Raw genomic sequence first — 45,407 nt, forward strand, 5'->3', positions numbered from 1 at the left:
ATGCGCCAGCACCCTCTAGGGCGGCGCGGCGTCAAGATCAACCGCGCCTAACCGCGCGGCGTCAAGATGAGCAGCGCCCCAGCCGCGCGCCGTCCGGCCCGTCCAGCGCCTGCACCGCCGCGCCCGCAATCCGCGCCCGTTCGCGCACAAAGGCCTCGATGATCGGATGCGGCATCCGGGCGTATTCGCGCGGGGTCATGCCCATGAACTGGCGAAACTCACGCACGAATTGCGCCTGATCGTGATAATGCCCGTCCAGCGCCCCGATCCATTTCAGCGAGGGGTCAAGCATGAACTGGGCAAGGCTGCGCATGAAACGCTGGCGGCGCAGCAGATATTTGGGGCCAAAGCCGAAGGATTGTTGGCACAGGCGCTCGACCGTGCGGGCGCTCGCCCCGGCGCGGCGCGCCATTTCGGCCACACTGGACACCGCCGGGTCGATCATGGCCGCATGGATCGCCTGAACCCTTTGATCATCGCCCGCGCCGTCGGATGGCCATTCGGCAAAGAAGCGGCCGATCCGCGCCAATTCGCCCTCGACATCCGGCTCCGGCCCGAAAATCGCCTCGGCCAGCGGCATGAAGGGCGCAAAGCCATCATGGTCGGCCCCGTCCAGCACCGCATCGGCCAGTTCCGCCGCAGGCAGGCCGACAAATCGCGCCCAGCCCAGCGGCAACAGGCCCACGCCCCAGATCCTGCATGGCCCGACCTCGAAACGCACCGCATGGCCGCTCGGGCCTGTCACCGCGAAATGGCAATCGGCAATGCCCATGCCCCGCGTATTGTGCGCGGCCAGCGGCCCGCCCGAGGAAAAGCGCAGATTGGCCCATTCGGGATGCAGATAATCAACCACGCGCTCGCCGGGCGCGAGATCGATCTCGGCCAGATAGAAACTCGTAAAGTAGCGGGCCAATTCCGCCGGCGGGGCAAAGAACCTGGCCCGGACCGATGATCCGCGCGTCAATGGCATCCCTTGTCTCTTGGCCTCATCTTTTGGCCTTATCTTTATTGCGAACCTTGGCGCCATGCATGACGCATCGATGATGTGAAGGCAAGTTCACCTCTGGACGCAGGGCAACAAAAAAGGCGCGGGAGAAATCCCCCCGCGCCCTTTCTGTCCAATCGGCCTGCGCGCTTACGCGGCGGGCAGAGCAGCCTTGGCCTGAGCCAGAACAGCCGAGAACACGGCCGCTTCGTTCAGCGCCAGATCGGCCAGCGACTTGCGGTCCAGTTGGATGCCAGCCAGCTTGATGCCGTTGATGAACTGCGAATAGGTCAGGCCTTCGGCGCGAACCGCAGCGTTGATACGCTGGATCCACAGAGCGCGGAAGGTACGCTTCTTGACCTTGCGGTCGCGGTAAGCGTACTGGCCGGCCTTTTCAACGGCCTGACGAGCAACGCGGATCGTATTCTTGCGACGACCGCGGTAACCCTTGGCCTGTTCCAGAATATTCTTGTGCTTGGCGCGGGTGGTAACACCCCTTTTGACACGTGCCATAACTCAGTAACTCCTCAGTTCAGCCCGTAGGGCGCCCACTTCTTGATCACCTTCGCGTCCGCGTCGGAGATCACCTCGGTGCCACGGTTCTGACGGATGTACTTCGAATTATGGCTGATCAAACGGTGACGCTTGCCAGCGACGCCATGCTTGACCTTACCGGTGGCGGTGATCTTGAAGCGCTTCTTCACACCGCTCTTGGTCTTCATCTTGGGCATTTTCATCTCCTTGATCTAGCGGTCCGTCCCGCTTGCCGTGGCAGCCCTTGATGGCCAGGCAGGCGAGCGAATCTGCCTTGCGACAAATCCTCCGAACCGGTTGAAGGGGCGGCCCTTAGGGGCATCGCCGGGCAAATGCAAGCGCCTTGGCCGATCTGCTGCGGGCGGCGGAGATATTTGCGGGCGGCGCGAGTTAGGCGCCATAGGCTCGCCGCCCCCGGCGCGCCGCCAGCCAGACGCGAAAATCGCCACAGGCGATCCGACATGCCCCGCGCGGCAAAGGTCCGCGCCAGATATAGGCACAGGCGGTGACCTTGCCCAACTTCACCGTCCCGCGCCGGTATTCGCGCCCTTCATAGGCATCTATCCGGGCCAGCGCCCGCGCATCGAAACGCGGCCCGGCGCGATGGACCATGCCCCGCACCACCCCCGCACCCGGCAGCAGCGCCGGATACCACCCCGCCGGATCGGGCACCGCATAGAGCCGCCCGCGCGCACTGGCCGCGCGGCCCTTGTCCAGCAAGGCATGGGCCGCCCGTTCATGCCGGTTGCCCATGCCCGCCATCAATGTTCCATAGAAGAAGAAGTGCAGGCTCAATGCTCGTGGTGGTGATCATGGGTACAGGCCAGCGCCTCGACCGCATCATCCTGCCGCGCCGGATCGCCCAGCGCCAGCACATGGCCGGTCGACCCGGCATGCAGCGGATCGCCGTTCCAGTCGCACATCAGGCCGCCCGCGCCCTCGACCACCGGCACCAGCGCCGCCCAGTCATGCAGCTTGAGCCCCGCCTCGCACACGATGTCGAGATGGCCGCTGGCCAGCATCGCGTAATTATAGCAGTCGCCGCCCATCACCATCCGGCGATAATCGGTCTTGGCGGCCAGACCCATGAAATGCTCGCCCTCATGGTCGCTGAAATAATGCGGGCCGGTGGTGGCGATGGTGGCGTCGGACAATTCGCGGCAACGGCGGGTGCTGACCGGCTGGCCATTGAACGTCGTCTTGCGGCCCGATGCGCCCACCCAGCGCTCGCCCGCAATCGGCTGGTCGATCACGCCCAGCACCGGCCAGCCCTCGATCACCAGCGCGATCAGCGTGCCGAAGATCGCGCGGCCCGCAAGGAACCCCGCCGTACCGTCAATCGGGTCCAGCACCCAACTGCGCCCCGATGTTCCGGCCGTCACGCCATATTCCTCGCCGATGATCGTGTCATCGGGACGCTCGGCGCGCAGGATCGCGCGCATGGCCTCTTCGGCGGCCTGATCGGCCAGAGTGACGGGACTGGCGTCTTCCTTGCGCTCGGAGGCCACGCCGGACCGGAAATAGGGGCGGATCGCCGCGCCCGCCGCATCGGCAAGACGTTGGGCCAGTGCAATGTCAGCATCGAGGTTCAGTTTCATGGCGCCGCTTGTGCCTTTGCCCATGGGTTGCGGTCAAGCCGCAGGTGGCAGCAGCACAGCAATATAACGTGACAATCGGTTGACAAAGCCGCACGCAGGGGAAATTGAACTACACAGGTTCTGGAAATTATTTTTACAACAAAAACGAATACTGGGTCCAAAATCTATGCTCAAGCCAACCAAACCGGCCCTTGATGCAGCGGTGACACCGCTGGTCGGCCGGTCAAGCAAGGGCCAACCGCTGTCCTATAATCGGGCGCCCGCGCCCGATCTGGCGCCGTGGCTGGGGCGGATCTATGTCACGCCGGTCAATCTGCCGCCTGATTACTGCCTGTCTTCTGGCATCTTCAACGACAGTTCGATGGTGCGTATTCAACTGGGCGGCAAATGGACCGCCCATACCGCCGACGGTGTCCACCATCTTGGCCGCGCCGCGCTGATTTTTGGCCCGCAAAGCAAGATCATGCCCATCACCGTCGAGGGCAGCTTTCTGTCCATCGGCTATGCGCTGAAGGCGGGGGCGGGCTATGCGCTCTTTGGCCGCAGCGCGCATGAGATGGTCAACCGGCTGGTCCCGCTCGAACATTACGGACTCAACAGCGAAGAAACGCTGGCCGCCTTCAGCCATACCGAGGACCCTGTGGCGATCGCCGATCTGCTGGAGCGCCGCTTCCGGCTGCTGGTGGAAAAGCTGGGCCGTCCGTATCCCAATCCGATCAGCACCGCCTTTGAGGCGCTGACCTTTGCCAATCCCAATGCCAGCATCAGCGATTTCGCCGCCGAAATGGCGATCAGTACGCGACAGTTGGAGCGGATTGTGCGGCGCGATTTCGGTATGCCGCCCAAGCAGGTGATGCGCCGCGCCCGCGCGCTGGACATGGCCAGCCATCTGCACGGCGTGGCGGACGAGGCCGAGGCCGAGGAACTGATCCTGCGCTATTTCGATCAGGCGCAGATGACGCGCGAATTTACCGAATTGTTCGGCGTGACCCCGCGCCGCTTTGTGCGCACGCCCAATCCGCTGCTGACGCTGGCGCTGGAATCGCGGCAGGCCAAAAGGCTGGAGGCGCTGGAACGCGTGCCGCCGGGGGGCAACCGCCCCTGGCAATAAAGGCCCCCTGCCGGCGGCAGAGGGCCTTGCAAGTCTTAGTCGAACAGGCTCGACACCGAGCTTTCATCCGCAATACGGCGGATCGCCTCGCCGATCAGCGGAGCGATGGTCAGCAGACGGATCTTGTCCGACTTCTGCGTTTCCTCGGTGGGCAGGATCGAGTCGGTGATGACCAGTTCCTTGAGCGCCGAATTGTTAACGCGCGAGACCGCCGCGCCCGACAGCACGCCATGGGTGATATAGGCCGTGACCGAAGCGGCGCCCGCATCCATCAGCGCCTGCGCCGCGTTGCACAGGGTGCCGCCCGAATCGATGATGTCGTCGATCAGGATGCAGGTGCGGCCCTTGACGTCGCCGATGATGTTCATCACCTCCGACACGCCCGGCTTGTCGCGGCGCTTGTCCACGATGGCCAGCGGGGCATTGTTCAGACGCTTGGCCAGCGCGCGGGCGCGCACCACGCCGCCAACGTCGGGCGAAACCACCATCAGCCCATCATCGCCATTGCGCGCCAGAATATCGGCGGCCATCACGGGGGCGGCAAACAGGTTGTCGGTGGGAATGTCGAAGAAGCCCTGGATCTGACCCGCATGGAGGTCAACCGCCAGCACGCGGTCGGCGCCCGCCGTGGTGATCAGATTGGCCACCAGCTTGGCCGAGATCGGCGTGCGCGGGCCGGGCTTGCGGTCCTGACGGGCATAGCCGAAATAGGGGACGACCGCCGTGATCCGCTTGGCCGAAGCGCGGCGCAGCGCGTCGATGCAGATCAGCAGTTCCATCAGATTGTCGTTCGCGGGATAGGCGGTCGACTGAACGACGAAGACATCCTCGCCGCGCACGTTTTCGTGGATTTCGACGAAGACTTCTTCATCGGCAAAACGGCGCACACTGGCATCCGTCAATTGCAGTTCCAGATAGCCCGCAATCGCGCGCGCCAGCGGCAGGTTACCGTTACCGGCAAGGATCTTCATTCGCGTATCTCCACTGCACGCGGCACGAAAGACTCAGCCGCCGCGTTGCTTCCCTCGCGCGTGCCTCTAGCCAAGAACGGCAGGATTGCAAGGTTTGCCGCACATACAAAAGGGGGCAGCGGCGCAAACCCCTGCCCCCTTTGTGTTATTCGCAGTACCGATTACGCCCGGCGGTCGCCCTTGACCCAGCGCACGGTGCCGGTGCTGGCGCGCATCACCACGCTTTCGGTGGTCAGACGGCCGCCGCGCGTGCGCTTCACGCCTTTCAGCAGCGAGCCGTCGGTCACGCCGCTGGCGGCAAAGATGCAGTCGCCCTTGGCCAGCTCGGTCAGGTCATAGATCTTGTTGAGATCGGTGATGCCCCATTTGTAGGCGCGGGCCTTTTCATCGTCATTGCGGAACACCAGACGGCCCTTGAACTGGCCACCGACACAGCGCAGCGCCGCTGCGGCCAGCACGCCTTCCGGCGCGCCGCCCTGGCCCATATACATGTCGATGTTGGTTTCTTCGGTGTTGGTGGTGGCGATCACGCCCGCCACGTCGCCGTCGCCGATCAGATAGACGCCGCAGCCAAGCGCGCGCAGTTCGTCGATAAGGTCGGTGTGGCGCGGACGGTCCAGCACGCAGACCACGATGTCCTCGGGCGCCACGCCCTTGGCGGCGGCCACGGCCTTGACGTTCTCGGTCGGGCTCTTGGCCAGATCGATGATGCCATCAGGATAGCCCGGCCCCACCGCCAGCTTGTCCATATAGGTGTCAGGCGCATTGAGCAGCCCGCCCTCTTCGGCGATCGCCAGCACGGCCAGCGAGTTCGGTCCGGCCTTGGCGCAGATCGTCGTGCCTTCCAGCGGGTCGAGCGCGATGTCGATCTTGGGGCCCTTGCCCAGCGCCGCGCCGACCTTTTCGCCGATATAGAGCATCGGCGCCTCGTCGCGCTCACCCTCGCCGATCACCACGGTGCCGTCGATATAGAGTTCGTTGAGCTTCTCGCGCATGGCTTCGACCGCGGCGGCATCGGCGGCCTTCTCGTCGCCGCGCCCGATCAGCTTGGCCGAGGCGATGGCGGCCGCTTCGGTCACGCGCACCATTTCAAGCACCAGAACGCGGTCGAGAATCTTGCTGGCAGGAGTAGCGCTCATAATCTGTCCGATTCCTTCAGGAATGTATGGCCCCTATGCCGGACCTGTTGGTCGGCAGTGTGAATGCACGTTGTGAATACCTATGCAGACACGTCCGCTTACCTATGCATAGGCCGGTTGTCGAGCGGACAAATGCCGCAAACGCGAAGTCAAAGGTCCAAAACGGGCAACATACGAACCCAGTTATTGAGCCGACAAAGAAAAACGCCGAGGGCATGGCCCCCGGCGTCGAAATTGTCTGAGTTACTGCGCATTTGCTCCCGGATTTCGGCGGAGCAAATGCGTCGCCTTACGCGCCCAGAATCTGCATGACCAACGGCTGGCCTACCAGGCTGGGCGAACCTTCGAGCAGCGCCAGCGCCTTTGCCACGGCCGCCTCGGGCACTTCATGCGTGACGATGGCGACGATGACCGCCCCGTCCTTGCTGGCCTGACCTTTCTGGATCAGGCTCTCGATGGAAACGCCCGCATCGCGCATCGCGGCGGTGATTTCGGCCAGCACGCCCGGACGATCCGCCACGAGGAAGCGGATATAGGCGCGGCCAAGGCGATGACCGGCAGGCGCCGGGGCCATGTCTTCCAAACCATCAACGGGGATCGAAAAGGCCATGTCGGCCTCAAACCCGGTGTCCATGCCGCGCGCGATGTCGATCAGGTCTGCCACCACCGCCGAAGCGGTCGGACCGTCACCCGCGCCCGCGCCCTGAAACAGCAGGCGGCCCGAGAAATTACCCTCGACCACGACCGCATTGGTCGGGCCATCGACATGGGCGAGCAGATTGTCGAAAGGCACCAGATGGGGCGCAACGCGCTGGAACAGGCCCGGCGTACCCTCGGGTCCGGCGTCGGCCTCGGCGGTGCCGATCAGGCGGATGCAATAGCCCAGCGAATCGGCCTGGGCGATATCGGCGGCCAGGATGCGGCTGATGCCCTGCGTGTCTACGCTGCCAAAGTCGATCTTGGCGCCGAACGCAATGGCCGACAGGATGGACAGCTTGTGCGCCGCGTCGATGCCTTCGATGTCAAAGGTCGGGTCGGCCTCGGCATAGCCCTTGGCCTGCGCCTCGGAAAGCACCTCGGCGAAATCGCGGCCGGTATCTTCCATCGTCGAGAGGATGTAATTGCAGGTGCCGTTGAGGATGCCGTAGAGGCGCTCGACCCGGTTGGCCGCCGCACCTTCGCGCAGGCCCTTGATGACCGGGATGCCGCCCGCCACGGCTGCTTCAAAACGCATGGCCACACCCTGCGCTTCGGCTTCCTTGGCCAGCGCCATGCCGTGATGGGCGATCATCGCCTTGTTGGCCGTCACCAGCGCCTTGCCATGGCGAATCGCATTGCGCGCCAGCACCAGCGCCGGGCCGTCCGACCCGCCGACCAGTTCGACCACCACGTCCACGTCATCGCGCGCGGCCATCGCGGTCATGTCGTCTTCCCACGCATAGGGAGAAAGATCGACGCCGCGATCCTTGCCGCGATCGCGTGCGGAAACGGCGGAAACCTTGATCGGGCGGCCTGCGCGCCGCGCGATCAGATCGGCATTGGCCTCCACCAGCCGAATGACGCCCGCGCCCACCGTGCCAAGGCCCGCAAGCGCAATGCGCAGCGGCGGCTTGCCGGATTGGGGCGAAAGGGTGGCGCTGTCGACAGTATCGGTCATCGTGGAATCCTTGGATTTGACGATGCGCCACCTAGGGGGCAATTGGATTGCCAGCAAGCCTATTTGGCCGGTTTGGCAATATCCCCGCCCCACGCCACCCGCGTGCGCGTGCAAGGCCCCAGATCGCGGCGCACCAGCAGGTAATCGGCGACAGCCTGATCCTTGGCCTCCTGCGTTTCGCCCAGATTGGCCGAAGCGGGCAGCGTTTCGGGCAGCGAGCAGGCCAGACGATACCATTCCAGCGTGCCTTGCGCGGGCGGGGCATTGGCCGCATCGACCACTTCGGAGAAGGACGCGCTCCAGCGCGAGGGCTGGCCCGGCTTGTGCTGGACAATGATGGCCGCGGGCGTGCCCTTGGCCGTGGTCAGGAAGATCTGCGTCTCGCCTTCGCCTGCCAGATCGCCCTGCTGATAGAGCGCCATATTGATTCCCGTAATATGGGGCGGCGAATCAGGGGCGGCCAGATCGGCCAGAATCTTGCGGACCTGCGCCTCGAGCGGCTGGCTCCAGGGCAGTTGGGCATCGGGCGAAACCAGCTGGATATCGCCCGGCGTGGTGCCGGGACGGGCAAAGATCAGCACCATCTGTTTGCGCGGATTGGGAATTTTGTGGCGCGAATCGAGCCGGACATCGGCCAGATAGCGCACCGAGGCCGAAACCGAGCCGGTTCCGCTCAACAAATCAATTCCCTGCGCCTCGACATAGGCGCGCTGGACGGTCAAAAAGGGCGACGTCTCACGCGGCAGAGGCATGGGAATCACCTTTTTCAGCTCGGCGAAGACGACCAAAGGCGACGATTCGGCCAGACCAACAAGGTCAGCATACGATTGTACGACATTTTGCGTAAGGGGCTCCTGAGCCCCCGCCGACACCGGAACAAACAGCGGCAATAGAGCCGCAAAGCAAGCCGATTTCCATGCTCGGATGCCTTGAAACATCGCGGAAAACTCCGAAAAATTCGCCATTGGCGCATGACCCCTGCAAAAGGCCCCCAAGGGTGCCTGTTAGATAGGCTTTAACACAAATGAATTTTGCCTGAACCCCACCCCCCTGCGCATAAGGCGTTGCGCCGAGTCGGCAAGGTGGCTAGGATTGGCAAAAAAGCGGACCCCCAACAAAGGGGGCCGATGCGTTCGCCGAAAGCCGACACATAAGGCATTTGGCGAATATCCGGTAAATCCGGCAGGGTGGATATGAGCTTTTCCCCATGGACTTCGCCTTCGGGTTCGGTTCATGGTCGGCCCGGGGCTTGCCCGGGTTTTTGTATGGAGTGATGCGTCTGAATGGCCTACGCTGATCAACAATTGAGCGGTAATCGCCTTACCGCCATTATCATCGTTGCCTTGATTCACATCGTCGTTGGTTATGCCTTGGTCTCTGGTCTTGCCTACTCGGCCGTCCAGAAGGTCATGAAAAAAGTGACGACTGTCGATATCAAGCAAGAGGAGAAACCGCCGCCACCGCCTCCGCCGCCGCCGAAGGACGCTCCGCCGCCGCCGATCGTCGCTCCGCCGCCGCCGGTGAACGTGGCGCCCGTCAGCGCGCCCGTGATCGAGACGGTTTCGGTTGCCCCGCCGCCGGCGCCGCCTGCCCCTGTGCTGGCACCGCCTGCGCCTTCGGCGCCGCCGCCGCCGCGTTTCACGCCTGTTGGCGCTGCCCCCAAGGGCAACCCCGCCAACTGGGTGACGCCTGAGGACTATCCTTCGCGCCCCCTGCGTGAAGGTGTGCAGGGCACGACGGGTTTCAAGCTGACCGTGGCCCCTGACGGGCGCGTGTCGGGCTGTGAAATCACGGCCAGCTCGGGCAATGCCGAACTGGATGCTGCCACCTGCAAATACGCCACCAGCCGCGCGCGCTTTGCGCCCGCCAAGGATGGCGAAGGCCAGCCCACCACCGGCGTTTATGCCAATCGCGTGAAGTGGGTCATCCCGAAGGACTGAGCCACACTCCCCAGGGGATCTGCGGCATGAAGGCCCGGTCCCTACTGTAAATGACCCTATTCTCTACTCGAGAGCCCTTTGAGAGGACCATCGCATGCTTATTGACATTCTGACCGCCGCTGCTGGCGCGGCTCCGCAGAACAAGTTCGGCTTCAAGGAAGCCCTGGAACAGGGCGGTCTGATCGCTCAGTCGACCGTGACCATCATGGCGATTTTCTCGTTCGGTTCGTTCTTCGTGCTGTTCACCCGCTGGTCGGACCAGTCGAAGATCCTCAAGCAGTACAAGGCTCTGGGCACGTTCTGGAAGGCCGCTTCGCTCAAGGAAGGCGCCGCCAAGCTGGAAAAGACCAGCCCGTTCCGTGACATCGTCGAAGCCGGTATCCTGGCCGAAGAAAACCACGGCAAGATGGCCGACAGCCTCGAAGCCCACGACTGGGTCCACTCGTCGCTGGCCCGCACCGAAGCCTCGATCGGCGCCTTCCTGGCCCGCGGCCTGCCCTTCCTCGCCACCGTCGGTTCGACCGCTCCTTTCGTGGGTCTGTTCGGTACCGTGGTCGGCATCTACCGCGCTCTGATCGCCATCGGTCTGGCCGGTTCGGCCTCGATCGACAAGGTTGCCGGCCCCGTGGGTGAAGCTCTGATCATGACCGCCATCGGTCTGCTCGTCGCTGTGCCTGCCGTGCTTGCCTACAACTTCCTGCAGTCGCGCAACAAGCGCATCAACGAGCTGCTGACGGGCTTCTCGGCTGACGTGCTGGCCTACATCAACTCGAAGGGCGCCATCAAGCCGGCCGTGGCTGCTGCCCCGGTGAAGGCTGCTCCGGCTCCCGCCGCCAAGAAGTAAGACATGAGGTTGCATCCGGGCGGCCAGTCCGAGCGGATGCTACGGGAAATCATGCGCGGCATGCGGCATGATTTCCCGGCCCTCCCCTCCCCCCAATCCCTCCTCTCGAAAGAGGGCATTGCAAGAGTAGGATCATAACATGGCAATGTCTGTTGGCGGCGCGGGCGGCGAAGAAAAGCCGATGTCCGACATCAACACCACCCCTCTGGTGGACGTGATGCTGGTGCTGCTGATCATCTTCCTGATCGCGGTTCCGGTCGCGATCCAGACGATCCAGAAGCTGAAGATCCCTGTGATGGTTTCGCAGGAATCCAAGGATAAGGTCGAAAACCTGCTGATCACGGTCAGCACCACCGACGCTGCCGGTCGCAGCGCCGGCGACCCCGGCTTCGAAGGCGCGTCGCGTGGTGGCGAATGCCGCATCTACTTCAACAACATCACCCCCGTTGACTCGACTGAACTGTACGACCAGGCGTTCAAGCGCCTTGACGACATCATCAAGCGCGAGGGCGGTGCAGAGGTTCTGCGCGATAACCCCGAAAAGGTGCCGCAGGTTCACGTTCGTGCCGACGTCGAAGCGCCCTGGCGCTGCGTCGCGGGTGCGATCTTCAACGTGCAGCGCGCGGGCTATCCCACGGTTGGCTTCATCTCGAACCCGGTCGATCCGAACGGCTGATAAGCCCTTTAACTCAGGAGTAACATCCCATGGCAATGTCAGCCGGTAAAGACGATGGCGAGCCAATGTCGGAGATGAACACGACTCCGCTGATCGACGTTATGCTCGTTCTGCTGATCATGTTCATCATCACCATTCCGGTGGCCACCCACGCGGTGAACATCGACCTGCCTTCGCCGCCGCCGCCGAATATGCCCAAGCCGCCGGTCGACCCGATCAAGAACAAGGTTGTGCTTACCCCGGATAACCAGATCCTGTGGAACGGCACGCCGATCGACCGCAGCGTGCTGGCCGCGAACCTCAAGGCTTCGCGCAGCATGACCCCCGAGCCCGAACTTCAGTTCGAGCCGGATGCGCAGTCGGGCTATGAACTGGCAGCGAATGTGCTGAACATCATCAAGGCCTCGGAAGTGACGAAGTTCGGCTTCGTCGGCAACGAGCGCTATGCCACTTTCAACAAGGCTGCCGGGGCCAAGTAAGGCCAGGGTATGCTGCGTTAAACGGCAAGAGAGAGGGGCGGAGCGATCCGCCCCTTTTTTTGCGCCCTATTCCGGCGCGGGATCGCCCATGGCGATGGCGGCCAGCGCCTCGGCTTCCAGCAGCAGCTCATCATCGGCGGCGCCTGCAGGCAGGCTCTCGCGCCCGATCATGGTCAGCGTCGGCACGGCCAGCGGGCTGACGCGCGACAGGCGCTGATGGCGGATCGCCGATTGCGCCCGGTCCAGCACCTCGGCCACGCGGGCCACGTCGGTCATCTTCTGCCGCGCATCGGCCCATGCGGCTTTGAGCAGCAGATGATCCGGCTCATAGCGGCGCAGCACGTCATAGATGAGATCGCTTGAAAAAGTGACCTGCCGGTTGGTCTTGCGCTTGCCCGGCATCTGCCGCTCGATCAGGCCCGAGATGACCGAAGCCTCGCGGAAGGCGCGGCGCAGCAGATAGGAATTTTCCACCCACTCGACAAATTCCTCGACCAGAATGTCGGGCGAGAGCAGCGCGGCGGGGTCCTCAACGGGCCGCAGCCCCCAGACCGCCAGCGCATAATCATTGGCCACAAAGCCCAGCGGCGAGAGGCCCAGCGCCTCCATCCGCCGCGTCATCAACATGCCCAGTGACTGATTCGCGGGCCAGCCCTCAAACGTGTAGAACACGCTGTAGAAGCGGTCCTGATGGGGAAAGCTCTCGACCAGCAGTTCGCCCGGGCGCGGCAGCACCGATACCCGCGCCTGCACCGCCAGCCATTCATGCACATCCTCGGGAAAATCATTCCAACGCGCCGGATCGTTCAGGATCGCCCGCACCCGGTCGGCCAGATGCGAGGAGATAGGAATGCGCGCGCCATTATACGAGGGAATCGCCGCCGAACGCCGCGAGGCCCGCACCAGCAAGGCCCCCTCGCGCAGCGACTCGACCTCAAGGTCCAGCCCGGCAAAGCGGAACGTATCCCCCGGCCCCAGCGAGGCGGCAAAATCCTCCTCCACCCGCCCCAGCGCGCGGCCATTGCGAAAGGCCACCTCGACCATATCGGCGTCGACAATGATCCCGGCATTCAACCGATAGGAGCGCGCCAGATCGGGATGGCTCAGCCGCCAAAGCCCATCGCGGCCATGGGTGATCCGGCGAAACCGGTCATAGGCCCGCAGCGCATAGCCGCCGTTCGAGACGAAGCCCAGAACCCGCCCCCACTCCTCCTCGCCCATATCGGCATAAGGCGCGGCGCGGCGCACCTCGGCCAGCAGAGCGTCGCCATCGAACGGCCCCGCGCAGGCCAGCGCCAGCACATGCTGGGCCAGCACATCGCGGCCGCCCGGGCGCAGGTCCTCACCATCGCGCGTGCCCGCCCGCACCGCCTCGACGGCGGCCACGGCTTCGAGATACTCAAACCGGTTGCCCGGCACCAGCACCGCCTTGGACGGGCAATCGAGCCGGTGATTGGCCCGCCCGATCCGCTGCAACAGGCGCGAGGAGCCCTTGGGCGCCCCCATCTGCACCACCAGATCGATGTCGCCCCAGTCCACCCCCAGATCGAGGCTGGCGGTGCAGACCAGCGCGCGCAGCCGCCCACCCGCCATCGCCGCCTCGACCTTGTGCCGCGCCTCGGCGGACAAGCTGCCATGGTGGATGCCGATGGGCAGGTTTTCCTCGTTGCGATCCCACAGCAGGCCAAACGTATATTCGGCCAGAAAGCGCGTGTTGGTAAAGATCAGCGTGGTGCGATGGGCGCGGATCAGATCGAGGATCTGGGGCACGGCCCAACTGGCCGCATGGCCGCTCCACGGAATGCGCTGGCCCGCAGGCAGCAGGATCGAGACATCCGCGGGCGCGCCCTCCTCGCCGGCAACCAGCGCCGCATCCTCGCCCACAGGCGCCAGCCAGCGCGCAAAGCCCGCCGGATCGGCCAGCGTGGCGGAAAGGCCGATCCGCCGCATTTCCGGCGCCAGGCTCTGCAACCGGGCCAAAGACAGCGCCAGCAGATCGCCCCGCTTGCCCGCCGCCATCGCGTGGATTTCGTCCACCACCACATAGCGCAGCCCCGCAAACATCGTCGCGCTTTCGGGATAGGACAGCAGCAAAGACAAAGATTCGGGCGTGGTCAGCAGCACATGGGGCGGATCGTGACGCTGGCGCGCCTTGCGGTCCGAGGATGTGTCGCCGGTGCGCGCCTCGACCCGCAGGCCCAGCCCCATTTCGGCCACCGGCCCCAACAGGCCGCGCTGAATATCATGCGCGAGCGCTTTCAGCGGCGAGACATAGAGCGTGTGCAAGCCCCCCTCGCCTTTTTTGGCAGCCAAAACGCCTTCCGCCGCATCGCACAGCGTGGGCATAAACCCGGCCAGCGTCTTGCCCGCCCCGGTGTCGGCGGCCAGCAGCACATGATGCCCATCGGCCACCTGCGCCAGCACTTCGGCCTGATGGCGGCGGATATGCCACCCGCGCCCGGCAAACCATTCGGCAATGCGCGGGTGGACCTGCCTCACACCCCGCTTGCCCCACTCCGGCTCACCCCGCTTTGCGCCAGTTCTGCGTCCAATTGCGCCACCAGCGCGGCAAGCCCGGCCTCGCTTGTGCTCTCGGCGCGGGCCACCAGCATCTCCTGCGTATTGGACGCGCGCAGCAACCACCAGCCATCATCGCAGGACACGCGCAAGCCATCCATCCGGTTGACCCGCGCGCCCTGCGCCGCCAGCCTGGCGGCCACTTCCTCAACCACCGCGCGTTTACGATTGGCCGCCACAGGAAAGCGCAATTCGGGCGTGTTGAAGCAGACGGGCAGTTCATCGAACCAGTCCGCAATAGATCCATTTCGGCGCGAAACCGCGGCGATCAGCCGCACCGCCGCATAAAGCGCATCGTCGAAACCGTAGAATCGGTGCTTGTAAAAGATATGGCCCGAGGTCTCCCCGGCCAGCATCGCGTTGTTAACCTTCATTTCGGCCTTGATCAGACTATGCCCCGCAGGCCCCATCGCGGGCCCCCCGCCCAGCGCCGCGATCCGGTCGTATACCGCCTGTGACGCTTTGACATCGCCCAGAATTACCGCGCCGGGACAATCGAGCAAAAGGTCCTGCGCCAGCAGCGCCAGCAGTTGATCGCCCAGGATCGAGCGCCCCCGCCCGTCGATTACCACGATCCGGTCGGCATCCCCGTCAAAAGCCACTCCGAAATCGAGATGTCTGGAGGCGACCAGCGCCCGCAAGTCTGCGAGATTTGCCTCAACAGTCGGATCTGGATGGTGGTGAGGAAAATGTCCGTCAACCTGCGTGAAGAGAAGATGATGCTCTCCGGGCAAGAGCGCGGTCAGGGCCTCGATGGCGGGGCCGGCGGCGCCGTTTCCGGCGTCCCAGCCGATGCGAAGGTCGCCCGCCTTGTCCCAAAGCCCCGGCAGCAGACCATCGACCAGCCGCGCGACATAGGCGGGCAGAATATCCTGCCCTTCCACCGCGCCGCGATGGACGAGATCACCGCCGATCCCTTCACTGGCAACACCTTCTCCGGCACCAAGTTCACCGGCAACACCGCTCCGCTTCGCAGCCGCCACATCCGCAGCGAGGAGCCCGATCCGCTGGATTTCGGCCCCGAACAGGGCGCCCCCAAAAAATACTATCTTGAAGCCATTATCATCGCGGGGATTGTGGCTGCCAGTTACGTGAATGCCGCCATCTACCTCCTGCATTGAGGCTTCGGCGTAATAGAGCATCGGGGTCGGACCAACCCCGATCCGCACCGCATCCAGCCCGCCATCGCGCAGGCCATCGACCAGCGCGGCCTCCAGCGCGGGGGCGCTGAGCCGCCCGTCGCGCCCCACAGCGATCCTGCGCCCGCCCCGCTCCTGCAGGGCCTGCGCCACCGCGCGGCCGATCGCATACGCGTCATCGTCGAACAGATTGCGGCCATAGGTGCCGCGAATGTCATATTCCCGGAAGATCGCCGGATCGGTCATGTGCCGGTTTCGGTTCCCAGCCGCGCCAGCAGCAGATCACGCGCATCATTAGCCTCATGCACCAGCGCGGCATCGCCGCCGCGATCGGGGTGAACCCGCGCGATCAGTTTCTTATGCGCCTCAATGATCGCCCCGCGCCCGGCCCCGGCCTCCACGCCCAGCAGGCGGCGCGCGCGCTCTACCGGGGTCGGTCCGGTCATCCGCTGCCAATGCACCCATGGCCACTGGCCCGTCCATTGGCGGCACGCCCATGACGCCAGCACCAGCAGCAGGAGCAGCTTGACCATGTCAGCCCGCCGACATCGCCTGCGCATCGCGCTGCACACGGGGCGCGGGCAGGTTCATGCCCGCCACCAGCGTGCGCAATTCCTGCCGCGCGACCAGATGGCTGGTGCCCAGATCGCCCAGATGGCCCTTGTCCAGCAGGGTCAGCCCGCTGGGGAACAATTCGCGGTAGATCACGCGTTCGGACAGGCCCTGGGCAATGCGAAAGCCCACCCGGCGCGAGAGTTCGGCCAACGCGCTGTCGATACGGCGCATGTTGCGCGCCTCGATATGCTGGGTGCGGTTGCGCACCACCACCCAGTCCATTTCGCGCCGGTGTTCGTTGATCGTGGCCAGCGCCCGCTTCTTGCGCGCCTCCCAGATCATTTCGGCATAGAAGGACAGGCGACGGACCTTGAAGGTCTCGGCATCCACTTGCCCAATGAGGTCGAAATCGACGAAACTGTCGTTCAAAGGCGTGACCAGCGTGTCGGCGCTCATCGCCACATGGCGGGCGAATTCATCGTCGCGGCCCGGCGTGTCAAAGATCAGGTAATCGACATTCTGCGACACCTGTTCGGTCAGCGCGTCGAGTTCGGCCGTGGTCGTCCCGCGAAACACCTCAAAGCCGACCGTGGGCAGGTCGATGCCCCGGCGGCGCAGCGTTTCGCCGCGGTTTTCCATATAGCGGTGCATCGTGCGCTGGCGGGAATCCAGGTCGATCGTGCCCACCCGCGCGCCCAGATAGGCCAGCGCGACGGCGATATGCACGGCGGTGGTGGATTTGCCCGTGCCCCCCTTCTCATTGGCGAAAACGATGCGGTGGGGACCAGACATGGCGGTTCTCTCATCACAGGGTTGGCGGGCTTAAAAGCGTTGCTGCCCGCGTCGGCCCGGCTTATCAGCCACCGCGCGAACAGTGTCAAAACCTTACCGAAGGGGCCGTGCCGGTGCAAACCATCAATCACCTCAATCTGCTGCGCGAAGCGGTGGCCGACTTGCGCAAGAGCGGCCGCGTGGCGCTGGTCCCGACGATGGGAGCCTTGCATTTCGGGCACTTAACGCTGATGCGCGAGGCGCGGCGCCATGCCGATCACGTGGTCGCATCGATTTTCGTTAATCCCCGACAATTTGCAGCGGGCGAGGATCTGGACGCCTATCCGCGCCAGTTGGCCGCCGATCAGGCCGCGCTGGAGAGCGAGGGCGTGGCGCTGCTCTGGGCGCCCACGGTCGATGAAATGTATCCCGCCGGTTTTGCCACCAATGTCGGCGTCTCGGGGGTCAGCGATGGCTATTGCGGCGCGGCCCGGCCCGGCCATTTCGACGGCGTGGCCACGGTGGTGCTCAAACTGTTCAATCAGGTGGCGCCCGATGTCGCGCTGTTTGGCGAAAAGGACTGGCAGCAACTGGCGGTGATCCGGCGGATGGCGCGCGATCTGGATCTGACCGCGCCGCATGTCGATGCCATCATCGGCGTGCCCACGGTGCGCGAAGAGGACGGCCTCGCCCGTTCCTCGCGCAATGCCTATCTGACGCCGCAGGAACGCATTGAGGCGGCCTCTCTGTCGCGCGCGATGCGGGCGGCGGCGGCGGAAATCGCGGGCGGCGCGCCGATCGGCGAGGCGCTGGCCCGGATGGAGCAGGCGGTGCTGGCGGGCGGCTTTGCCTCGGTGGATTATGCGCAGGTCTGCGATGCCGACACGCTGGTGCCCTTGGTCACACGCGGCACCGGCCCGGCGCGCCTGCTGGCCGCCGCCCGAATCGGCAAGGCCCGGCTGATCGACAATATCGATGTTCCGCTGGGATAATTTGTCGGACCAGAGTGGCGAAATTTACCGAAACATGAACGGGATTTTGCCATATTGGCCATCTTGGTTTTTGTGTCATTTAATTAACGCCGATATGGCTAGTTGACATCTTTTACAGTTGCGCGAATCACCTGATTCACCTACTTAGAACCTGCCTTTCAGGCATCCTCTCCCAAACTTCCAAGCCCGGCTTCGGCCGGGTTTTCTTTTGCCCGCTTTTCGCGTCCGGTAACCTGCGGTTAACGAACCATTTGGGAACATCCTGATTGGAATGGAAACCGCATGTTCGGAACTGCCGATTGATCGCGGTCAATTTCTCACCATCACAATACATTAGGATAGGCGCCCGCCGCCGGACCGTCTGCGGCTCTGGCCAGATTGGGAGCAATGCGACGTGATGGAACCAGCCGACAGCGCCCCGCGCCCTGCCGCCTGCGCTTCCCACCCGTCTTTAGCGCCCGGCTCGCCGCCCGTTCCCGACCTGATCGAGGCGCTGCGTCTGCTTGGCCATCCCCTGCGGTTCAATCTGTTGACGCAACTGGCGCGCGGCCCCGTGGCCGTGGGCGAACTGGCCGCGCGCACAGGGCAAAGCCTGTCGATCATCAGCCAGCAACTCGCGCTGCTGCGCAAGGCGGGGCTGGTGCAGGGGCGGCGCGAGGTCAAGCAGGTGTTCTATTCGCTGGCCCGCCCCCGCATGGCCGAGGTGGCCCAGGCGCTGGCGGAAATGGCGCTGGCAGGCGCCGCGCGAGGCGGATCGGCGGGGGCCTGACGCCGCCCCCCCTTGCAAAACCCGCCGGAAAGCGCCAATTCCGGCCCAATGAAGCCCACGGACCTTGCAGAACTGAAAGCCAATGCCGCGATGATGGCCGCGCGCCTCAAGGTGATGAGTCACCCTGAGCGCCTGCTGATGCTGTGCCGGATGGACGAGGGCGAGGTCAGCGTGAACGAGCTGGTGGCGATGACCGGCCTGTCTCAATCGGGCGTTTCGCAACATCTGGCATTGCTGCGCGCCGAGGATATCGTGAACGTGCGGGTCGAGGCCCAGACGCGCTGGTACAGCCTGAAGGACCGGATCGTCTCGGGCACGATCCACGCTCTTTGCGAATTGTTCGAGGCGGAACAGAACCGGACGAAAAAGCCTTAATTCAGCAACATTTGCCCCCGCTGCCCTTGCCGTAGCGGGCCTCTTGGCGGTTGCGGAAAAACTCCTGCCGGGTCATCGGCGCGCGGTCGGGATGGTGGGCGCGGATATGCGCCAGATAGGCGTCATAATCGGGCATCCCCACCAGCGCGCCCATCAAACGGCGCAAAAACCCGCTCACGCCATTACCTCGCGCACGCTGGGCGCATCGCTGCGCAGAGCCACAACACAGGTTCGCACCGCCGCCACCAAAACGGCCAGCACCACCACCATAAAGAACCCGCAAAGCACCGCATCGACCCGGTCGTTGAAGATGATTCGCTCCATCTGCGCCATGCTCTTGGCCGGGGCCAAAACCTTGCCCTGCGCCGCCGCCGAAGAAAATTTCGCCGCATGCGACAAAAATCCGACCTTGGGATCATCGGAAAACAGCTTGAGCCACCCGGCCGACAAGGTGCAGATCAGCAGCCACACGGTCGGCAGCGCCGAGACCCATGCATAACGCTGCCGTTTCATGCGGAACAATACGGCTGTGGCCAGCATCAGCGCGGTGGCCGCCAGCATCTGGTTAGAAATGCCGAACACCGGCCAGAGCGTGTTCACCCCGCCCAGCGGATCGGTCACGCCCTGATGCAGGAAGAAGCCCCATGCGGCCACGCAGATCGCGGTGCCGATCAGCCCCTGCGCTATGCCGCCGATCCGCGCAAACCCCGGCACCGCGCGGGCCAGCAGGTCCTGCACCATGAACCGCCCGGCGCGCGTACCCGCATCCACCGCGGTCAGGATGAACAGAGCCTCGAACAGAATGGCGAAGTGATACCAGAAGGCCTTCATCGCCGCGCCGCCCACGACATGGCTGAAAATCTGCGCCATGGCCACGGCCAGCGTGGGCGCGCCGCCGGTGCGCGAAAGGATCGTGTGCTCGCCGATGTCCTTGGTCAATTGCACGATGGCCTCGGGCGTGATGGCAAAGCCCATGGCCGAGACCGCCGCCGATGCGCTTTCCGGCGTGGTGCCGATCAGGGCGGCGGGGCTGTTCATGGTGAAATAGATGCCCGGCTCGATGATGGATGCGCCCACCAGCGCCATGATCGCCACGAACGCCTCGGCCAGCATCGCGCCATAGCCGATGAAGGGCGCGTCGGCCTCGGATGCGATCAGCTTGGGCGTGGTGCCGCTGGCGATCAGCGCGTGAAAGCCCGATACCGCCCCGCAGGCGATGGTGATGAAGAGAAACGGAAACAGCCCGCCCGACCACACCGGCCCGCCGCCATTCACGAATTGCGTCAGCGCGGGCATTTTCAACGCCGGGGCCATAATCAGAATGCCGATGGCCAGCGCGATGATCGTGCCTATTTTCAAAAAGGTCGAAAGATAATCGCGCGGGGCCAGCAACAACCACACCGGCAAGAGCGAAGCCACCGCGCCATAGACGATCAGGATCCAGCAGATCTGGATCGGCGTATAGGTGAACAACGGCCCCCAGAACGCCGATTGCGCGACATCCTGCCCAAACACCAGCGCGGCCAGCAAGCCCACCAGCCCCAGCAGCGAAACCTCACCCACGCGCCCCGGACGGATCCAGCGCGAATAGACGCCCATCGCCAGAGCCAAAGGCACCGTGGCCGCCACGGTGAACATGCCCCACGGGCTTTCGGCCAAGGCCTTGACCACGATCAGCGCCAGAACGGCCAGAATGATGACCATGATCATGAAGGTGCCCAGCAGCGCGATGCCGCCCGCCACCTCGCCCATTTCCATGCGGATGATTTCGCCAAGCGATTTGCCGTCGCGCCGCATCGAGATGCACAGCACCAGGAAATCCTGCACCGCACCCGCCAGCACCACGCCAAAAATGATCCACAGCGATCCGGGCAGATAGCCCATCTGCGCCGCCAGCACCGGCCCGACCAGCGGCCCCGCGCCTGCAATCGCGGCGAAATGGTGGCCGAACAGGACATTGCGGTCGGTCGCCACATAATCCAGCCCATCGGGCCGCCGCATCGCAGGCGTGGGCCGCGCGCCGTCCAGCCCCATCACCCGCGCGCCGATAAAGCGCGCATAGAAGCGATAGGAAGCGAGAAAACAGCCCAGCGAGGCCACCACCAGCCAGAGCGTATTGATCGGCTCACCATGATCGAGCGCCACCCGCGCCAGAGCGCCCAGCCCCAGCAAACCCGCCGCCATCCATGGTAAAGGCCCAAACATCGCATTCTCCCGGCTCTATCGGCCCGGAGGGGTAACGGCTAAATCCCCGCTTTGCCAGCGTTCAAACCGTGCCAAAATTCAAACCGTGCCAAAATCTAAACCGTGATTGAAACAATCTCAATCGCTTCGGCCCGGCCGGAGAAATCGACCAGCTCGCCCGCCTCGGCCTCCATCATCGCACGCGGCAGAGGGGCGGAGAAAGCGAGCAGGCCAGAGGTCGGATCGGCCTCGTCATGGCCCACGATGGTGATGGTGCGGGTCTGGCCGTTCAGGCGGAATTGCACGGTGGCGCCAAAGGCAACGCAGGAACCATCGGGCACGGGCATTTCCTGGGCGGTGGCGGCGCGGGTGCGCCAATAGCGCAAATGGCGGCGGGCGGATTTGACCGCTTCCTCATCCGGCGCGGCGGCGACGGCAGCCTCCCATTCGCCGCATTTCTCCTCGATCTGCGCCTTGCCGCGCGCGGTCACCAGATTGGGGCCGGGCGGAATGGGCAGCTCGAATTTCGGCTCCAGATGTTCCTCATCGCCATCGCGGCGAAAGGCGACGCTCATTGCATGCTCTCCACTCTCATCGCCCGCCTATGACAGCGCGCCGGTATCACGGCAAGGGAGCCGGAACGCCGGTCAGCACACCCGCGCGCACCCGCGCCACGCCGGAAAAGGCCGGATGGCTCACCTGCAAGGTGTTGAGGTCGAACCGGCTGTCGGCCCCGATCCCGGTGATCCTGATCCCGGCATAATCCAGCTTCTCGCCCAGCACCGCCCTTTGCGCCCGCCCCGCCGGCTGCACCAGCCAGCCGTAGGTGCCCTTTGGCGCCATCAGCCGCGCATGGCCCGCCCCGTCCACCACCAGCGAGGCGCGCTCATCCATGCCCAGCCCGACGACATCCTTCGCTCCCCTTGCGCGCACATTGGCGAGGAAAGCGATCAGCCGCCCCATGCGCGCCCGGATCATGAAATGGCTGTCGGTGAAAATTCGCCGCATCCGGGGCAGATGGAGGAAGCGGTCCACCACCGTCACCCCCGGCCCCATCGGATTATCGAGAGCCTCGGGGCTGGTAATGCCGTCATCGCCAAAGGCGCCGTATCCCCACCATCCCATGATCGCCAGCCCGGCGCTTGTCCCGCCGATCGGGCGATCCCGCGCCAGCCGGTCAATCAGGCGAGACAGCGGCGTGGCCTGCCAGAAGCGGACATAGCGCGATTGGTCGCCGCCCGCGATGAACACCCCGTCGGCCCGCTCCAGCGCGGCAAGGATGCGCGGATCATAGGCGGCCTTCCTCTCGGAAAAGACGAAAGTTTCGACCGAGGCCACCCCGCCGATCTCCTTCAAGAAAGCCTCGCCAAGCTCGCCCTTTTGCGAGGCGCGCAGCACGACGATATGCCCATGCCCGGCCCGCGCCACGAACCAGCGGAACGCCTCGACATCCCAATCGCCCCCGCCCGAAAGCAACAGGCCCGGCGCCCGCCGCCCCGGCGTGGACAGGCTGCGGTCGCCCGCCATGTAATGGGCATAGCCCGGCCCGCCATCCTGCGCATGGGCATTCAGCGGCGCGGCCAGCAAAGTCAGCGCCAACAGACAGGCTTTGGCAAATTTCACGCGCGGCTCCCCCATGGCGATCGGAGGGCGCAGACTGACAGGCCGAACATGGGGCGGCAAACCGCCAAATTGCGCAGAGGAACGCCCCCCGCCCCGCCCATCAAGCCAAATCCTGCATCAATCCACCGCCCCTTTGGTTTGGACCTGCCTGAGCCGAAACCCTAGGCAGGGCGGCAGAAACGGCGCCCCGGCCCAACGCCTGGCGGCGCGCAATATCAGGAGATAGCAATGTTCGATCCCGTCTCGATGGCGCAGCGGCTGGGCGAGGGCCTGCTGTCCTTTCCGGTCACTCACTTCGACGCCGATGGCGCGTTTGATGAAGGCCCCTTCCGCGCCCATTGCGCATGGATGCTCGAACATGAGCTGTCGGGCCTGTTTGCGGCCGGCGGCACGGGCGAGTTCTTCTCCCTCACCCCCGACGAGGTCGCCCATGTCGTGCGCGCCGCCGTGGGCGAGCGTAAGGCCGATGTCCCGGTGATCTCGGGCTGCGGCTATGGCACGGCGATTGCGGTGGACATTGCGCGCAAGGCCGAGGCCGCAGGGGCCGATGGCATCCTGCTGCTGCCGCCTTATCTGATGGGGGGCAAGCAGGAAGGGTTGGCAGCCCATATCGAGGCGGTGTGCCGCGCAACGGGGCTGGGCGTCATCGTCTATAATCGCGGCAATGCGATTGTGGATGATGAAACGCTGGCGGGTCTGTGCGAACGCAACGCCAATCTGGTGGGCTATAAGGATGGCGTGGGCGATATCGAGCTGATGGCGCGCATCTATGCGCGCATGGGCGACCGGCTGACCTATATCGGCGGGCTGCCCACGGCGGAAACCTTTGCCACGCCCTATCTGACCATGGGCGTGACCACCTATTCCTCGGCCATTTTCAACTTCATGCCGCAATGGGCGCTGGAATTTTACAACGCGGTGCGCAGCGGTAACCACGCCCATGTGCAGCAGCAATTGCGCGATTTCGTGCTGCCCTATATCAACCTGCGCAATCAGGGGCGCGGCTATGCGGTGTCGATCGTCAAGGCCGGTTGCCGGGTGATCGGGCGCGATGCAGGCCCCGTGCGCAGCCCGCTGACCGATCTGTCGGCGGTCGAGGATGCGCAATTGGCCGCGCTCATTGAAAAAGTCGCGCCTTATTCTCTCCCGCTTCCTGCCTGAAAGCGCTAGGCTGGGCTCCATGTTCGAACTCAGCCAGCTCCGCTGCTTCGTCGCGGCGGCCGAAGAACTCCACTTCGGCCGCGCGGCCCAGCGGCTCAACATGACGCAATCCCCGCTCAGCCGCCAGATCCAGTTGCTCGAACGCATTCTGGACGTGACGCTGCTGGAACGCACCAGCCGCACAGTGTCCTTGACGCCTGCGGGGCGGGTGTTTTTGATCGAGGCGCGGCGGATTGTCCGGCTGGCGGAAAGCGCGTCTCTGTCGGCGCGGCGCGTGGCCAAGGGCGATGCGGGCAAGGTGGCCATCGGCTTTACCGCCGTTTCGGGCTATACGTTGGTGCCGCAGATCGTGGCGCAGGCGCGCGCCAGCCTGCCCAATATCGAGCTGGACCTGCGCGAGATGGTCAGCACCGAGCAGACCGATGCGCTGCTGACGGGCCTGATCGACATCGGTTTTGTCCGCCCCCCGGTGGTGCGCTCCGAATTTGAAACGCTCACCATCCTGCACGAGCCTTTGCTGGTCGCGCTGCCCTCGGGCGATCCGCGTCAGGGGCTGTCGACGCTGACCCCCGCCGATCTCGATGGCCAGCCGCTCATCATGTATGCAAGGCAAGGCGCGGGCTATTTCCACGACATGCTGGTGCGCCTGTTTGACGAGGCGCAGGTGGCCCCCAATTTCGTCCAGCATGTGACGCAGATCCATTCGATGCTGGGCCTTGTGCGCGCTGGCCTTGCCGCCGCCGTGGTGCCGCAATCGGCGCTGGGCCTGCATCCTGACGATGTGCAGTTCCGCCAGATGGTCACCCAGCCCGAATTTCCGGTCGAGCTGATCATGGCCTGGCGGCGGGACAATGCCAATCCCGCCCTCGACCCGATGCGCCGCCTATGCGCCGAGGCGATCGGCTAGCCCCAAGGGAAGGCCAGCGAAGGCCGGTTGGCATAGCGCCGCATGGCCAGCACCAGCCGCGCCCCCGCCCCCGGCGCCAGATCCAGCACGAAATGCCGCGCGCCGACGGGATGCCGGTGCCCGTCGATCTCCACACTCTCGATCCGGTGTTCGCCATAGGCCCCGCCCTGCACGATCACCCGGCGCGGCTTGTCGCCGGTGTTCACCAAGGTCACCTGCGTCGCCGTATCGCCCAGCGAATGGACCAGCGCCGCCACATCCATTGGCAATCCCGCCCGCCGCCGCGCCGGATCGAAATAGCGCAAGCGGCAATGGAGCGTCACCCCGCCCTGCGGCGGACTGTCGGCATTCCATGTGGGGCGCGCAATATGCAGCCCGCCCGTAGTCAGTTGCACCAAGGCCTTGGCGCTGGCCGGGTTGAAATCCAGCGTCCAGTCGGCCAGCCGCGTGTCGGGCGTGGTATGATCCGCCCGCCGTGCCGCGTCCCGCTTGGCCAGATGCGCCAGATCGGCCTCCAGCGCCGCCTCGGGATAGGCGGGGTTGGCGCCTTCCAGAAAGCTGATCCACGGATCGCTGCCCGCCGCCGCGCGGTCTTGGGGGTCTTGGGTGGCATACCAGATTTCAAACGCGCCCTGCCGGTACGGCCCCGCCTTCCACCCATGCCAGCCATCCGGGCCGAACAGGGTGGGCGTCTGCATCCTGCCATCGACCATGCGGGCCTGCGCATTGATCAACGCATTCTGCCGCCGCCAGACATGGAGATATTCGCGGTCCCCGCTCAAGAGCAGCGCGTTGAAGAAAGCCGTGATCGCACGCGGCACGCGGTTGCGCCCTTCGCGCACCCCCGTTTGCGGCACGCGGGGCGCGAAATTCCAGCCATAGGTGCCGCCCCACCAATCCGCCGCCGCCTTGCCGTCATGGCCGACCTTGCTGGGGAAGATGCCGCCATTGGCCCGCGCCCGCTCCATCCACGCATCGGTGTAATCCAGCACCCAGCGGCGGAACCTCTCGCCCGCGCCCAGCGCATAGGCGTTGAGCCCCAGGGTGGTCGATTGCAGATTTAATGGCGTATCGCAGGCCACATCATCATATTCGTCATAATGGCGCAGGAACTGCTCATAACTGTCCTCGCCATGCTCGAGATGAAAGCGGCTGGCGTCAAACGGATCCCCCGCCCAATCCAGAGGCGTTGCCTTGCGCAGCATCGGCCCCCGACTGCCGTTCAGGATCGAGCGGATGACGCGGTGCTTGGGGTCATAATTGCCGACCGTTTTATCCGCGCCCGTATAGAAATCGGCATAGCGCCGCGTGCGCATCAGCAGGTGCGGATCGCGCGGCGCCGACAGACCCATCACGTTGAAGGTGGAAAGCCCTTCCGAATTATGCTGCCAATCCATCTGCACCGGAAATTCGCGGTAATACATGCCCTGACGCGCAATCGGCACATCGCGGGTCCGGATGCCGGTATATTGCCGCAAATGCCCTTCCCAGAACTTCTGCGCCATGGTCAGCAGACTGTCATCCGCGCCCAGCGCATGAAGCAGCACCCAGTCATTGGTCGCCTCGGCCGCATCGTCCGGCCCGTCATTGGCGCCCCAGCGTTCAAAGCATTTCAGGTGATCCTGCGCATCGACATAGGTGGCGTAATAATCCTTGCAGGCCTGCGTATGGGCGGACAGCAATTGCCGCTGCAATTGCGCCCAGCGCGGCGCGGGCATCGGGCTGGTGATGCGCAAAGGCGCGGCCGTGGCGGCCATGGCGGGGCTGGCGGCCAGCGCGGCCGCCCCGGTCAAAAGCTGACGACGATCCACCTTCATGCCGCAATCTCCAGACGCCGGATCGGCCCGACGATCACCGTAAAGGCCAGAATGGTCAGCACGCAATGCGCCGCCACGAAAAGCAGCGCCAGATCGAAAGATCCCGTTGCGCCAACGATATAGCCCACCACAATCGGCGTCACGATGCCCGCCGCATTGCCGAACATGTTGAACACCCCGCTCGACAGGCCCGCCAGACGCTTGGGCGCCACGTCCGCCATCACCGCCCAGCCGAGCGAGGCCACGCCCTTGCCGAAAAAGGCCAGCGCCATCACCGCGATCACGGCCGCCTGATTATCCAGCCAGACGCAGCCGAGGATGCTGGAGGCCAGCACCATGCCCAGCACCAAAGGCATTTTGCGCGCCCGGTCCAGACTGCCGCTGCGTTTAAGGATGCGATCCGAGATCACGCCCCCGACCAATCCCCCGCCAAAGCCGCAGATCGCGGGCAGAGCGGCGGCAAACCCGGCCTGCGTGATCGAGAGGCCGCGTTCTTTGACCAGATAGATCGGAAACCATGTGACGAAGAAATAGGTCAGCACATTGATGCTGTATTGCCCGATATAGATGCCCAGCATCATGCGATTGGCCAACAAGGGCCGGATATTGGCCCAGTTGAAGGCCAGCGATTGCCCGCTGCTGCTCTCCAGCGCGATCTGCCCGCCGCCCTCGCGGATCAGGTCCAGCTCGGCGGCATTGACGCCCGGATGCCGGTCCGGCCCGTGGATCATTTTCGCAAAGATCAGCGCGGCGATCACCCCCACCACGCCCATCATCCAGAACACCGAGCGCCAGCCATGCGCATGCACCATCCAGCCCATGATCGGCGCAAAGGCCACCAGCGCGAAATATTGCGCGCTGTTGAAAATGGCCGAGGCCGTGCCACGCTCGGCGCCGGGAAACCATGCCGCCACCAATCGCGCATTGCCGGGAAAAGACGGCGCCTCGGCCAGACCGACCAGAAAGCGCAGCGTGAAAAGCGCGGTGACCGCAGAAACGCCCGGCACAATGCCCACCAGCGCCTGCGCGGCGGTCAGCACCGACCAGATGGCGATGGCGATGGTGTAAATCCGCTTGGTTCCGAAACGATCCAGCAACGCGCCGCCCGGAATCTGCGCCAGCGCATAGGCCCATGCAAAGGCCGAAAGCACGTATCCTGTTGCCACCGGTGTCAGAGATAATTCCCTCGCCGCCGCGCTGCCCGCGATGGAAAAAGTGGCCCGATCCGCATAGTTCAGCGTGGTCACAAGGAAGATCAGCGCGATGATTTTATAGCGCGTTCTTGTGGGAATCTGGGCGCGCGGGCCATGCATCATATCTCTCCGGATGGTCTTTTTTGACTCCGTTTCGATAGGCGCAACCGGGCAAACCGTCCAAGGCAAATCACGCGATGATCCAGCCAAATATCGGCATAATCGCAAGTAAATATAACGATTGCAGCCGCATCAGTGCTGATCCGGCAATGATTGATGCCGGAATCAGGTTGGCGTTTTTGCGCCCCCCTGGTCTATCCCCCTGCTCAATCCGGCAATCCTGACCGGTATGGGATTTTGAGGGGATTACTGATGGCCCATTCCATCCGCCGCGGCGCGAAGGCCGCCCTGCTTGTCACCAGCGCCATTATCGCCGCGCCCGCCGCCATGGCGCAGGAGGCACCCGCCTCCATCGCCAAAGAGCCGGCTTCCGCTGAAATTGTTGTCACCGGTTTCCGCGCCAGCCTCAACAGCGCGCTGGGCGTGAAAAAGGCGACCGCCGCCGCCGTCGATGTCATCAAGGCCGAGGATATTGCCGAATTCCCCGACCTCAATCTGGCCGAATCGCTGCAACGCATTCCCGGCGTGGCCATCAACCGCGTGAACGGCGAAGGCCGCAATGTTTCGGTGCGCGGCCTTGGCGCCGATTACACCCGCGTGCGCATCAACGGCATGGAAGCCATCGGCACCACCGGCGGCACCGACAATTCGGGCGGCGTCAACCGCGGTCGCGGGTTTGACTTCAACATCTTCTCCTCCGACCTGTTCAACAGCCTTGCCGTGCGCAAGAGCGCCAGCGCCGACGTCGAAGAAGGCTCGCTGGGCGCCACGGTCGATATGCAGACCGCCCGCCCGTTTGACTTCAAAAAGCCCACCGCCACTTTCTCGGCGCAGGGCAGCTATAATGACCTCTCGCGCAAGACCACGCCGCGCCTCTCCGCGCTGGTCACCAAGAGCAATGACGATCAGACCTTCGGCGTGCTGATGAGCTTCTCCTATGAAGCCCGCCGCTTGAAGGAAGAAGGCGCGAACATCACGCGCTGGACCTATGGCGGTTTCAACGGCGGCTTCAACGCGGCCTCGACCGTGCCGGGCTACAATCTGGCCCAGATCAACAGCGCGAACCTGTATCACCCCCGCATCCCCGGTCTGGTCAGCTATGACATCGACCAGAAGCGCGTGGGCGCCTCGGCCTCGATCCAGTGGCGCCCGGGCGACCGCACGCTGCTGACGCTCGACGGTCTGTTCTCCTATCTCGACGGCACCCGCGCCGAGAGCCAGTTTCAGGCGATCAGCTTCAGCCGCTCGGGCACCGGCAAGCCCCAGACGATCATCCGCAACGGCACGGTCGATGGCAATGGCAACCTGATTTCGGGCACGTTCGACAATGTCGATCTGCGCACGCAGGCCCGCTATGACGTGCTGCGCACCACCTTCTACAACCTGACCGCCAATCTGGAACATTCCTTCTCGGATCGGCTGAAATTCACCGGCCTTGTCGGCTATTCCAAATCGGCCTTCACCAATCCGACCCAGACCACGGTGACGCTGGATGCGGCGAACACGGGCAATTTCTTCTACGATTTCTCCACCCGCTTCCCCACCATCCGTCCCGGTGTGGACATCACCAATCCGGCCAATTTCGCCTTCACCAGCGGCACCTCCGAAGTCCGCATCCGCCCGCAGACGGTGGACAACGCTTTCGGCACCGCCAAGGGCGCGCTGGAGTGGAAGGCCAATGATATCCTGAAGATCAAGGCGGGCGTGGACTGGCGCCGCTTTACCTATGGTTCGACCGAACAGCGCCGCCTTTCGGGCGAAACCGTGGTCAATTCGCTCAATGCCGCCCAGATCGCAGCGGCCACCACGGTGTTCAGCGGCTTTGGTCGCGGCCTTGCGGTTCCGGCGGGCACGCCCACGGCATGGGTGGTTCCCGATCTCAACGCCTTTGCCAATCTCTATGGTATCTATTCCAACCCGACCTATGCCATCGGCGGCATTGAAAATGCGACCGCACGCGGATCTTTCATCACTGTGCGCGAGGATGACACCGGTGTCTGGGGCATGGGCGAGTTCAACCTTGCCGACCGCGACATTCCGCTGCGCGGCGACATCGGCCTGCGCTATGTCAACACCAAGCAATTCTCGACCGGCTACGCCAGTCAGGGCGCAACCATCAATCTGGTGACGGCCAACCGTTCGTACAGCCGCCTGCTGCCCTCGGCCAATGTGGTCTATGACATCAACCGGCAATTGCTGGTCCGCTTTGGCGCGGCCAAGACGCTGGCGCGCGCCGGCATCGCCTCTCTCACGCCCGGCGGCAGCCTGTCGGTGTCGGGCGGCAGCCGTACGTTCAGCGCGGGCAACCCGGATCTGCGCCCGACCGAATCGACCAATCTGGACCTGTCGGTCGAATATTACCCTGCGCGCGGGGCGATCTATTCGGTCGCCTATTTCCAGAAGAATATCAGCAGCTTTGCCCAAACGCTCAGCACCGCTGTGCCCTTCTCCTCGCTCGGCCTGCCCGCATCCCTGCTGACCGGCACGACCGCCAGCGCCAGCGATGTGTTCATCGCCAGCACCCCGGTCAATTCGAGCGGCGGCATGCTGCGCGGCTTTGAAGTGAACATGCAGCAGCCCTTCAGCTTCCTGCGCGGGATCGGCAAGAATTTCGGCGTTCTGGGCAACTTCACCTATGTTTCCTCGAACATCCAATATCTGACCAGCGCCGATGGCAGCACCTCGGTCACCGCGCCCTTGGTGGGCCTGTCGAAATATGCCGCCAATGGCACGCTCTATTATGAGGACAAGAAGTTCTCGGTGCGCGGCTCGGTCGCCTATCGTTCCAAATATCTGACCGCCGTGCCCGGCACCGAAGGCCAGAGCTGGAACGGCACCAACCGCACGATCAATGTCGATGCGCAGATCACCTATGCGCCCGTCGAGCGGATCAAGTTCAGCCTGGAAATGATCAACCTGACCGACGCGCTCAACGATCAGTATGTCGATGCGACCAACCGCCTCAACGTGCTGACCCACAGCGGCCGTCAGTTCAACCTCGGGGCCAAAGTCACTTTCTAAGGGCAGCAGCGCCCTTTCAAGGCAGACCCCACCCCATCCCCGCGTCCGGCACTCCCAACACTCCCGCCGGACGCGGGGATTTTCATGGGACAGGACCGAGACAGATCATCGACGTGGCCGCGCCCGAGCATGTCGATGCCGTCTGGGCAGCCGGTACACCGGCCTTTTTTCAGGCGCTTATATTACCAAAGTCCTGCGTAGTTTCCACCAGCCCTCCCTTGGCCATGAGGAAACCTTCCACGCCTTATGATAGGTGTGAGGAAGGATGTGCGATCGATGGCATGGAGCGATAGGCTGCTCGGACGGGGGCGTGGGCTCAACAGTATCCCCTGGCGGTTTGCGCTCATGGCGCTTGTCACCTCGGCGGTGGTGGTGCTGGTGGCGCGCCTATGGCTGACCGGGCCGTGGACCGCAGGCTCGGCAGCAAGAATGGCCGCCCTGCTCGCGCTGCCCGCGGTGGTCAGCTATCTGGCGGCGCGCAAGCTGGCCGGGATGATCCGCACCCTGCGCGACAGCACGCAGGCGATTGTCGAGGGCGATTTTTCGCGCCCCATCGACATTGACTGCGCCTGCGAGGTCGGCGGTCTTGCCGACAGTTTCCGCGCGATGGTGGCGCGGCTCAACAACAATATGCTGCGCATGAATGTGCTGGCCTATACCGATCCGATCACCGGCCTGCCCAATCGCACGGTCATCACCCATATCCTCTCGCTGGCGCAGAAAAACATGAACGAACCCTGCGCCGGGGCGATGATCTTCATCGATCTGGACGGGTTCAAACGAGTCAATGACACGCTGGGCCATGATGCGGGCGACGAATTGCTGCGCCAGGTGGCCGCGCGGATCATTGTGCGGGGCATGGGGCTGGCGCTCGAAGAGCTGGAGACCTGCACCAATTCCTTTGGCGAATTGTGCGAAACCTGCCCCACGCGGCCGGTTTTTGCCCGGTTTGCCGGGGATGAATTCGTGCTGCTGCTGCCGGGCCATCATGACAATGCCGTGCTCGACATGGTGGCGCGCTCTATCCATGCGGCGCTGGCCGAATGCTTTACCGTGTTCAACAATGAGGTCTTTATCGGCGCCAGCATGGGCATCGCGCGTATGCCCCAGGATGCCGACACGCCCGAACAGATGCTGGCCTATGCCGATATCGCCATGTACCGGGCCAAGGAAGGCGGCAAGAACACCCATGTTTTCTTCGACTCTTCGCTCAAGGGCAAGGTCGAGGAACGCGCGCTGATCGAGCGCGAATTGCATCATGCCATCGAGCATGACCGGCTCGAACTGCATTATCAGCCCAAATTCGACGCCGAAACGCTGGGCATCACCGGGGTCGAGGCGCTGGCACGCTGGAATTGTCCGGGGCTGGGACCGGTATCGCCGGAAATCTTTGTCAATATTGCCGAACAATGCGGGCTGATGGTGCCGCTGGGCCATTCGATCCTGCGCAGCGCCATGCGTCAGGCGCGCCAGTGGCTGGATGCGGGGCGGCCGGTGCCGATTGCGGTCAATGTCTCGCCGGTGCAATTCGAGCGGCCCGGCTTTGTCGAAACCGTGCTGACCATGCTCGATCATTTTGGCCTGCCGCCGCAATGGCTCGAACTGGAAATCACCGAGAGCATCGCCATGGCCGATTTCGCCCGCACGCGCGAAAGGGTCGATGCGCTGCGCAAGGTGGGCGTTTCGATTTCGATCGACGATTTCGGGATCGGCTATTCCAATCTCTCGCAACTGGCGCGGCTGGAATATGACGCGCTCAAGATCGACCGCTCGCTGGTGGGCAGCATCGGCGAACATGGCAAGACCGAATCCATGCTGGCCGCGATCATCACCGTGTCCAAGGTGCTGGGTCACAAGGTCATCGCCGAGGGGATCGAAAGCGCCCAGCAGATGGCCTATCTGAAAGGGCGCGGCTGCCGCGAGTTTCAGGGCTTCTATCTGGCCCGCCCGATGCCTGCGGATGAACTGGCCGCATGGCTGGACCAGCGCGGGCACAGCACGGTCCATGCCATGCGCGAAAGGGCGTTTGAACGGCTCAGAGCTTAACGGGCAGGCTTAATCGAGAACCTTGTGCCAATATTGCAGCGGCTTGGGGCTTTCCTGCGCCTCGCCGTGCTCTTTCCACGCCAGATGGGTGATAAAATCGGGGATCGGCGCATAGCCGCGCGCGCGCCAGAAGCCATCGAGCGGGCGGTAATCTCCGGGCCGCGCGGGATGGTCTTCGGGGCGGATCACGGCGGCAAAACAGGCCGCATCGGCGCCGCACCGCCGCGCCTGCGCCTCGCGGTGGTCGAAAAAGGCGTGGCCCGCGCCGCGCCCGCGATAGGACGGCAAAAGCACGCTTTCGCCAAAATAGAACAGGCGCGATGTGTCCATGCCCCGCGCCGCAAAAGGCGCGCGAAATTCGGGCTTTTGCGCCGCCATCGGGCTGGCCGTGGCCGCGCCCACGATCCGCGCCCCATCCTCAGCGCCATCTATCGCGGCCACCAGCACGGCATCGCGCGCGCTCAGGAATTCACGCAGATATTCGGCCTCATAATCCGCGTTGCCGTCATAGAGATAGGGCCATGCGGCAAAGACCGCGATGCGCAAAGCCGCCAGATCGCCCATGGCCGCGCCGATCTCATCCCCCGTCAACGGGCGGATCACCAGCGCGTCCTTTACCCCGCCACGCGCAGCACCTGCCGCTCCACCTTGTCCGACCATTCCACCTCGCATGTGCCGCGCTCCTTGCGCTTGGCACTGTAGAGCGCGCGGTCGGCCCGTTGCAACAGATCGTGGCGGCAATCATCGGCCCCGCGCAGTTCGACCACCCCGATCGTGGCCGAAACCATCAGCGGGTCCTTGCCCCGCCCGACCGGGAAACGCAGCACCCGCAGCAGATTTTCCGCCACGCGGGGCAATTGGGCGATCATCGCCTGATCGGTGATGACCAGCGCGAATTCATCGCCTCCCAGCCGCGCCGCCAGACTGCCCCCCAGCCATGGCGAGCGCAGCTCTGTGGCCACCTTGCGCAGGATATCATCGCCCGCGCCATGGCCGAATGTGTCATTCACCTGCTTGAAATTGTCCAGATCGATCAGCATCAGCGCCATGCGCTCGCCGCGCTGCTGGGCGCGCTCCACGCATTCGTCGACATGGGTGACAAAGGCATGGCGGCTGGCCACATGAGTCACTTCGTCGGTGTTGGCGCGGCGGTCCAGCTCGACAAACAATTCGTGCCGCTCGGTCACATCGTGAAACACGCCGATCAGCCCGATGACGCGCCCGTTTTCCAGCTCGGGCTCGCCGATCGCGCGCACCCTTTTGCACACGCCGCGCGCCGAAACCAGATCGACCTCGACATCATAGGCCGCGCCGGTGTTGATCGCCTGCTCGATGAGGGCGGTGATCCGCTCGCGTTCGGCCGGCGGATAATAGGACAGCGCATCGTCCACCGCCATCCCCTCGCCGGGAGGCAGGTCATGGATATCATAGACGCCTTCGGACCATGTCACGGTCTGCAGCCGAGCATCAAGCCGCCACGAACCCATCGAGGCCATCAGTTCGGCCTGACGGAACTGGCGCTGCAGGCGCTGCTGGTCGGCATAAAGGCGGTTGATGCGCGCGGCATCCTGCGCCATCGCCATGCTGGACACCATGGATTGCAGGATCGCCTCCACCCCGCAGGCCAGACTGGACAGGCGCGCCAGATCGGCGGGCGAAAATTCGCGCGGCACCGTATCGATCAGGCAAAAGGCGCCGATGCCGGTGACATTCTCGCCCGGCCGCGCCCGCACGCGCAGCGGCACACCTGCATAAAAGCGGATGCCCGGCGCGCCGCAGACCAGCCCGTTGAAGCAAAAACGCGAGTCCAGTTCGGCATCGGGCACCACCATCGGGGCGTCCTGCGCAACGGCATGGCGGCAAAAGGACTGCTCGATGGGCGTGCCTTCGGCATCCAGCCCGTGGCGGCCGACAAAGACCTGTCGATCACCGTCGAGCAGGCTGACCAGCGCGATGGGCACCTCGAACATGTCGGCCGCAATCGCGGCCAGTTGCGAAAGCGCCCCGTTGCGCGATTCGATCAATTGGCGAAGAAACGGCATGATGGCCCCCTCCCAAGGGTATGATCGATGTTTAGGGGGATCTTGCCTAAAATGACGTAAACAAACGGTTGCGTAAAGGCTTTTCGCTTTGCCCTTTGGTGCGCTGAAAACGTCTGCGCCGCGCCGAAAAAAGGCTGCCAGGTCTTGATTTTACCGCGCCCGCGCGCCAGCGAGGCCCAGCCGGTCCGCCTGCGCCCGCAGGCGATGAAACCGGCACTCTGGGATAGATTCATGCTTGCGATTCTTGGCATCACCCTGCCGATCTTTGCGCTCATTCTGGCTGGATGGGGCGCGCGGCGCATCGGCATGATGGGTCCGATGGCCAGCGGCGAGATCAACCGCTATGTCGTCAATCTCGCGCTGCCCGCGCTGCTGTTCGATATCGTGGCCAATGCCAAAATCGCCACCATCTGGCAGCCCGCCTTCATGGCGGTCTTTGCGCTGGGCGGGGCAGCGGTTTTTGCCCTCGCGCTGGGGGTGAGCATGAGCCGGGGGCGGCCGCTGGCCGATGCGGCGATCGACGGGCTGAACGCGGGCTATGCCAACACCGGCTTCATCGGCTTTCCGCTGCTGCTGGCGGTGCTGGGGCCGTCCTCGCTGGCGCCCACGCTGATCGCCTCGATCCTGACGGTCTGCGTGCTGTTTGCGTTGGCGCTGGTGCTGCTGGAAATCGGGCTTCAGGCGCAGGCCCATCCGCTGCATATGGCGCGCAAGGTCGCGCTCTCGCTGGCGCGCAACCCCTTGCTGGTGGCGCCTGCGCTGGGGGTGGTCGTTCTGGTGTCCGGCTTTGGCGTGCCTGCGCCGGTCAATGCATTTCTCAAACTGCTGGGCGGCTCGGCCTCGCCCTGCGCGCTGGTGGGCCTTGGCCTGTTTCTGGCCGAAAAGCGCGAGGAATCCGCCCCATTGAGCGCCATCGGCGCGCTCACCCTGGCCAAGCTGATCCTGCATCCCGCGCTGACATGGTTTCTGGCGACCGAGGTATTCCACCTTACCCCCGGCCTGACCCATGCCGCCGTTCTGCTGGCCGCCCTGCCGACGGGCACCGGCCCCTTCATGGTCGCCGAATATTACCGCCGCGAAGCCGCCCTGACCTCAGCCACGATCCTGATCACCACCATCGCCTCGCTTGGCTCGCTGATGGTGTGGATGGCGTTGATGTGAGGTTGGTAGCGGGAATCGAATTGCCCTGATTACCCATTGATTTCCTTCCTCATTACCCAGAACTCGCAATTCGGTCCATCAACTGAACCATCAAAAGGAAATTCAAAAAGGGTTCGAATCCGAAAGGCGGAATCGCATTGAAAATTGCCCGATTCGCGGGCGATTCGGGTGAAAAATCCCGGACTATTCAAATGAGCTAATTAACCCTATATTGCTCATATGAACGGAGACGCCCCATGACGGCCTTGGCAGTAACCAGAAGCGACACCGACCGGGTCCTGACCACCGCCATCGCGCGCATTGCCGAGTTTTGGAATCTCAGCAATGCCAAGCTCGGCGCAATCCTGGGCCTGTCGCCCGCCACGATCTCGCGCCTCCGGGCGAGCAAGACTCTGCTCGATCCGGCCAGCAAGTCGTTCGAGGCAGCCCAGTTCCTGCTGCGCCTGTTCCGCAGCCTCGACGCGCTGCTGGGGAGCGATGATGCCGCCGTCAAACGCTGGCTGACGACCACGAACCTCGACCTTGGCGCCAAGCCGATCGAGCGCATCGACACCATGCGCGGCCTGATCGAGGTCTGTGACTATGTGGACTTCTACCGCGCTCGCGTCTGAGCATCGGCCTTACGCGGGCCGCGTGTGGCGCGTGGTGGAGGCACAGCACCGCATCTCCACCAATCGCCTCGCCGCCAATCTGGCCGATCAGGCGCTGCTGGAGGAATTGGTCGAGGCGGTAAAGCCGAACATGCCCGAAGCGGCGCGGCACCTCGACTATCTGCTGGCCGCCCCCTTCCGCTATGGCCACAAACAGGCCAGCCGGTTTCGCCGTGCGCATGAACGCCCCGGCATTTTCTATGCCTCGGAAAGCGAGGCCACCGCGCTTGCAGAAACGGCCTATTGGCAATTGCTGTTCTACGCGCGCTCCCCCGGCTTTGTGCCGCCGTCCTCCACTGTGGAGCGGACAAGCTTTACCGCCACAGTAAAGACCGACCATGCCCTCGACCTGACCCGCCCGCCTTTTGACAGGGACGAGGCGCAATGGACCGATGCCCAAGATTATCGCGCCTGTCAGGATCTCGCCACTTTGGCACGCGGCGCCGGCACCGCCATCATCCGCACCAGATCTGCGCGCGATCCTCAGCGCCGATGCAATATCGTGGTTCTCGCCCCCGTAGCCTTTGCCGAACGCCGCCCAAAGCCGGGCAAAAGCTGGCATTTCCGGTTCGAGAACAATCGCCTGATCGCCATTGCGGCCTTCCCGTCCAATGACAGGTTCGAGTTCCATGCTGCGGATTGGGGGATCTGATAAGCCGGAACCATAACCTATCGACCGCAATGCGTTAGGCCAGATCGAGTCATCGGCACAGGTCGTTTGTTTATCATGAGTCTCGGCTTGGGGAACGTCTGGGCCTGGGACAGGCCGTGTAAAAACGGGTTGGCCGGTGCGGGCCCATGGTTTTGGAGCAGCTCGCTGAAGGTTAGCCCCGCCCCTCAGGTCTGGGTTGCTGCGATCATCGCCCGGACGCCCAGGATGGCGACCAGCCTAAGTTATATGCCAGAATATGGAGGCTGGCCTCCGTTCTGACATGCTTGAGCGTTTTCATTTGGAAATGTGTCGAGCCCATCCAGGCTTTCAGTGTGCCGAAGGGATGCTCAACAGTCTGTCGGCGGATCCGCATCGCCTTTGGCGCACGATCGAGGCGCCGCTCCATCGCCTCGACGACTGCTTCATGCTCCCATCTTCTGACCCGTCGTTCCTTACCGGTCGTGCATTGGTCATGAAGTGCGCAGGTCTGGCAATTCGAGCTCCAGTAGCTATGGAGCGTCATGCCGTCCTCGACCGAGGTATAACGATAGATCAGATCTTCGCCCGCGGGGCACCGATAGACATTTTCCTGCTCCAGATAGACGAAGTCCGGTTTGCCAAAGCGGCCTTGCGCCTTTGCCCCTGAGGTCAGCGGCCTGGGCACGAAGGCGGTCACGCCTATGTCCTCGCAGGTCCGGATATCCTCGCCTTTGAAGTAGCCTTTGTCGGCGATGGCATCCAAGGCCTCGACGCCCATGGCATCCTTGGCTTTCGCCGCCATGACAGAAAGCTGTCCCCGGTCATTCCCGACATTCAAAAGCTCGTGCGCAACAATGAGATGATGCTCGGCATCAACCGCTGCCTGCAGATTGTAGCCGACGATGCTCGTGCCGCGACCCGCGCTCGTCATTGCACGTGCGTCGGGATCCGTCAGCGACACCTGCTGGTCCGGCGCATTGCGAACTTCCTCTTCACGAGCGGCAAGCTCCCGCATCTGTGCGCGCAGCCGGGCGATCTTCTCCGTCAATCGCTTCGCCTTTGGCTCGGCAATGTCGCTTTCGTCGCGATCGGCACGATCAAGCGCGTCGAGATACCGATTGATATTGTCCTGCACCTGCTTCATCCGCGAGGCTACCTTCGCGGCCGTGTAGTTCTTGTCGCGGTTGTTGACCGCCTTCATCTTGCTACCATCGATCGCGACGACCGCCCGCGTGAACAGCCCCAATTGCCGGCACAAGACGATGAACTGGCTGCACACAGACCGGATCGCAGCGCCATTGGTCTGGCGGAAGTTGGCGATCGTCTTGAAGTTGGGCGCCAACCGCCCCGTCAGCCACATTAATTCGACGTTGCGCTGTGCTTCCCGCTCGAGCCGCCGGCTCGACTGGACCCGATTCAAATAGCCATAGAGATAGATTTTGAGCATCGTCGCTGGATGATAGGCGGGACGGCCTGTCTCAGCCGGCGTCACGCCCGCGAACTCCAGCGCCTTCAGATCCAGCGCATCGATGAACGCCTCGACTGCCCGAACCGGGTTGTCCGCCGACACATAATCATCGAGCGATGGTGGCAGAAGATAGTCCTGCCGACGGTCTTCTGCCTGGACGAAACGGCCCATCTCAAAGCCTCCCGAAACACGAGAAAACCATATCAGATTTCTGCGTTTTTACACAGTCTCGGGACTTTCCTGCCGGTCGCCTCCGCCACTGGGAACGTTCGGGCAAGCCGAAACCGGCCGTCCGTCGGGCCGCGAAAGCTTACTCTCCTGCGTGCAGCCCTCGCGGACCGGTCCGAACTGGCCGCTTTCGAAACGAAAAAGGGAAAGCGGATGCTGCTCAATTGAGCCGTAGCCTTGCCGCGGTTGCCGCCCCGCTTCAGCGAGTAGTGGGGATTGGGCCAAAAAACAGTGGCAGCTCCGTTAGGCTGTTTTCCATTTCAAAATGGCTACCGCCATCACATCACCTATTGTCAGATGGCCGAACCAGGCAATCGCGCCATAGGCGGCGCCCAAGCCTGTCATGTCAATGGCCAGCGCGACCAGCAAAAGGGCGACGCCCGCCTTGCGAAGCTGCTGCTGCAGCGGGAAAGGCAGCGTATGGCCCAGCAGATCCTTCTGATGTCGAGCCATCGCGGCACAAAGGCATCCGAACCCCAGGATGGAGGCACATATTGCCAATATATGGATCATACCGTGGTCAGCTCCTTGCTCGCCTGGCGGGCTACACGCGCGGCTTTGGGTGTAGCGCGTGCCGCTTTGCGCGCGGCCCAACCGAAGGCAAGGGCCACGACCAACATGACCATGTCGAAGGCGACGAACAGCCAGTCCCCGGTCATCAGACCGGTCAGCATGTTACGCGAAACAGTCAGAGCGTTTACAATTGGCACGGCCGCGAAAAGGCTAGCAGCGAATGACAGGCTTTCGACCCATGCGCGCCGCTGGGACCGGATGCAGGCCCAGAGCAGGACGCCACCCCATATCAGGAACAGGCTGTTGATTTCCCAATTCGCGCGATCTGGCATCGTGGTGGGCTGCAGGCGATTGGCCAGGAAGTAGGCCGCCAGCCCTGCGGGAAGGCCGGTGATCGCGGCGATGTTGAGCCGCTCCACCAGACGAAATCCGAAATGGGGATGCGCCGGATCGGGAAGTTTTGCCCGCCGCTTCACGGTCCAGAGCACCAGCCCGCTGCCGACCATGATCGTCCCGCCCATGCCCGAGAGGAAATAGAGCCAGCGCAAGCCCCAGCCGGCATAGCGCCCGGCATGAAGCCCGACCATGACGCTTTGCGTCGCCAGCGCGCCGCCCTCCGGCGCGTGCCGGTTCATCAGCGTACCGGTCTGTCCGGCAAAGACCATGCTTTCACCGCGCGCACCGATGGCAGTATCGGCGGCACGGGTAATGGTGATGGTGGCGGTACTGTCGCCTGGATTGGCGATCTGGACAAATCCGATCGCCGCGTTGTCCCATGACCGGCTCGCCATCGCCATGAGTGGGCTTATCGGGACCAGAGGTGCGGCGACGCCGCTGCGTGGCACATCCTTACGACCGGGAAACAGCTCCTCGAAGAATGTGTCCGTAGAGGCATAGTTCGCCATGACGCCCCAAGGCATATACTGTGTCGCCAGCGTGACCAGCCCGGTATAGGTGATCATCAGATAGAAGGGCAGAGCAAAAACCGCCGTGACAATGTGCGCGTCCAACCAGCTTCGCTGCCCCTTGCCGAAACGCAACATGAAGAAGTCTGCGAAGATCTTTTTGTGTGTGACGATCCCCGACACGATAGCGACCAGCATGAACATTGCCGCCACGCCAACGAGATAGCGCGCCCACATGACCGGCATATAATGAAGGTCGAAATGAAAGCGGTAGAGAAAGAAGCCGCCGCGCGTTTCTCGCACTGTCACTGGATGTCCATGCCCATCGAGTGTCGCGCTTGTTTCCCCTCGCTTGCGCCGGGTCGGTTGCTGAGCCTCCACCTCCTTAGGTTGCCAGAAGACCTCGGCGACCGGGCTGCGCGCGGTAGGCGGCGTGATGAACCAGCTTTTCGCGTCCGGTTGTCTTGCCTGAAGATAGCCTATGGCGGCCTGCGTGGCGCTGACGGGATCTGCGGTGGTCACCAGTTCGGGCCGCATCCAGCGGCTGATTTCCTGCTGGAAATAGGCTGCCGTGCCGGTCACGAACATCGCGAACAACAGCCAGCCGAACATCAGCCCGGTCCATGTATGGAGCCACGCCATCGACTGTCGGAAACTCTCCTTCACAGCCGCTCTCCCGTGAGGATGGACACATACAGTCCCGCGCCCAGCAATAGCAGCGCGCTGCCTAGGCTGATCCAGACGCGCAGCATCGACCTGGCAGAAAAGACCGTGACGATGATGCCGGCATAGATTGCGAACGAGACCAGTGTGGCCGCAATGCTCGCCTCGGCCGCGCGCATGGGCAGAAGGCGGGCCAGACAGGCGACAGCGAGCGAAGTGACGACATAGCCGCCGAGGATCGCGGCGATCGCACGGGAAAACACGTGCAGGCGGTGACGGCGGATGCCCGCTCTGTTCGGGTGAATGCCCATGGCGTCAAAAATGCCGCTGGAGCGAGGCCATGAAGGTCCGCGGTTCGCACGGCGTTGTACGGGTCAGGGAGGCGGTGGGGAAATCACGCTCGTTGAAGATGTTGCGGATATTCGCCTGGATCGACCAGTCGTCGAACCTGTAGAACATTGTCCCATCCACCAGCACATAGCCGTCGAGCATGAAGGGCTGCCTCGCTCCCGCGAGAGCTGACGCCGTGCTGGCCGCGCGGTTGCTTTCATGATGAAGTCCTGCCGCTGCGCCCAGATTGGCGAGCGGCCCCGACGGAACCTTATAGCGCGCCCACAAATCGACGATATGGCGCGGTACACTGCCGAGTCGCGTACCAACGAGCAGGCGGTTGTCGGCGGTCACCTTGGCGTCGAGATAGGTGTAGGCCGCCGTCAGTTGTACGCCGTTGCCGGGGCGCCAGGCGATTTCCGCCTCGACACCGCGCCTGCGCTGTTCGCCCGTCAGCACATAGACATAGGGCAGCACTGCGTCGGCCGTGGCGACGTTGGCGCGGATCACGCCGCGGTCGATCAGCGTCTGCTGCGAGACGATCGAGATCGCCTGCGCTTTTTCCAGCGTCGGGATGTCGGCTTTCGATGCCATCGCTCTATCCACACTCTTGATCCCAGCGACGGTGATATCGTCCCGCACATTATCGGCGGACGTTGCCTGCTCTGCGTGCGCGATTGCTGAAAGCCCGAGGCAGGATGCACTCAGCGACGCGCCAATCACTCCATTAAAACGCTTCATCTTGGCCCCTTCGATAAAATCATGGCTCAATAAACATAAATGCGATTGACTCGCAATAGCGTTATTAATAGTGGCGGACCGTGATGAACAGGGGAGCTTTCATGATGCGTAAATTGGTCCGGTCGCTGTTGGCCTGCACGATGCTGACCGGCGCAGCCGCTTGTTCCGGCGCCTCTGCGCGGGAAGCCGATCCAACCGAGGATGCTGGGCATTCCGATGCCGAGATCATCGTCACCGGCCTGAAGCCCGACGAGGGCCAGAACAAAGTCAGCCAAGGCGGCGCTCTGGGCGCAAAAGCCTTGCTGGATACACCCTATTCGGTGACAGTCATCGACGCCGAGGATATCGCCCGACGTCAGGCCAACAGCATCGCGCAGATCTTCGCCAATGATCCGTCTGTCTTTTCCTCCGCCCCGTCCGGTTCGACAAACTGGTGGGGCACCCAGATCCGGGGACTGGGCGTGCGCAACTATTATATCGATGATGTGCCGCTGCTGCTCTACTGGGGCGGCGATTTCCCGCTTGAGCCGATTGAAAGCGTCACCGCCCTAAAGGGCCTGACCGGCTTCATGTACGGCTTCGGAGCGCCAGGCGGTGTGATCAGCTACCGCAGCAAGCGGCCGACCGCCGAACCGATGTTGACGACCGAGATCGGCTATCGCACCAACAGCGTCTTCTATGTTCGGGCCGATGCTGGCGGGCCGCTGACCCAAGATGGCAGGCTGGGCTATCGGGTCAATCTGGCGGGAGAAAAGGGCACCGCCTATAATCAGTCCGGGGTCAACCGGCTGGTTGGGTCACTGGCGCTCGAATATACATTCGGCCCCGACCTCAAATGGTATGCCACCGCTACCTATGAAGACAGCAATCTTCGACACGAGCCGTTCCAGTTCTACTGGGCAAATTATGTCGGGGCCGCCTTGCCCCGCCCGACCTATGACTATGGCAATCTCAATGTCGCGAATAGCTATTACAAGGGACGGACGCTGGCCACGGCCACCGGGCTGGACTGGACCTTTGCTGATGGTTGGTCTGCTCGCCTGACCTATGGTTACACCAGCAAGTTTCACCGCTCGAACAAGATGTTCGTCTACATGCGCAACCAAGCCGGCAACTATGACGGCTATGCCTATAATTTCGCCGAACTGGACAAGAATCATTTCATTCAAGCGATGATGCAAGGTGAACTCGCAACTGGCCCGATCCGGCATGAGATCGTGGCAGGGGCGTCGTACCAGATCACGGATAGCGCCTTCGGCTATAACGATAAGGACTATTATTGGGGCAATGATTTTGACGGCAATATCTATCAGTATCAGCCTTTTCGCGTGACGCGCGCAATCAGCTTCGGAACCAATGGCTGGCCGAGCAGGGAAAGGCAGACAGCTATGTTCCTGAGCGACACCCTACACCTTGGTAAACATCTGCAAGCCATGGTCGGCGCGCGCTATACGCAATACAAACTGTTCGATCTCGACGGGAATGCGTCGGTGGACTCCGGCTATCGTACCTCGACGGTGACGCCCACGCTCGCGCTGATCTACAAACCTCAGCCTTATGTCTCGATCTATGGCAGCTATGTCGAGGCGATGGAGCCGGGCAGCCGGGTTGGCGGTGAGTATGCCAATGTAGGTGAGGTGCTGAAGGCGACGCTCAGCCGCCAATATGAAATCGGCGCAAAATATGAACATCAGCGGCTGAGCCTGACCCTGGCGGGCTTCCGCATTGAGCGCGCCGCAACGATCGATCAGGTCGTCGATGGCGCGCGACGTCTGACGCAGGATGGCCTGACGCTTTACAAGGGAGTCGAGGCGATTGGAAGATATCGGCTCAGCGATGATCTGAAGCTGGGGGCCGGAGTAATCTATCTCGATCCGAGCATACGCAACGTATCGGCCAGTAACGAGGATTTGCGCGGCAATATCCCGGCGGGCGCGGCGAAATGGCAACTCACCGGCAATGCCGAATATCATTTGCCGGCCATTCCCGGCCTCAGTTTGCACGGCAATGTCCGCCATACCGGCAAGTCGCCAACCAGCGACAGCAATAGCCTCTTTGTTCCAGCCTATACCACGGCCAATGCGGGCTTTCAGTTGGACACGCTGGTCAGTGGGCGCAAGGTGACCTTCACTGGCAACGTCAATAATCTGTTCAATGCGAAATACTGGACCCAAACCAATATTGGGGAGGGAATAAACGCTGCCCTGAGCGTCCGCCTATCTTGGTAACGCTGCGCCACAGAGTTGACGACGGGGCTGTCACAAACCCCGTTGCTTCCTACACCGCTGTTCTCGCTGAACGGATGGGAAGTTTTGACGAGCGTATCCAGGCAATGAAACGGCAAGAATGGAGGCAACATTTGCCGGTATGCACCGTCATATGCCTGCGGCAGATTTCGGCAGGGGCTGACGTTCGCTCTTATGCAGACGAATGGCTTGAGTTGGTCGGGTGCCGCCAGCAGCAGAAAGCGGCGTCGCGGGACATTCCGGACATTCCGCTGCGGCGGCCCGAATGCGCGCTATTTCCAGAACCCGACAGTTGAGGGTAGCGTCGTGGGGACTCGAAATCGTAACCGGTCGCCAAGTAGCACCCGAGAATCGTATTTTTCTTGAAGCTAGTGCTTGAACAAGTCTATCAAAAACGTAGGATTGTTTCGGGGTTTAGGTGGGGGATTGGCTCCAATCTATGGCAAGCGGCAACAAGTTCGATGCTACGGCATCGATGGTCGGGTATCTGTATCAATGCCGTTTCGCGCTGCTCAAGGCGATTGAAGCGACGCGCGATGCGCCCGGGGCGGACTGGCCTGCTGCCGGTTTGATGGACACCGAGATAAGGTGTTTTCATCAACCGGAGTGATCGATGCAACGAAGGAAGTTCAGCCGCGAGTTCAA

43 protein-coding genes and 1 pseudogene are annotated in these 45,407 nt (G+C 63.3%); 17 read left to right on the forward strand and 27 right to left on the reverse strand.

The features are described 5' to 3' along the window. Positions 1–61: 61 nt before the first annotated feature. From BGP00_RS04965 to BGP00_RS04985, 5 genes are all read right to left on the reverse strand, one after another. Complete coding sequence (locus BGP00_RS04965) at positions 62–913, reverse strand: helix-turn-helix domain-containing protein (protein WP_292692957.1); 852 nt, start codon at positions 911–913, stop codon at positions 62–64. Between the two features lie 222 nt (positions 914–1,135). Next, positions 1,136–1,498 (reverse strand): 50S ribosomal protein L20, encoded by a 363-nt coding sequence (gene rplT, locus BGP00_RS04970; protein ID WP_168603006.1) that lies wholly within the window; start codon positions 1,496–1,498, stop codon positions 1,136–1,138. A 14-nt stretch (positions 1,499–1,512) separates the two neighbouring features. Then, positions 1,513–1,716 carry a 50S ribosomal protein L35 gene (gene rpmI, locus BGP00_RS04975; protein WP_168603007.1) on the reverse strand — a complete coding sequence of 68 codons (204 nt, stop codon included), beginning with the start codon at positions 1,714–1,716 and terminating at the stop codon, positions 1,513–1,515. Positions 1,717–1,909: 193 nt separating this feature from the next. Next, complete coding sequence (locus BGP00_RS04980) at positions 1,910–2,314, reverse strand: gamma-glutamylcyclotransferase family protein (RefSeq protein ID WP_292692955.1); 405 nt, start codon at positions 2,312–2,314, stop codon at positions 1,910–1,912. Further along, positions 2,311–3,111, reverse strand: coding sequence for an inositol monophosphatase family protein (locus BGP00_RS04985; protein ID WP_292693151.1), 801 nt, complete (start codon positions 3,109–3,111; stop codon positions 2,311–2,313). The genes BGP00_RS04980 and BGP00_RS04985 overlap by 4 nt, the downstream gene beginning before the upstream one ends. A gap of 172 nt (positions 3,112–3,283) precedes the next feature. Here BGP00_RS04985 and BGP00_RS04990 point away from each other — a divergent pair, with 172 nt between their 5' ends. After that, positions 3,284–4,228 carry a helix-turn-helix domain-containing protein gene (locus tag BGP00_RS04990; RefSeq protein WP_168603009.1) on the forward strand — a complete coding sequence of 315 codons (945 nt, stop codon included), beginning with the start codon at positions 3,284–3,286 and terminating at the stop codon, positions 4,226–4,228. 35 nt (positions 4,229–4,263) lie between these two features. Here BGP00_RS04990 and BGP00_RS04995 read toward each other — a convergent pair whose 3' ends face one another. The 4 genes from BGP00_RS04995 to BGP00_RS05010 form a co-directional block, all read right to left on the reverse strand. Then, entirely contained in the window at positions 4,264–5,199 is a 936-nt protein-coding gene (locus tag BGP00_RS04995; protein ID WP_168603010.1) for a ribose-phosphate pyrophosphokinase, read from the reverse strand. 161 nt (positions 5,200–5,360) lie between these two features. Further along, positions 5,361–6,338 carry a class II fructose-bisphosphatase gene (gene glpX / locus BGP00_RS05000; RefSeq protein WP_168603011.1) on the reverse strand — a complete coding sequence of 326 codons (978 nt, stop codon included), beginning with the start codon at positions 6,336–6,338 and terminating at the stop codon, positions 5,361–5,363. A 289-nt stretch (positions 6,339–6,627) separates the two neighbouring features. Then, the gene (locus tag BGP00_RS05005) at positions 6,628–7,995 is read right to left on the reverse strand and encodes a homoserine dehydrogenase (protein ID WP_168603012.1); all 1,368 of its coding nucleotides are present in this window, start codon (positions 7,993–7,995) and stop codon (positions 6,628–6,630) included. A 59-nt stretch (positions 7,996–8,054) separates the two neighbouring features. After that, positions 8,055–8,747: a hypothetical protein gene (locus BGP00_RS05010; RefSeq protein WP_292692950.1), complete on the reverse strand. Its 693-nt coding sequence runs from the start codon at positions 8,745–8,747 to the stop codon at positions 8,055–8,057. Positions 8,748–9,278: 531 nt separating this feature from the next. Between BGP00_RS05010 and BGP00_RS05015 the strand changes: the two genes are divergently transcribed. The 4 genes from BGP00_RS05015 to BGP00_RS05030 all read left to right on the forward strand — a co-directional run bounded on the left by BGP00_RS05015 (position 9,279) and on the right by BGP00_RS05030 (position 11,934). Next, the gene (locus tag BGP00_RS05015; RefSeq protein WP_168603014.1) at positions 9,279–9,935 is read left to right on the forward strand and encodes an energy transducer TonB; all 657 of its coding nucleotides are present in this window, start codon (positions 9,279–9,281) and stop codon (positions 9,933–9,935) included. A 94-nt stretch (positions 9,936–10,029) separates the two neighbouring features. Further along, a complete protein-coding gene (locus BGP00_RS05020; protein WP_168603015.1) occupies positions 10,030–10,779 on the forward strand; it encodes a MotA/TolQ/ExbB proton channel family protein in 750 nt (249 codons plus the stop codon). Between the two features lie 139 nt (positions 10,780–10,918). Then, entirely contained in the window at positions 10,919–11,455 is a 537-nt protein-coding gene (locus tag BGP00_RS05025) for a biopolymer transporter ExbD (protein ID WP_172249169.1), read from the forward strand. A 29-nt stretch (positions 11,456–11,484) separates the two neighbouring features. Continuing rightward, positions 11,485–11,934 carry a biopolymer transporter ExbD gene (locus tag BGP00_RS05030; RefSeq protein ID WP_168603016.1) on the forward strand — a complete coding sequence of 150 codons (450 nt, stop codon included), beginning with the start codon at positions 11,485–11,487 and terminating at the stop codon, positions 11,932–11,934. A 66-nt stretch (positions 11,935–12,000) separates the two neighbouring features. On the opposite strand, the gene BGP00_RS05035 is transcribed toward BGP00_RS05030, so the two are convergent. Genes BGP00_RS05035 through BGP00_RS05050 form a run of 4 tightly spaced genes read right to left on the reverse strand, consistent with a single transcriptional unit; the run spans position 12,001 to position 16,997 of the window. Further along, positions 12,001–14,433 carry a ligase-associated DNA damage response DEXH box helicase gene (locus BGP00_RS05035; RefSeq protein ID WP_292692947.1) on the reverse strand — a complete coding sequence of 811 codons (2,433 nt, stop codon included), beginning with the start codon at positions 14,431–14,433 and terminating at the stop codon, positions 12,001–12,003. Continuing rightward, the gene (gene pgmG, locus BGP00_RS05040; RefSeq protein ID WP_292692945.1) at positions 14,430–15,896 is read right to left on the reverse strand and encodes a phosphoglucomutase/phosphomannomutase PgmG; all 1,467 of its coding nucleotides are present in this window, start codon (positions 15,894–15,896) and stop codon (positions 14,430–14,432) included. Before pgmG ends, BGP00_RS05035 begins: the two co-directional genes overlap by 4 nt. Next, positions 15,893–16,183: a molecular chaperone DnaJ gene (locus BGP00_RS05045; protein ID WP_292692943.1), complete on the reverse strand. Its 291-nt coding sequence runs from the start codon at positions 16,181–16,183 to the stop codon at positions 15,893–15,895. Before BGP00_RS05045 ends, pgmG begins: the two co-directional genes overlap by 4 nt. A 1-nt stretch (position 16,184) precedes the next feature. Next, positions 16,185–16,997: a division plane positioning ATPase MipZ gene (locus tag BGP00_RS05050; protein WP_274174507.1), complete on the reverse strand. Its 813-nt coding sequence runs from the start codon at positions 16,995–16,997 to the stop codon at positions 16,185–16,187. Between the two features lie 113 nt (positions 16,998–17,110). Between BGP00_RS05050 and panC the strand changes: the two genes are divergently transcribed. The 3 genes from panC (at position 17,111) to BGP00_RS05065 (ending at position 19,112) form a co-directional block, all read left to right on the forward strand. After that, on the forward strand, positions 17,111–17,968 hold the full coding sequence (panC, locus tag BGP00_RS05055; protein WP_168603020.1) for a pantoate--beta-alanine ligase: 858 nt from the start codon (positions 17,111–17,113) through the stop codon (positions 17,966–17,968). A 397-nt stretch (positions 17,969–18,365) separates the two neighbouring features. After that, a complete protein-coding gene (locus BGP00_RS05060) occupies positions 18,366–18,737 on the forward strand; it encodes a metalloregulator ArsR/SmtB family transcription factor (protein WP_292693149.1) in 372 nt (123 codons plus the stop codon). 48 nt (positions 18,738–18,785) lie between these two features. After that, entirely contained in the window at positions 18,786–19,112 is a 327-nt protein-coding gene (locus BGP00_RS05065; RefSeq protein ID WP_292692940.1) for a metalloregulator ArsR/SmtB family transcription factor, read from the forward strand. A gap of 1 nt (position 19,113) precedes the next feature. On the opposite strand, the gene BGP00_RS05070 is transcribed toward BGP00_RS05065, so the two are convergent. From BGP00_RS05070 to BGP00_RS05085, 4 genes are all read right to left on the reverse strand, one after another. Next, positions 19,114–19,290 (reverse strand): YbdD/YjiX family protein, encoded by a 177-nt coding sequence (locus BGP00_RS05070; RefSeq protein ID WP_292692938.1) that lies wholly within the window; start codon positions 19,288–19,290, stop codon positions 19,114–19,116. After that, complete coding sequence (locus BGP00_RS05075; protein ID WP_292692937.1) at positions 19,287–21,317, reverse strand: carbon starvation CstA family protein; 2,031 nt, start codon at positions 21,315–21,317, stop codon at positions 19,287–19,289. The genes BGP00_RS05070 and BGP00_RS05075 overlap by 4 nt, the downstream gene beginning before the upstream one ends. 95 nt (positions 21,318–21,412) lie before the next feature. Next, positions 21,413–21,871 carry a GreA/GreB family elongation factor gene (locus BGP00_RS05080; protein ID WP_292692935.1) on the reverse strand — a complete coding sequence of 153 codons (459 nt, stop codon included), beginning with the start codon at positions 21,869–21,871 and terminating at the stop codon, positions 21,413–21,415. 46 nt (positions 21,872–21,917) lie between these two features. After that, positions 21,918–22,919, reverse strand: coding sequence for a cyanophycinase (locus tag BGP00_RS05085; protein WP_292692934.1), 1,002 nt, complete (start codon positions 22,917–22,919; stop codon positions 21,918–21,920). 228 nt (positions 22,920–23,147) lie between these two features. Here BGP00_RS05085 and kdgD point away from each other — a divergent pair, with 228 nt between their 5' ends. Both kdgD and BGP00_RS05095 read left to right on the forward strand, forming a co-directional pair. Continuing rightward, positions 23,148–24,080 (forward strand): 5-dehydro-4-deoxyglucarate dehydratase, encoded by a 933-nt coding sequence (gene kdgD, locus BGP00_RS05090; RefSeq protein WP_292692932.1) that lies wholly within the window; start codon positions 23,148–23,150, stop codon positions 24,078–24,080. A 19-nt stretch (positions 24,081–24,099) separates the two neighbouring features. After that, positions 24,100–24,987 (forward strand): LysR family transcriptional regulator, encoded by an 888-nt coding sequence (locus tag BGP00_RS05095; RefSeq protein WP_168603028.1) that lies wholly within the window; start codon positions 24,100–24,102, stop codon positions 24,985–24,987. On the opposite strand, the gene BGP00_RS05100 is transcribed toward BGP00_RS05095, so the two are convergent. Then, positions 24,984–26,804 (reverse strand): hypothetical protein, encoded by a 1,821-nt coding sequence (locus tag BGP00_RS05100; RefSeq protein ID WP_292692930.1) that lies wholly within the window; start codon positions 26,802–26,804, stop codon positions 24,984–24,986. The genes BGP00_RS05095 and BGP00_RS05100 overlap by 4 nt on opposite strands. Further along, positions 26,801–28,120, reverse strand: coding sequence for an MFS transporter (locus BGP00_RS05105; RefSeq protein ID WP_292692928.1), 1,320 nt, complete (start codon positions 28,118–28,120; stop codon positions 26,801–26,803). Before BGP00_RS05105 ends, BGP00_RS05100 begins: the two co-directional genes overlap by 4 nt. A 249-nt stretch (positions 28,121–28,369) precedes the next feature. Here BGP00_RS05105 and BGP00_RS05110 point away from each other — a divergent pair, with 249 nt between their 5' ends. Together BGP00_RS05110 and BGP00_RS05115 are read left to right on the forward strand one after the other, a co-directional pair. After that, positions 28,370–31,138, forward strand: a complete 2,769-nt coding sequence (locus tag BGP00_RS05110) for a TonB-dependent receptor (RefSeq protein ID WP_292692925.1) — start codon at positions 28,370–28,372, stop codon at positions 31,136–31,138. 276 nt (positions 31,139–31,414) lie between these two features. Next, complete coding sequence (locus tag BGP00_RS05115; protein WP_292922882.1) at positions 31,415–33,184, forward strand: EAL domain-containing protein; 1,770 nt, start codon at positions 31,415–31,417, stop codon at positions 33,182–33,184. Positions 33,185–33,193: 9 nt separating this feature from the next. On the opposite strand, the gene BGP00_RS05120 is transcribed toward BGP00_RS05115, so the two are convergent. The 3 genes from BGP00_RS05120 to BGP00_RS05130 are packed head-to-tail and all read right to left on the reverse strand — an operon-like array spanning position 33,194 to position 35,459. After that, a complete protein-coding gene (locus tag BGP00_RS05120; protein WP_292693146.1) occupies positions 33,194–33,748 on the reverse strand; it encodes a GNAT family N-acetyltransferase in 555 nt (184 codons plus the stop codon). Positions 33,749–33,798: 50 nt separating this feature from the next. Then, complete coding sequence (locus BGP00_RS05125) at positions 33,799–35,226, reverse strand: diguanylate cyclase (protein ID WP_168603033.1); 1,428 nt, start codon at positions 35,224–35,226, stop codon at positions 33,799–33,801. Continuing rightward, positions 35,205–35,459: a hypothetical protein gene (locus tag BGP00_RS05130; RefSeq protein ID WP_168603034.1), complete on the reverse strand. Its 255-nt coding sequence runs from the start codon at positions 35,457–35,459 to the stop codon at positions 35,205–35,207. Before BGP00_RS05130 ends, BGP00_RS05125 begins: the two co-directional genes overlap by 22 nt. On the opposite strand from BGP00_RS05130, the gene BGP00_RS05135 reads away from it, so the two are divergent. From BGP00_RS05135 to BGP00_RS05145, 3 genes are all read left to right on the forward strand, one after another. Continuing rightward, a complete protein-coding gene (locus BGP00_RS05135) occupies positions 35,458–36,387 on the forward strand; it encodes an AEC family transporter (RefSeq protein ID WP_292692918.1) in 930 nt (309 codons plus the stop codon). The two genes, BGP00_RS05130 and BGP00_RS05135, sit on opposite strands and share 2 nt — an antisense overlap. Before the next feature lie 245 nt (positions 36,388–36,632). Continuing rightward, positions 36,633–36,998: an antitoxin Xre-like helix-turn-helix domain-containing protein gene (locus BGP00_RS05140; RefSeq protein WP_292692915.1), complete on the forward strand. Its 366-nt coding sequence runs from the start codon at positions 36,633–36,635 to the stop codon at positions 36,996–36,998. After that, on the forward strand, positions 36,970–37,689 hold the full coding sequence (locus BGP00_RS05145) for an RES family NAD+ phosphorylase (RefSeq protein WP_292692912.1): 720 nt from the start codon (positions 36,970–36,972) through the stop codon (positions 37,687–37,689). The genes BGP00_RS05140 and BGP00_RS05145 overlap by 29 nt, the downstream gene beginning before the upstream one ends. Before the next feature lie 185 nt (positions 37,690–37,874). Here BGP00_RS05145 and BGP00_RS05150 read toward each other — a convergent pair. The 5 genes and pseudogenes from BGP00_RS05150 to BGP00_RS05170 all read right to left on the reverse strand — a co-directional run bounded on the left by BGP00_RS05150 (position 37,875) and on the right by BGP00_RS05170 (position 42,516). Next, a pseudogene (locus BGP00_RS05150) lies at positions 37,875–39,307 on the reverse strand (IS1182 family transposase). Between the two features lie 300 nt (positions 39,308–39,607). Continuing rightward, positions 39,608–39,877 (reverse strand): DUF3325 domain-containing protein, encoded by a 270-nt coding sequence (locus BGP00_RS05155; RefSeq protein WP_292692910.1) that lies wholly within the window; start codon positions 39,875–39,877, stop codon positions 39,608–39,610. Further along, on the reverse strand, positions 39,874–41,424 hold the full coding sequence (locus BGP00_RS05160; protein ID WP_292693144.1) for a PepSY-associated TM helix domain-containing protein: 1,551 nt from the start codon (positions 41,422–41,424) through the stop codon (positions 39,874–39,876). The genes BGP00_RS05155 and BGP00_RS05160 overlap by 4 nt, the downstream gene beginning before the upstream one ends. Positions 41,425–41,444: 20 nt before the next feature. Further along, positions 41,445–41,756, reverse strand: a complete 312-nt coding sequence (locus BGP00_RS05165; protein ID WP_292692907.1) for a hypothetical protein — start codon at positions 41,754–41,756, stop codon at positions 41,445–41,447. 4 nt (positions 41,757–41,760) lie between these two features. Continuing rightward, positions 41,761–42,516, reverse strand: a complete 756-nt coding sequence (locus BGP00_RS05170) for a TonB-dependent receptor (protein ID WP_292692904.1) — start codon at positions 42,514–42,516, stop codon at positions 41,761–41,763. Between the two features lie 101 nt (positions 42,517–42,617). Between BGP00_RS05170 and BGP00_RS05175 the strand changes: the two genes are divergently transcribed. Together BGP00_RS05175 and BGP00_RS05180 are read left to right on the forward strand one after the other, a co-directional pair. Next, positions 42,618–44,744: a TonB-dependent siderophore receptor gene (locus tag BGP00_RS05175; RefSeq protein WP_292922877.1), complete on the forward strand. Its 2,127-nt coding sequence runs from the start codon at positions 42,618–42,620 to the stop codon at positions 44,742–44,744. Between the two features lie 457 nt (positions 44,745–45,201). After that, positions 45,202–45,372, forward strand: a complete 171-nt coding sequence (locus BGP00_RS05180) for a hypothetical protein (protein WP_292692899.1) — start codon at positions 45,202–45,204, stop codon at positions 45,370–45,372. The last annotated feature ends 35 nt before the right edge of the window (positions 45,373–45,407 follow it).

The sequence above is a fragment of the Novosphingobium sp. 63-713 genome, assembly GCF_001898925.1.
Taxonomy (GTDB): domain Bacteria; phylum Pseudomonadota; class Alphaproteobacteria; order Sphingomonadales; family Sphingomonadaceae; genus Novosphingobium.

Coding starts and splice junctions, on each gene's coding strand:
- rplT (WP_168603006.1), bottom strand. CDS start 1,498: ATGGCACGTGTCAAAAGGGGTGTTACCACCCGCGCCAAGCACAAGAAT.
- rpmI (WP_168603007.1), bottom strand. CDS start 1,716: ATGCCCAAGATGAAGACCAAGAGCGGTGTGAAGAAGCGCTTCAAGATC.
- BGP00_RS04990 (WP_168603009.1), top strand. CDS start 3,284: ATGCTCAAGCCAACCAAACCGGCCCTTGATGCAGCGGTGACACCGCTG.
- BGP00_RS04995 (WP_168603010.1), bottom strand. CDS start 5,199: ATGAAGATCCTTGCCGGTAACGGTAACCTGCCGCTGGCGCGCGCGATT.
- glpX (WP_168603011.1), bottom strand. CDS start 6,338: ATGAGCGCTACTCCTGCCAGCAAGATTCTCGACCGCGTTCTGGTGCTT.
- BGP00_RS05005 (WP_168603012.1), bottom strand. CDS start 7,995: ATGACCGATACTGTCGACAGCGCCACCCTTTCGCCCCAATCCGGCAAG.
- BGP00_RS05010 (WP_292692950.1), bottom strand. CDS start 8,747: ATGCCTCTGCCGCGTGAGACGTCGCCCTTTTTGACCGTCCAGCGCGCC.
- BGP00_RS05015 (WP_168603014.1), top strand. CDS start 9,279: ATGGCCTACGCTGATCAACAATTGAGCGGTAATCGCCTTACCGCCATT.
- BGP00_RS05020 (WP_168603015.1), top strand. CDS start 10,030: ATGCTTATTGACATTCTGACCGCCGCTGCTGGCGCGGCTCCGCAGAAC.
- BGP00_RS05025 (WP_172249169.1), top strand. CDS start 10,919: ATGGCAATGTCTGTTGGCGGCGCGGGCGGCGAAGAAAAGCCGATGTCC.
- BGP00_RS05030 (WP_168603016.1), top strand. CDS start 11,485: ATGGCAATGTCAGCCGGTAAAGACGATGGCGAGCCAATGTCGGAGATG.
- pgmG (WP_292692945.1), bottom strand. CDS start 15,896: ATGACCGATCCGGCGATCTTCCGGGAATATGACATTCGCGGCACCTAT.
- BGP00_RS05045 (WP_292692943.1), bottom strand. CDS start 16,183: ATGGTCAAGCTGCTCCTGCTGCTGGTGCTGGCGTCATGGGCGTGCCGC.
- BGP00_RS05050 (WP_274174507.1), bottom strand. CDS start 16,997: ATGTCTGGTCCCCACCGCATCGTTTTCGCCAATGAGAAGGGGGGCACG.
- BGP00_RS05060 (WP_292693149.1), top strand. CDS start 18,366: ATGGAACCAGCCGACAGCGCCCCGCGCCCTGCCGCCTGCGCTTCCCAC.
- BGP00_RS05065 (WP_292692940.1), top strand. CDS start 18,786: ATGAAGCCCACGGACCTTGCAGAACTGAAAGCCAATGCCGCGATGATG.
- BGP00_RS05075 (WP_292692937.1), bottom strand. CDS start 21,317: ATGTTTGGGCCTTTACCATGGATGGCGGCGGGTTTGCTGGGGCTGGGC.
- BGP00_RS05080 (WP_292692935.1), bottom strand. CDS start 21,871: ATGAGCGTCGCCTTTCGCCGCGATGGCGATGAGGAACATCTGGAGCCG.
- kdgD (WP_292692932.1), top strand. CDS start 23,148: ATGTTCGATCCCGTCTCGATGGCGCAGCGGCTGGGCGAGGGCCTGCTG.
- BGP00_RS05095 (WP_168603028.1), top strand. CDS start 24,100: ATGTTCGAACTCAGCCAGCTCCGCTGCTTCGTCGCGGCGGCCGAAGAA.
- BGP00_RS05100 (WP_292692930.1), bottom strand. CDS start 26,804: ATGAAGGTGGATCGTCGTCAGCTTTTGACCGGGGCGGCCGCGCTGGCC.
- BGP00_RS05105 (WP_292692928.1), bottom strand. CDS start 28,120: ATGATGCATGGCCCGCGCGCCCAGATTCCCACAAGAACGCGCTATAAA.
- BGP00_RS05110 (WP_292692925.1), top strand. CDS start 28,370: ATGGCCCATTCCATCCGCCGCGGCGCGAAGGCCGCCCTGCTTGTCACC.
- BGP00_RS05115 (WP_292922882.1), top strand. CDS start 31,415: ATGGCATGGAGCGATAGGCTGCTCGGACGGGGGCGTGGGCTCAACAGT.
- BGP00_RS05120 (WP_292693146.1), bottom strand. CDS start 33,748: ATGGGCGATCTGGCGGCTTTGCGCATCGCGGTCTTTGCCGCATGGCCC.
- BGP00_RS05125 (WP_168603033.1), bottom strand. CDS start 35,226: ATGCCGTTTCTTCGCCAATTGATCGAATCGCGCAACGGGGCGCTTTCG.
- BGP00_RS05135 (WP_292692918.1), top strand. CDS start 35,458: ATGCTTGCGATTCTTGGCATCACCCTGCCGATCTTTGCGCTCATTCTG.
- BGP00_RS05130 (WP_168603034.1), bottom strand. CDS start 35,459: ATGAATCTATCCCAGAGTGCCGGTTTCATCGCCTGCGGGCGCAGGCGG.
- BGP00_RS05145 (WP_292692912.1), top strand. CDS start 36,970: ATGTGGACTTCTACCGCGCTCGCGTCTGAGCATCGGCCTTACGCGGGC.
- BGP00_RS05155 (WP_292692910.1), bottom strand. CDS start 39,877: ATGATCCATATATTGGCAATATGTGCCTCCATCCTGGGGTTCGGATGC.
- BGP00_RS05160 (WP_292693144.1), bottom strand. CDS start 41,424: ATGGCGTGGCTCCATACATGGACCGGGCTGATGTTCGGCTGGCTGTTG.
- BGP00_RS05165 (WP_292692907.1), bottom strand. CDS start 41,756: ATGGGCATTCACCCGAACAGAGCGGGCATCCGCCGTCACCGCCTGCAC.
- BGP00_RS05170 (WP_292692904.1), bottom strand. CDS start 42,516: ATGAAGCGTTTTAATGGAGTGATTGGCGCGTCGCTGAGTGCATCCTGC.
- BGP00_RS05175 (WP_292922877.1), top strand. CDS start 42,618: ATGATGCGTAAATTGGTCCGGTCGCTGTTGGCCTGCACGATGCTGACC.
- BGP00_RS05180 (WP_292692899.1), top strand. CDS start 45,202: ATGGCAAGCGGCAACAAGTTCGATGCTACGGCATCGATGGTCGGGTAT.